Consider the following 57,671-nt stretch of genomic DNA (forward strand, 5'->3'; position numbering starts at 1 on the left):
TTTTAAGAGGTACGGTACCCTTGTTCTTTAACTCATACAACAGAGTTGCAGGTTTTTTATAGCTAAAATCGCCAAGAAATAATACGACATCCTTTTCTTTATTTTTTTCATTAGGTTCGTAAATGATAAACGGGGCAGAAAGAAAGTTCTGGACTTGTAAGTCAAAGTGAGAATGCATCCAATAAGTCCCGGCTTGACGTAATTTAAAATGATAATGAGATTCTCCACCAGCTGGAATAGGTGCTTGTGTTACATAAGGTACTCCGTCTTGTGAATTTGGTAAAATTAACCCATGCCAATGAACTACTGTAGGGCTATCAGTTGTATTTTTAACGACCGCATCAAAGTATTGTCCTTTTATCCCCTGATAGCCCCAAGTTCCATCGGGTTGTTCAATTTTGAATACCTCCGTGCTCTTTCCATCTACTGTAAGAGGAATTTTTTTTATAATAAGTACAGTTGATTGTTTTATGTCCTGAGTGTTTTTTTCTGGCGCTGAATTTCCAGTAATCAGAAAGGTTATCATAAATAAAAAAACAAGTACGACCTTGAAATTATTCATTTAGATCTCTTTTTGAACTGTTCTTGAAAATTATAGTTCAAAATAGGAACTAATATTATGAAAAACTGTTTTAATTTCCGCTTTGATTCATTTACCTTAAGAGCAATTCGCTATATGATGTCACGCGATTATCAATAGTAGATTAAAGGAGACGATATGAGTTTTTTTATTAGCGATGCTCTGGCTGGAGCGGGGACAGCAGCGCCTCAAGCAGATGGATCTTTTTCGCTCATTATGATCGCCGCTATTTTTGTGTTGTTCTACTTTATGCTGATTAGACCTCAAAATAAAAGAGCAAAAGAACATCGTGAGTTAATAAACCGTTTAAAGAAAGGCGATGAGATTGTTACCTCAGGTGGTATGTTAGCTAAAGTAGTGAGTCTGGATGATCAATACATTAAAATCAGTCTTGCAGAAGGTGTAGAGATTAATTTACAAAGAAGTGCGGTAAGTACTGTATTGCCCAAAGGCACTATAAAATCGCTTTAAGAAAGCATAGGGACACGGAAATGCAAAATAAATATCCTCTATGGAAAAACCTAATGCTGATTATTATTGCGGTTGTTGGGTTTATTTACGCTATACCTAATTTATACACAGAAAACCCTGTAGTACAGATTTCATCTGAGACGCCTGTGGATTATGATGAATTAAAAAATCAGGTAGAAGGTATCTTAAAAAAAGATAATCTGCCTTTTAAATCGCTCATCGCTCAAAATGAAGGGGTTGAAGTTGTTTTTTCATCCACTGACTCCCAGTTGTTAGCTCGTGATACCATCAAAAATGCTTTGGGATCTCAATACACTGTGGCTCTGAATTTAGCTCCGTCTACACCAAGTTGGTTGGATGCAATTCGTGCTGCCCCAATGAAACAAGGTCTGGACTTACGAGGGGGAGTGCATTTTCTGTTAGAAGTTGATGTAGACAGTGTTATTAGTCGTCGTTATGAAGGGATAATGAAAAATATTAGCCAAGAGTTGCGTGATCTAGGCATTCGTTATACAGGTATTCGTTATATAGCAGACAAAGGTGTGAATTTACGCTTCCGTGATGGTGAGTCCATGGATAATGCTTATTTGGGCTTAAAGGAAAAAATTCCTGATCTTATTTTTGTAAAAAGCAAAACAGATAATGAAATTCTAGTATCAATTTCACCTGTCGAATTAAACAAGACGCGCCAAAATACGATTGAGCAAACTATGAGTATTTTACGTAACCGGGTTAATGAGTTAGGTGTTGGTGAGGCAGTTGTGCAACAACAGGGAGCAACCCGTGTTGCTGTTGATTTACCTGGAATTCAAGATGCTGCACGTGCCAAGCAAATTCTTGGCGGTACTGCGACCTTGCAATTCTATCTGGTGGATCAGGACAATGATCCGCAAATTGCGAAACAAACAGGCGCTATTCCCGTCAATGATAAGTTACTCATCATGGATGGACGCCCCATTCTGTTAAAGAGGCAAGTGGTATTGAGTGGTGATTCAATTACCTCAGCAGTTTCCAGTTATGATCAGCAAACAGCTACTCCAGCAGTGCAAATACAACTTGGCGGAGGTGGTGAAAGTCTGTTTACCAAAGTTACTCGTGAAAATATTGGTAAACGTATGGCTATTGTTTACGTTGAAACAAAAAACACCATACAAAACGTAAATGGAGAAGAAAAGAGAGTCACACATAGGGAGGAGCGTGTCATTAGTGCTCCGGTAATCCAAAATGCTTTGGGTAATAACTTCCAGATCACTGGCCTTGCTGACAGTAAAGAAGCAAGTAATTTAGCTTTATTGCTTCGAGCAGGGGCTTTGCCTGCTGCGATCTATCCAATAGAAGAGCGTACAGTAGGCCCAACTTTAGGTAAGGAAAATATTCGTAGAGGTATTGTTTCCTTAGTAGTTGGTATGGGTCTAATTCTCATCTTGATGCCGATCTATTATCGGTTTTTCGGCCTCATTGCGGATATTGCATTGTTGCTTAACCTGGTTTTGCTATGTGCTTTATTGTCTCTGATTGATGCAACACTGACGCTCCCAGGCATTGCAGGAATTGTATTGACGGTAGGTATGGCAGTAGATGCCAACGTCCTGATTTACGAGCGCATTCGAGAGGAATTGCGGCATGGATTGTCACCGCAAGCAGCAATTAGCGCAGGATATGATCGTGCATTTTCTACGATTCTTGATGCGAACGTGACGACACTCATTGTAGCAATCATTTTGTTTGCTGTAGGTACAGGACCTGTACGCGGGTTCGCAGTAACGCTTTCTTTAGGGTTATTAACTTCTATGCTCACAGGCATCACTTACACTCGAGGGATTGTAAATTGGTATTATGGCGGCAGGGTTGTTAAGAAATTGTCTATTGGTATTTAAGGCGAGGCTCAGATGGAATTTTTTAATCCAAATTCAAATGTGGACTTTATGGGTGCTCGCCGTTGGACGGCGATGTTCTCCATATTAATCTTTGTGCTTTCTATAAGCGCTTTAGCGATTCATGGCTTGAAGTGGGGACTTGATTTTACTGGTGGAACTCAAATTGAAGTTTCTTATTCTTCTGCTGCAGATTTATCTTCAATAAGGGAAAGTCTGAATAAGGCAGGATTTAAAGAAGCTCAGGTTGTGAGTTACGGTACTTCTAAGGATGTTTTAATTAGTATCGCTCCCAGAGAAGATAAAGAACAACCTCGTTTGGTTGATCAAGTCATGAGTGCTTTGCCAGGTGCTGTTAAGCAAAGAGTTGATTTTGTCGGACCGCAAGTAGGGCAAGAATTAGCAACTAAAGGAGCCTTGGCTGTTGTTGTTTCTTTGTTAGCAACAATGATTTATATTGCCATGCGTTTCGAGTACCGGCTTGCAGTGAGCTCTGCTGTTGCACTAGTACATGATCCTGTATTGATATTAGGTGTCTTTGCCTTTTTCGGCATTGAATTTGATTTGAAAGCACTGGCAGGGTTGTTAGCAGTAATTGGTTATTCTCTAAATGATACCATCGTGGTTTTTGATAGGGTACGTGAGAATTTTATTAAGATTCGTCGTTCCTCTCCTATTGAAATTATGAATATTTCGATTAACCAAACGTTATCACGAACTATTATGACTTCTGTATTGACGCTTTTCGTAGTACTTGCACTCTTTATCCATGGAGGCGAAGCCATACGCGGATTTTCGCTGGCGTTGATCATTGGTATTGTGATTGGAACTTATTCTTCGATTTATGTTGCTGGTGCTTTAGCTGTAGTTATGGGATTGGATAAAAAAGACTTTATGCCTAACCAGCGCAAAGAAGTTGATAGTCGTCCTTAGTCTGTAGCTTGAGTGCAGCGAAACCCAGGATCGAGAAGACTTGAAACCCGGGTTTCGCTGCGCTGCACCCAGGCTACTTTTATTTTTGTAGTGGCAAATTTCCAAAAATGGAATCATTCAATTGAATTGGAGAAGTGTAGTTCTGAATAGGTCATCCAGGTTTTTCTTATACCATTGAGAATGATTCCAAGTCCGTTTCTTCATCCTCATTTTTCTTAGTCTCTTCTTTTTTCTCAGACTCTTGTTGCACTTCGATTGATTCCTGTGTTTTAGTGCGAGCAGCCATTTGCTTCTTTAATTCTTCAATTACTTCAGGAGGAATGTGCATCGGCTTTTCAGAATCTTTGATTTCTTCTCCATCGATGCGAATTTCGCCTCCATCAGTTATTTCAAGAATTTTCTTAGTATATCCCTGGGGTAATGTATTCTCAGGAACTAATTGAATAGGGATGCCTGCAAGTATTGTGGCCCCATCAACAATACGTGTTCCATCAATTGGAGCAAGTTGTGATGGTTTACTGTAGTAACGACTGATTAGAGAACAAACAGACCAGATCAAATTATATGCCGCATCAAAAGGAAGGCCTACTCCTATCCCAATGCCTTGTCCAAGATATCCTCCGGCTGTACTCATAATATGGGCTAAGCTTATTGTACAAAAAGAAGTAAACAGTTTCGTGGCAATGACTGGTGCCAAAAGGGCAACTCCGGTTGGTCCAGCGGGACTAAAAACTAATAAAGTACTTCCAACGAGCGCTGTTAATTGAACTCGGGGAGATACTGCGGAGGTTGAGTTGCTTATTCCCTCTGCTAATACGACACCCACAGTAGCTCCTGCATAAGCCAAAGCTGTGCCGAAGAAGGGTTGGGTGATTGAAATTACAGGGAAATTTGTGAATTGCTCTTTAGCTTCTTTTGTACGAGTCATTTCTTTTAAAAAGTCTGTGAATTCTTTCCATTCTTTTTCAGAAAATGGTCTTAGCCCATTTTTTTCTAAGGCGACATTTGAGTGCTCCAGAGCATTTGGTGTTTTAATGAGCCGCTCTGCGGTCAAAAAACACGTTTCTTTATCTTCATCATCGAGAAAATTTTTAGCAGTTATTCCTAGGTTGTCGTCGATAATTCGATATAAGACGGAGTTCCTTTTTGAACTTCCAATTTGAGATTGTACGTACAGGCAAGCAGCCAGCATAAATCGTGCTGCAATGATGTATACTTGGCGTTGTGCTGGGGTTTTGATGTCCTCTTCGTTGAGCAAATGAATTTTAAGAAGTACTTTTACTTTTTCTAAAAATGAAATTTGTTTGTTTCTACTGACAACATCAGTTCCTCCAAAAAAAATCGGCGTACCTATTATGGATTGTTTTTCGCTCAAATTGACTTTTTTTTCTGCTTCATACGTTTTACGTAAATTGTCAAATTTTACGATACATCCTGGTGCAAGAATAAAGTGCATGATATCCCCCTTCCATTGGCATTTTTTTGAGTGTAATACACGTCTGATTCCTTTTGCATATTTTATCTTACTTCGTAATTGTATAAATGCAATGTTATTTGATTATTTTTTACTAAATTGCTTCAATATATTGAACGTTTTTATTTTATTTGGTAATTAACATATTGAAATGATGCATTTTTTCAGGATTATGATACTTTTAACTTAATGACTAATAGTTATTAGACTTCTGAGGATTTTGAACAGTGCATCAATTCTCCTCTGTAGTAGAATTTCCGAAGAAGTCTATTGTACGTTGTGGGTGCAAGTAGGGTTAACTTGGATGATGCGAGACCATAATCCAGGCAACTAGCAGATGAAGGATATTTTCGGAGTCATGCTTACTTCTCCCAGACTGTATTTTTACAGGAACAGAGAAGGTGACTGAATTGATAAATGATATGAAAAAAGTGAGTGTCATGGAAAGGCTGAAACATTTATTTCTGCTTCTGCGTGTGTCTCACTGGGCCAAAGCAGTCTTTGTAATGCTGGGATTTTGTTACACACCTATTCCTGGATATTTTCTACCTGCTTTACTTGCTTCTTTGGCTTTTTGTCTTATTTCAAGCGCTGTTTATATTTATAATGATATTGAAGACAGAATTGAAGACAGTTTGCATCCTCACAAACGACATAGACCGCTAGCGAGTGGAAAAGTTTCTCTATCTGAAGCAATTTTTATGTTGTTTTTATTGCTGGTCATGGGGCTTGCTTTGGGTTGGCTGATTTCTAAGAAACTGGCTATAATTCTCTGTGTTTATTTAGTGATTAATGTTGCTTATAACCATCTTTTCAAACTTATCCCCATCGTAGATGTACTTTGTATTGCTGCAGGATTTATGCTGCGCGTATTAGCCGGTACTTTGGGTATTGGTTTACCCATTTCTACTTGGTTAATTACGGCAGTAACTTTACTTAGCCTTTTTATCGCTTTAAACAAACGACAAATGGAAATGCAATTAGGCTTAAAGCATGCGACACGTAAAGTATTGAAGAAATATAATCCATTGGTACTTCATTGGCTGATTGTAACCATAGGCCTTGCCAGTTTCATTACTTACGTTTTTTACATCGTTTATGTTCGGGATGAGTCTTTTTATTTTATGTTAACGGTACCTTTCGCAGCCATTGCATTGTGGCGTTTTGCCTGGCTGGCAAGACAAAACATTGAGAACGATGACCCGGTTATTGTTTTTTTAAGTGATCAATTATCGCGAATTAATCTTTGGTGTTTTGTCATTTTGACCTTTATGGCTTTAGCCCAATGAAATCAGGGATGCATTGGTATACATCCCTGATTTATTATTTTTATTTATTGTTCTTCAGATACAGGTCATTTGACCTTTCTTTTTATTCCAGTAATGAGTTTGGAAAGATTATCGTTATTTTAAGCAAAATCCAGTTAAAGGCGACGCAACAAGATGGTAGATTGATTAGACAGTCATTCTTTATGCTAGTAATTTGAGTTATATTAATTCATACTGTTTAATAATTTGGTGATAGTCCATTATCCTGCGAAACACAGTATGAGTAGTTTGTAAGGACGTTTTGCAAAAAAACAGCATTTATCATTTTAACTTCGCTTATTAAAAAAGACGCAGTAATATATATACTGAGTGATGTTTGTTTAAAACATGAATTGAGTAAATCGTTTAAATACAAATTAAGTAAAACTTAGAAAAGTATTAGCCCTGACTCAATTTATTGCTATGAAATATATGAATGTCTCCGCTTCTTCTTTCCCAGAAGAGATAAATTTGAATTAGGGTTTACCAGGGTGGTAGTGATTTTTTGATGAGATATAAGTTAACATAGTGTACTATCTCACGATAATAAGATAATAAAAATGAATAAAGGATGAGCTTTGTATGAGACACAAAATGTCAGTGTTGTCGCAAAAACTGCATAAAAAAACCCCCGTTTTTCTGTGTGATATTTTTGCTATCCCTGCCGCATGGTATGCAGCGCATTGGCTGCGCTATAACATGCAACCCTTTCCTAAAATATTGACTTCGTCGCACTCCCTTGAAGCTTTGGCTCTGCTAACAGTGATTCAAGTGTCTTGTTATTTTTATTTCAAAACATACCGTGGTTTGTGGCGTTTTTTTTCATTAAATGATGTAGTTCGAATTTTAAAAGCGACGCTGACTACTACAGTGTTGGGGATTTCCGTTTTATATGTTACTTCAATGCTGCATGAACTTCCTCGTTCTGTATTTCCATTATATTGCATGATATTAACTACTATCCTTTGTAGCTGCAGATTGTTGAGAAGGATTTATTGGGATAAGCGCGCCAGAGGCAATAAAGCAACTGAAATTAAACGTGTGCTTATTATTGGTGCAGGTATGGCCGGTGAAGGACTTGCTCGTGATTTAAAACGCTCCAATCGATATAAGCCTGTAGGTTTTATTGATGATAATTTAGCAAAACGCGGCTTAGAAGTTCATGGGATCCCAGTTCTTGGAACCTCCAGCCAAATTACTGAACGTGTCCATAAGTATAAGATTGATTTGATTTTTATCGCGATTCCGTCAGCAAGTTCTTCAGTTATGCGCCGAATCGTAACCTATTGTGAGGAGAGCCAGACTCCATTTAGTACACTTCCCAGTCTTAATGCTTTAGCTTCTGGAAGGGTAGAAGTAAATGCATTAAGACCTGTCAATATCGAAGATTTGTTAGGTAGAGATCAGGTCAATTTACAATGGGACCGACTATCGGCAGGTCTTGCAGGAAAAAGAGTATTGGTTACCGGTGGTGGAGGTTCAATTGGATCTGAGCTATGCCGCCAAATTTTAGCGCTTAAACCCAAGAGTTTAGCTATAGTTGAAAACAGTGAATTTAATTTGTATCAAATAGAGCTCGAGCTGAAGCAAAATTTTCCCGATATTCCTTTAGAGCTTAGGTTGATCAGTGTTACAGATGAAGTAGCAATTAACCATTTATTTACGGAGTTCTTACCTGAAATCGTATTTCATGCTGCTGCGTATAAGCATGTTCCACTTTTGCAAGATCAAATACGTGTTGCTGTGATGAACAACGTTCTTGGAACTCAAGTTGTTGCAAAGGCTAGTGTCGCAGTTAATGTTGAAAAATTTATTTTGATTTCTACTGATAAAGCAGTAAATCCGACCAATATAATGGGGACTACCAAGCGGGTTGCTGAGATTTATTGCCAGAATCTGAATGGAAGAGCTAAGACACAATTCATTACGGTTCGCTTTGGAAATGTTTTAGGCTCGGCAGGAAGTGTTGTTCCATTATTTCAAAAACAATTACAAAGCGGAGGCCCAATCAAAGTAACTCATCCTGATATGCAACGGTATTTTATGACGATACCTGAAGCATGCCAATTGATTTTGCAAGCCATGGTTAATGGAAAAGGTGGAGAAATCTTTGTTTTGGATATGGGGGAACCTGTTAAAATTAGCTATTTGGCTGAACAAATGATTCGCCTGGCTGGAAAAGAGCCTGGGAAAGACATTATGATTGAATATACTGGATTACGTCCAGGAGAGAAGTTATTTGAAGAGTTGTTCCATGAGTCAGAGCAATTGGCTCCAACAGAGCATGAAAAATTATTCAAGGCAAAAGTCCGTGAACTTAACTGGGAAGAATTAATCCAAACAATGCGTTTATTAAATACAGCATGTGAAGAAAATCAGTCTGATGAGTTATTTATTCTATTGAAGAGTTTGGTTCCTGAATTAAATACAACAAGTGTGATACCAGTAGTTTAATTTGTTGTTGTGTTTATTGAAAAAGAGGCTTTAAAATGATTTCTTACGATGATTTCGCCAAAGTTGACCTGCGTTCAGGCACAGTTGTTAAGGTCGAGGAATTCCCTCGCACAAAAAAACCTGCGTATAAAGTTTGGGTGGATTTTGGTAAGGATATAGGAATATTACAAACCTCTGCTCAAATTACCGTGCATTATACGCCAGAAACCTTGGTAGGACGTTCTGTAGTGGGCTGTGTCAACTTGGGTGAAAAAAACATCGCAGGTTTTATTTCTCAATTTTTATTGGTTGGATTCTCTGACGAGAATGGAGCCATATGTCTAATAACTACCGATCCTAGAGTTCCTAACGGGCAAAAGTTGCATTAATTTGACTGGAAAATAGATAAGCCTTCTTCATACAGTTGAAGGCTAAATATTTGAATGAGCGCCTGACTATAAGGCCTGTGGCTTCAAGTTGCTCTTGGTTATTTAAGGGCTTCATTTTGTTTTCTTTTAAATATTTTTTTACTTCTGGCAAGTCAAGTTTTCTGCAAAGAGGGTATTAAGTTATTTCAAGCAAAGCGGGGGACTTCGAAAACTCTATTCTTTTGGCAAAAGAAAAAGAAAAATTAGAATAAAGAGTTATTTCATTCCATCAAAGCCCAGTTTTATGCCACTATGCTAGAAATCCCGAGTGATGCTTACGGTGCCTCACCCAGGCTCCAGGATTAAACTGGGGGAAAAAGATCTTGAAACTTAACTCGAGATTTCAGGTGGAGTGCTTTTTTCCTTTTCTTCGATAAATCAAAAAGCTTATAGATAATTATAGGAACAATAAAGCTAACCATGCCTATATAAAAAGCAAGTTTATAGGTGGGATCTTTATTCAGCACTAGGAAAAACAAGGCAACACACATAAGTATGATGGCAAGGATTCCTGTGTAGGGCGAGTAGGGTGTCACATAACGCAGATTCTCTGTTGTATATCCAGCTTGATATAATCTATTTCTAAAACGAATTTGTGATGTGCATAAGGAGATCCATGCCAGGGTTCCAGTAAATCCAGATACTAGAAGTAGTGCGATATAAAGCTGGGTTTGTCCGAAAAAGTAACCAACCCCTAAAAGAATCCAGATGGTAATCAAGGTTGCAATGATTGCATTTTGAGGTACTGAATTTTGATTAAATTTGGAAAAAGTGTGTGGTGCCATGCCATCACGTGCTAGTGCATTGAGTGCACGAACCGTTCCATAAAATCCTGAGTTAGCACAAGATAAAGTAGCACTTAGGGTCACAAAACTGGTTACCGCACCTGCCCATTTAAGATTGTAATAGTTTAAGGCATCAGCAAATACAGAATTGGATAAACCGGCTTTTTGCCATGGAAAAATTAATACCAGACAAAATACGGGAATGATATAGATAAAAAGAATTCTTAACGTTACATTTCGAATAGCGTGGGGAATCATGCGCGCGGGGTTTTCTGATTCTCCGGCAGCAAGACCAATAATTTCGGACCCTTGATAATTCACCAGTAAAAGAACCATTGCGGTTAACAGGGACATTGCCCCGTTAGGAAGAAGCCCTCCATCACCTAAAATGTATCTGGAGCCAATAATTCCACTGGATTCTGCGCCATGGATTAGACCAAAGAAAATTAAAATAGCTAAAATTACAAAGCCTAATAAAGCCAAAATCTTAATCAAAGCCAGCCAAAATTCGATTTCGCCAAATGTATCTACTTTAGCCAAGTTAATGTAGGTAATAAGTAAACCAAAACAAACAGCCCATATATAACCATTTACTCCAGTAAACATTTCCATGATTATCCCGCCTGCAACGCATTCAGCGGGGATATATGCTACCCAACTGATCCAATAAGACCATCCTACGCCACAGGCTACTGATGGAGATATAAAGTCAGCAGTGTACGTTACAAAAGAGCCTGAAATGGGAATAGCCACAGCAAGCTCGCCCATGCACAGCATGGTTAGAAAGATGATCAATCCGCCTAGTATATAGGCTAGAAACACAGCAGGGCCAACCAGGTTGATTACCTCGCCTGTACCTAAAAAATAACCTGAGCCGATAATTCCTCCCAAGGCAATAAGTTGCACATGGCGGTCTTTCAATCTTCGACTATAACCACTGTCTTTTACAGGCTTATCTGTTTCCATCTTGCTCTTTTTCACGGGCTGTTTGTTTCTCACAGGTTGTCATATTTTTGGGTGACGCTATGTTATATTCATCTTTAATAATTTAAAACTAAATTTTTCCTATTTATACTAATTTTTTTTAAAAACTAGTATAAAAAATTGACCAGCAGGACATTATAAATCATTTTTTATCTAATTGAACTTTTTTTTACTAATTTAGTGAAAATTATTACAAGGAAAACCTCAGGTTATGACGTAATTTAGAGATTAAATCAATAAAAAAGATTATAATGATTGATTTTTCTATAAAAAAATTAGTTATCCTTTTTTGTTTCTGAGATTTATTAATAATCACAAGCAGTTGCATCATCATTTAACTTAAGTATACTTTCTCATGCGCCGCTGTAGCTCAGTCGGTAGAGCAGTTGATTCGTAATCAGAAGGTCCGCAGTTCGATTCTGCGCAGCGGCATAGTAAAATCAATTAGTTAGTCTAGACTAACTTGATTAAAGTGCCCCCTTATTTGGGGTAGAGCCTATATTTTAAATTTTGTGGCGTGTCGAATATGTGTCGAAGTTTGATAAAAATAAACCGATTCATTTTTCTTTTTTTTCAGAGTTCGGCCTGAAAGGAATGTCTTTAATAACCAAGTGACAAAATAATTTGAGCATTAATAGAAAGGCGACTTTAGCCGCCTTTTTCATATTTATATTAGTGACATGCAGGAATACAATACTCTTTTCCTTGATAATACATATAATCACCATATTGATTCGATACATTCCAACAACACAGGCCATTGGTCACATTAGCTTGCATTGATTTATTATCTGATGATTTGGCTTTTATTTTCTCTAGACATGATTCTATATTTGAATCAGACTTATCGCAAAATGCCATCAATTTATTGAATTGATCTGGTTTAATGCTATTACTAGACATATTTTTAAATCTATTTGCATCTGTGTCTGAAATTAAGTTAAAAGCATGACAATTCATGGTCATTGCTAACATTGATACTGCTATTGCTTTTTTCATTTATTCATTTACCTCTCAGTTAATTGTAGAATCTCCATATAGTTCACCAGTGATTAATCCTTTACCCACTCAAATACCTTATAACACTCTAGTCTCACCATGGTTATAGTTAAAAGTTTCCTGTCTATTGTTTAAACATCCATTTAATTGATTCTTTACTGTTATTTTTCAGAACAGTATTCAGAAAGAGGTATTGGTTTCTTTGCAACCTTCAAATATTCATTATAATTTTTATGGCAACCTTCTTTTGCCTCTGCCTTTTTTGCATTTGCATACTTAACAGCGCCAATGCCAGCACCGATCGCGGCTACAGCACACCCCTGTAGTTGTGATACTGCTAAAATTACTCCCATTAAAAGAGATAACATTTTTAAAATTTTCATATTAATACACCTTATTGTTTGAATTTAATGCACTTTCTTGGGATTGGGTATTTCGAATACATTACAACGGAAAATCCAAAACCCAATAGATGTGGAGTTAATTCCGGATTCTCATTGTATTGCTCAGATAAAAATAGAACTCCATCCTTAACGGATTTCTTTTCTAAGAATGGGTAATGATTTCTATAACACTTGGCGAACTTCTCTCCGGAAAATAATTCAAGGGATACCAGATAGCTTGCGAATGCTTAAGTTATAGCTGTATTACAGACGTCTTGATTTTGAGTGTAATTTTGATCTGCGCATGCTAAAATAAAGTCTTTGCCTGTATATATTCCTGCAGAATAAGTTGGTTTGACAATAATAATACAAAGAACCATCAAAATTATTTTTTTGTCTAAAAACATAGAACCATCCACTATAGTGTTAGTAACAAACATTATTGTGGCAGTGAACACCGGCTTTAGGGTTTCCAGCTCGATGCCTTTTAACAAAGGTTCCATCTCTTTTTATATAAGGTCTAACAGTGTGTGTTTTTCCATAAGAAGAACCGTATCTTGGAGTTTTATAAGAATATGAGTAGGCGGCGCGTTTTGCGTAACTTTCAGATTTAGGTAATAAAGAAAAACAACAGAATCCTAACAATAAAAATTTTGCTTTCATGATAGCCTTATTATAAAAACATGAGTTACAGAGCCGAATTCTTATTGTTGTTTTAAAGTAAAATAAAATTACTTGTCGGACGATAACAAATTAACATGATGATTATATATTAACCACAGAAGCGGGATGGTAAGAATTCCTTAGTATCCCGTCAAGCAAAAAATTAAGATTCTCTTAGCAAGCCGTATTAGACGAAGTTGTATAGACCGGCACATAGAAAGTTGTAATAGGGAAATCATCTTTATTAAAGCCGATACAACCCAATAGATTTTTACCTTCATCTAAAAAATACGTGGAACTACTGGGACAAGTGGAACACCCTTGTAGTTACTGGACTTCAGATGTTCCACTATCAAAATCGACAGTGGAACTAGTGGAACAATTAATACTCGTCAGACCAAACTTTCTCGGTAAAAACATAACACCTAGGAATACCAACCCCTTTAATTCTTCGTTTTTGAGAAGCTTTGCCCGTCATTACCGGGGACTATCCAGCCAGCGTTAATAAGAGCTTTATTTACCATTTTAGGTTCAAACCCATGGCAAATCTCCTTCCTATAAACTTCAGATAAAACCATAAAAATACGAAAACCTTCGCTATCCGTGCGAAAAAATCCTGCTCGGTTATAAAGGCGTTCACTATTCGGATGATTTTCGCTTTCAAACCGACTTGCCCCTTCTTTTTCAAAGAATGCACGAACTTGCGATAGTATGGCTCGAGCTTCTCGGTTACCATGCTCTCCAAAATTCTCTAGCCAAGCGTTAAAACACTTTTCCACTGCTTGGCATGCTGTGCCCCGTTTCCAACCGGTTAATCCAAAATGACTTGCTATTTCTCCAGCCATGGCAACTAAAGCAAAACGTCTGGCTACTCGTTGAATTTGACCTGAGTGTTCTGGCTTAGTGACCTTTGCTACAAATTGCTGGATTTTATTGGCGAGTACAGGGATTAATTCAGTGCGATGATTAACAATTTTATGGAGCCATGTAATTCCAACTGCTCCATGATATTTGCTTGCTGCTTCTTTTAATGCAAGCGACATAGATGCTGGGTTTATATGATCATGTAACTGTTCAAATAATCCCATCTGAGCACCAGCATCCGCTTCAATATCTGCTAAACGAATTTCTTGACCTGCATTACATCGCTGCCATGCTTTTGCCATTAACGAAGTTAAAGATTCTTCGCCTGCCGATAAAAATAGCAATGACCAACGCATGGATTGTCTTGCGGTACCACAACGAGAGGCTCGTGTTTTGCCTTGACCATTGGCAAGCAGGTAAGCACACTCACCGGCCTCTTTAGGATCCATTTGGCTCAGTTCATCTAGGATTAATAACCCATCATTATGGAGCGCAGCCAATCCTTCTAAGCCGTTCGCAGTGCTTCGCCACAGACGAATATAATTGTTCGGTTTACCCCAAACAGAAGCTGCAACCTTTAAAGCGGTTGTTTTACCAGAGGAAGAAGCACCTCTAAAATGAAACCCTCCGGAATCTTCTCCAATTAGCTTGGCAAGACTCGGTGCAAAGGCAGCAGATATTGCAAAGACCAATCTGGAGTTACCATCTGCCAAACGGGCAATAGAATATCTCCATTCCTCAACAGTACCAGCAACAGATAAAGCAGGTTCAAGACTATTCGCATTTTGAAAAACGATTTTGTCACTAGATTGCCCAATAGCTTCATTCGCGGTAACAAAAACATCTTCATACCATCCAAGTTTATCGACACAACGAGCACGCTCTTGAATGTAAGACGCTAACAAATCACGAGCAGTTTTACTGGGCGAAATAGTCAACCCCAATCGTGCAAGCTCTCGCCTTACATCGCTAGAATCCCCTTGTAATAAAGCCAAAGGCATAGCCCATTGATGTTTCACTCCATCATCATCCACCCATTCGAGCGATCCCATTCACCACTTAGAGCATCACGAGTTTTAGCTACTACATACAAAGAGGAGCAAATCCATCGGGGAGGTAGCTCATTATTGTCTTTATCCTTTCCAACAAAAATTACCCCATCCGAGGTTAATTGAAATAATCCACCTGCATATGGAAAGGATTTAATGCGTTTAGACTGTTTAAAATCAACATGATATATTGGATTCGAATTCATTTTCTTTTTCTCCAACAACGTTCACAGGAAGGTGTTCCACCATCTTCCAATCAATCAAACAAGACTTAAGTAAAGAAATTGCTAAACAGCCTCTTTAAGGACGTTATAAGTGCATTGCTGTTGAAGATAATTAAGAATATCTAATTTGCGATATCGAACGGTACGGCCAATTTTAATATAGGGTACACCCTGACCAGCCCAACGGTTTCGCTCTAATAATTGAACTGAGCAATCTAAAACTGCGGCAAGTGTATTTTGATTAAAAAGGGTAAAGTCTGGAGCTGATTCAAATTCATTGATAAGTTGTAAGCGCGATACATTTTTTCTAGACATAGTAATACCTCGTCATTAAAAGAATTTTCAATCGGCAATAAAATGCCGCCAAAGAGGCTTTTTCCATAAATCCAATTTGAAAATTCCAGTAACACTGGTACTTTCTATCCAAAAATCCATATAGCTTTATACCCATTTTCATAAAGCTATTTAAAACAACGAATAGATTATTACGTGGTTTAAAAATTAAAGTCAACAATTGAAAACAAATTCAAAGAAATTGTAACTATTTAAACCAAAAACAACCCTAATGTCCCACTTGTACCACATGTTACCTAAACTTTTGTTCAATCAGAAAGAGCTATATACAGAAATTTCATATCAGATAAAGTGTCGTATTTTTGCTATACTTGTGTTGTAAGAAATTATCGGAAATAGAGCCATGTCACGTGTATCACTTAGAAGTAGAATTGAGAAAAAGATAGGTCGATCTAAACGGCAGGTTTTTTTACGCTCTGATTTTGGAAAATTAAGTGATTATGATCAAGTTGGCAGGGCATTAAAAGAATTATCCAGAGAAGGAAAGTTGCTCAAAATAGGTTATGGTTTGTATGCAAAAGCCAGAATAAATAGAATTACTGGCAAACCCATGCTTGCTGCTGAGGGCGGTTTTACAGCTATCTCTAAAGAAGCATTAACAAGACTTGGTGTAAAATGGCAATATTCCGATGCAACGAAATCTTATTTGACGAACTCTACACAAATACCCGCAAATGCTGAGGTTGTTGTAAAAAGCAGGTTTAACCGTAAAATTGGCACAGATAAATTTACCCTAAAGGTTGTTTGCTCTTAATGGAAGAAATAGACCCTACGATTTTTGCAGATGTTGCCGATGCTCTTGGTATAGAAGAACCAGTTCTCGTAGAAAAAGACTACTATGCTATTCAATTACTAAAGTTGCTTTATTCAATCAATGACCCTGAATATTCAATCGTTTTTGCAGGAGGGACTTGCTTATCCAAGGCTCACATAGACACATTTCGTATGTCTGAAGATGTGGATATCAAATTAATACCATCCTCGGATGTTCAAAAGGAAACGAGAAGTCAGCAACGGAAATTACGTGGTTATTTTCATCAAAAACTTTATGCATTGTTAGATGCACAGACAATACTTGAGTTGAGTGAGGACAGAAAGCGTGATGAGGGCAAATATTTACAATGTTATATAAAATATCCTCGTTTTCACCCTACCATAAGTGCTATTCGTCCTGAGATCCAGTTGGAAATAACGGAATCACCCCTTCTGGATGCAACTATTACAGCACCCATTTCTTCAATGTATTCACAAACACTCAGATTACCTCCAGAAATTCCTCAATGTCATTACAGCCAGTGAAAAACTGGTGGCTTTACTCAGAAGAACCGCGGCTTATGAAAGAAGTCCTTCAAGAAAGGAAGATGAAACATTGGTTCGACATATTTACGATCTCCATCTCATAAATCAATCTAATGCAGATAAGGACAAAATAAGTAAATTAGTCAAGGAAGTCATTGAAATAGATATTAAAGAGTTTGGTAACCAGCACCCTCAATTTAGAGATGATCCTTATAAAGAGCTCTTATATGGTTTTGAACGAATTCAAGAACAGCAGAAGTTCAAAGTGAGATATCAAAATTTTATTGGTCCTTTAGTATACAATAAAAATCCAGCCAGCTGGGGAGAATCCATGAAATCACTCAATGAGATTGTTACGAGTTTGATAAAAGTATAGATATGCCCTAAATAATGTCCCACTAGTACCATCGCAAATTTTGAATGTGGTACGCTGATAGCTCAGTAAAATCAAGTTGTCCCCTTAGTTCCACTTGTACCACTCAAAATCATTAAGATATTTATATTGTCAAAAAAATTATTTCAATAAAAAGACACAACGCAGCACGAAGTAGTGCATTGTGATGAATGATTTGTCAGATTAAGCCGAAACTATTTCAATTAAAGATACCTCAACTAAAAAATTATTATGGAGTATGTTTTGCCTTTTGTTCTAAGGTATTGGACAACTCCTGTATAGAACTTTTAATTTGCTCTAAGTTAGGTCCGCCTTTTTCCCAGGGTGAAATAAGATAAACCGAAAGTCCTTTATCTTCCGCTGACCAATCTTTAGCATATTCCTTAAATCCAGCTTTTTTTAATTCTTCACCTAATTTTCCAGCTTTATTATTCACAACAATAGCCAGGCCTCCTTGTTTAGGATTATCTAAATCATGAATACCTAACTCACCTATATCATCAAACTGACCTATATAAGCCTCAGATCTTATTGGGCTGAAAACATAAATATTCCTTTTTGCTATTGCGTCAGGCAATGTTTTTGCAATAGCAATAAGAGCTGAAAACTGTTTGTTTATATCTTGTTGCATAAAGCGAAAACTTTCGATCTGCACATCCTCTTTTACTTCTTTTTTTGATTCCTCTCGCAATCTTTCTTTCTCTGCTCTTTCAGCCAATATTTGCGTTGGAAGTTTTCTTCTTATGCCTTTATCCTTACTGAATGACATGATGATGCTCCTCATTTATGCTAATTTATCTAATTATAGCAAATTATAAATGCATTGTGTAGGAATAGAAGCCAATGATGTTAGGTGACAAAAGGCATGCAGGGACTAGTTGATATGAGGATTTACCAAATATCCCTAAAGGAGTTTATTGGACATATGAGGTATGCGCGACTATTTTTGGTTGTTTTTTATTCAAAACGTTATAATTATATTATTGTCAATAACAAACAGGAGCTGAACTATGTACATTAAACGAGAAGAAAGAAAAACTAAAGAAGCAAGCTCATCACCAGCCAATAAATTTTTTGAAGTTGATTTTATTAAAAATACGGTGAATTCAAAGTCAGGATACATGTCATCAGCTCAACTATTCGAGAAATTACAAAGCAGATCCGGGTAAATTATTAGCAGATGTTAGCAAATCATTTGATAGTAAAGACGATCTAGTTTTAAGAGCGAATTTTTTATTTGAAGCGGTACTCCTTGGAGATTTCTATACACTTAGTGTGTATAGAGATAGTTGTGATGTTAAAGCAGATTTTAGCCGCTCTAGGTTGATAATCTATTTGAAAAAGTATCAAATAATATCAGATGAAGAAACTTTAAATGAATTAAAAAAAATCATCAATGAGGTTAGGAACATACGGATCAAAAAAACTGTAAGTACTGATCCCAATAATCCGGCTCGCTATATATTGTCTATCCAATGCTCAGGTAAAAAAAATATGAATTTAAACTTGAAAATATAAGTCTATTGGGGAAAATGATCGAGCAATAGTGACACCACAAATAGATGATCCTTATAGCGAAGACGAAGATACTATAAATCTGAAACTTAGAGAAACCTGGTTAAAACAATATAATCACAGCGGATTTGAAACGATTTTTAACGGCCATTTTTCTATCTCTTCTGATTATTCCCCACCATTTTATAAAGAACATAGTGATAAAGATAAAAAGCTTCTTTCTGTATACGGTAATCTCGAAATAGCCCGTTATTTGCTTTCTCAAGAAAATATGAGTGACTGGGATTATGATAAAGCAAAAGAATTTTTTGCTAAAGCAGTTTTTGCATTTAATAAATTTTATTTTTCAGGTGGTAATATGAGTATGCATTTAGCATATATTCTAACTCCAATGTTGGCAACGATGAATTTATTGACCAACAAAGAAAAAAATATGAATATTGTTGAATGCATTAAAATTTTAGAGGCAGCGAGTATCTTCCGTGATGTTTTCCTCGACAAAATGAAAGAAGTTTATGGAAATGAATTCAGCCAAGTTAGCTCTGAATTTATAGCCGAATCAGCCAAATTGGATCAATTATGCCAAGAGATTATGAATCAGATCAGAAATTCTCAATCAACACAATGGGCGGATTTGTTTTTCAATGCAAAAAATATATCGCTGGAAATTAAATGCAAACTTTTGGATGGATTGAAGCTCACAAATGAAGAAAAAAAGAAGGTACTTCAAAATTTAGCGATGCAAGCTGATACATTATGGTACCAAGCAGATATCAAAGAACAACATTTAATGATCGCAAAAATTTATCAGCCTTTAATCGAACTATTGGACACTAAAGAACTGGAGTTTTTGCTTCAATCGCCTGGAGCTTCAGTCGAAATCAAAACAATGATTTGCCGAAATTTAATTCAGAGAACTAACATGAGTAATGTCAAGGCAGTAGATCATTTAATACAACTGATAAATGATTTTCGTGTTACTCTTAAAGATATGAATTTAGATAAAAATGTTTAAAAGATAAAGATGAGCCCTACGAGAGTTTAGCTAAGTTATTAGAGATACAGATGAATTTTGCGACAGAATTCGATGAGCCTGTTTTAACTGATGAGTATCTAGATAGTTTAATTGAGAAATGGCGTCAATTTCCGAACGAGAAGAAACAAGAACAGTCTATTGAGAAAAAAGAGCAAAGACCTGGTCTGTTTTCACAATCAGAATCTCAGAGAATGCAGCTACGACAAATCCAAAAAGAGAAAGCAATTAAATATTATTTGGAAACCGTACCAAATGATTTACAGAGATTATCTACACAGGTAGAACAGATCAAAACCTACTTTCAAAATTAAAAGAAACAATGGCTCACATAATAGATAAAGAAGAATTTCATGCAACCTATTTTCCAGAGAATATGGATAAAGACCAATTAGAATCACTATTAATTGCAAATGTTAATTCATGTGGTGTCATGATGAACAAATTACACGATATGTTAAAACAAATTAATGATACTGTTGAGAAGCTGAAAGAAAAAAATCATCCACAAACGGAGGAGCAATATGATCCTTTAAAGGCGGATGTGCAGCAAAAAATTGCCGCAGCAAAAGCAAGTACGTCTTATAATCTTGATGTTCAAATGATAAGAGTTGAAAAACTGCTTGCTGAGGCAAATGATAAATTTAGCCAATTATCAACCCAGTTGAATGTGAAAAATAGATCACTCAAAGACATCTACAATGATTCTTTAAAACCAGCAGAACAAGCTTACGTTGAAATGGAAAAATTTGCTGCGGAATACTTAAAATTAGCGGTGCAATTAGATAATATTATGGAAGATAGTATAAAAAGAGAAAATAATCAGGAATGGTTTTATAATGCGCCTAGAAATTTATAATGCCCTTGGATCAATTTTATGGTGGGTAATCGTGATGCTAATAAAACTCGATTTTCTACTGAATTACCCTTAGACCTATCAGACCGTCAGCCAAAAAGAGTTACAGGAAACATTAGAAACCTTTGTGCAACCAGCAATAGTAAAAAGTACTATGTTTGCTGAACAGCCTAAGGACAATAACTCAGTACAAGATTATGCTTCACAGCCTCAATCTAAAAGTGTAAGTTAGCAGCATTGACGCAAGGAAGCGAAATCAAAAGATCCCGTGTAAGGCCATTTTGTTACATCAAGCCATAAAACAATATTACAAACATCGCTTTTACTGCATCTTATTAAAACACAAAAAATTACACGCTTTAATACTAAGCTCATAAATAAATTGTATAGCACATATACAAATGTTTAATTTTGCTTTTATTACCTCGCAAGTTAACATATATAACGAGCTTAAATTGATCATTGAGCCTAAGCAAAGACCGTAGTATTGAAGATATTCTGCTTGAAAGAGGACATCAAGTTATTGAAGGTAAGACAGAATTTATTGAGTATAGCCATACCGCGGGTCTAACCTTTCTTAAGAAAGAAAATCTCAAACCAACCGAGCTAAACAGTTTGTAAGAAATCAACTGGAATTTATTTGTATTGGAAATGAACAGTGGCTTTCAAAGGGATCAATTGAAACATTGTTCTTCTTTTAATGTTGAAAATAAAAATACTAAAGTAGGAACTTCTTTATAAGATGTTTGTTACTCTATTATTCCTTTATTTGGATTGTTGTATTATGAGCAAATATAGAACAAAATTTAAAACAATAAACACCCACATCGTTACTCCTCTAGATGCAATAATTAATGAATCAGGACAAACGGAACAATTGGAGCTGGAACAACCAGAACCTGCACAATTAGAACAATCCGACCATATAGAACAATTAGCACAATTAAGCAACAACCAGCACAGTATTTTTTATAGATTGAATCATGATGAAAAACTAAATAATGCGGTACTTATCGCTATGCTGTCAGGCATGCTCATCTTTACAGTATCGTTTTGTTCTCAAGATAATAATCACGCTATAACCGGGTTAGCTATTGCATTAGCCGCTTTCTTTTTAAGGGTTATAATTGAGCTCATAGGAGAAGCCATGGAAAATAATAATGGCCGCTATGCTTATCAATCGCACTATAGGAATGGAAGATAACTAAAGCAGCAAAGCCTGGTTAATTGCAACTTTGTCAAAAGGCACGCTTTATTGATAGATCTCCAATGTATCAAAAAACGCTCGTTTTTAAGAGTAAAGTATTTTATTAAAAAACACATAATTTGAAATGTAAGACAATGTCTTATATACTTATATGTAAGATAAATTCTTACATTGTAGAGGTAGCTATGGCCCGCACTATGACTGTTGATTTGGGTAATGAACTTCGTCATTACGTGGAATCACTCGTAGATTCAGGAGATTATAGAAGTAATAGCGAGGTATTAAGAGAATCATTGCGTTTACTTCGTGAAAAGCAAGCTGAATCAAAACTTGAGCAACTGCGTCATCTTATAGATGAAGGAGAGGCTAGTGGTGATCCTCTAACATGGGATGCACATGATTTTCTTAAGCGAATGAAGAAAAAATCCCATGCCAGATAAAACATATCGTCTTTATCCAAAAGCAATAGAGGATCTTGAGTCCATCTATTCATATAGCACACATGAGTTTGGCATCAAAAGAACAGAGGATTATATTTTGGCAATTGACTCAAGCTTTCAGCGCCTCGCAGATGATCCCTTAATTGCTCGAAAGTGTGATTATATTCGACCAGATTTACGCGCATTTAATATTGGTTCTCATATTATTTTTTTCAAAACTACAGATTATGGCATCGCTGTTATTCGGGTATTGCATCAATCTATGGATTTTAATAGACACCTATAAAACGAACAATAATTACCCAAATAAATCTCATTTATCTCAAACATTCTGCTTTTTTCATATTACTGTAACGGTGAATAAAGGGTTGTTTCTATTTAAAATGCCTACTTTGAGATAGATAAGGTACCGGCCTGTTGTAAAAGATGATCTAATTTAATCCACAAAATACAATATAATTGATAATAAAGTTATTAAATCGTTTTATATAGATATTAACGACAGGAGATGTATCGTTGAATTTGTCCGTAATTAACCTCGATTTTGAGAGACAAAGAGTTGAATGATCATAAACTGTGTCTGTTGATATAGATTTTACCCCAAGTTAATCCTAATACAGCAGCAGTAAACGACCCAATCAAAACACCCAGTTTAGCCGCATTCAGCAATTTCTCATCATCAAAAGCCAACATTGCAATGAAAATAGACATAGTAAACCCGATACCCGCGAGAAGACCTACCAACGCGATGCCCTTCCAAGTCACATCAGGCGGCAATTTACACCATCTCATCCGCACGGAAGCCCAGCCCATACCCACAATCCCAAGAGGCTTTCCGATCACCAAGGCTATAGCAACACCAATGATAATTCTTAGCTCATTATTACTAGAGAAAGCACCACTACTCATGCTTACACCAGCATTTGCCAACGCAAATAACGGCATTACTCCGTAAGCAACCCACGGATGCAAAGCTCTTTGCACTCGAACAACCGGGGGTAATAATTCCCTCTGCGCTAGCTGAAGCTTTCGAAGCGACCGCGTCATCTTATGTTTGTCTTCCGTTTTTATATCTTGACCAGTAAGTTCGTTAGCAATGCGTGACAATATCTCTAAAGGACGCTCAGACATACGTACCGACACTGTAGGTGTCATCAGGCCAAGCACAACTCCTGCCAAAGTGGGATGAGCGCCAGTCATCAACATTCCAATCCAGATAATAGCTCCCGGAATAATATAACCAAATGCTGAACCTATGCCGATGCGTTGAAAGCCCAGCACCAATAGGATACCCAAACCGGCAATCAGAAAGCCTACATAATTAAGACCTCCCGAATAGAACAGTGCAATAATAAGCACAGCAACAATGTCGTCAATGATAGCCAGGGTCAGTAAGAAGATTCGAATATTTCCAGGGATAGAGCGACCTAGCAATGCAAGCACACCGACTGCAAATGCAATATCAGTTGCTGTCGGTACCGCCCACCCATTTTGCAGAATCGGTTGAGAATTGAATCCAAGAAAAATTAATGCAGGTACAACAACACCACCCAATGCAGCAATCATTGGAAGCATCGCCTGCCTGATATTACTTAATGCTCCTTCATGGATTTCACGACGAATTTCCATCCCAACAACGAGAAAGAAAAAAGTCATCAGAGCATCGTTGATCCAAAAATGTAGAGGCCAGGAAAACTCAAATGTTCCTAACCCGATGGAAAAGGGTGCGTGCCACACATTTTTATAGCTCGCCGCCCAAGGAGAATTAGCCCATATCAATGCGATAGCTGCTGCGATAAGAAGGACAATACCACTTAACAGCTTCGATATGTAGAAAGCGCTCAATTGAAGCAAAAGCTCGCTCTGCTAAAATTTGAGCGCGAGGCAAATCATGCCGTACCGGAGGGCTGTGCTTAGTCATAAACTCTCACAATCCTTGATAAATTGAAGTCTTGGCAAAACATTTAATTCATTAAAAACATATTGATAAAGTGCGAAATAAAATCTTTCACATGCATGTTATCAAACATTATATAATCGTCATAATGTTCACTTAAATACAAGATGTTAATGCAAGGACGTACTCTCGATAATGAGTTTATAAAGTCTTAATCAAAATTAACGAACTTTGATTCTATTTAGAGTTTGCAAACTACAATAAAGATAAAATGAGAAGTTCCCGAACAATACTTAATACGTCTACAAACCCATCGTTTTTGTGAACTCATATTATTTCGTTTCGAGAGACGATTTCATTAGGTTAAATGAATTCAAAGAACTGTTTAATTAATTTTGATTTAAATAATTACCATAAGGGCGCAAAATGGTATTTTTCGTATACTCTCTAAGACTAAACGCTTTTGCACCATCTAAATTTTGAAAAGGAATGTATTCATGGAGTTAAAAAACAAAACAGGAAATAGGCAAACCATATTAGGAGCGAATGGACAAATTGCGGAAGAGTTAGCAAAAGAACTGCGTAAAAATTATACGCCAGATATAAGATTAGTAAGCCGAAATCCCAAAAAGTCAATGTAACAGACCAACTTTTTCCAGCAAATTTATTGGATACTCAAGCTACAGACAAAGCAGTAGCAGGAAGTGAAATTGCCTATTTAACTGTTGGATTGCCCATGAATTCGCAAGTGTGGGAAGAACAATTTCCTACCATAATGAAGAATATCCTTAAAGCCTGTACTAAGCATAATTGCAAGTTAGTATTTTTCGACAATACATATATGTACGCAAAAACTAGCGAACCACAAACAGAAGAAAGTCCTTTTGTTCCAGCTGGGCGGAAATCAATTGTAAGAGCACAAATAGTTGAAATGTTATTGAAAGAAATAGATAACAAAAACATTGATGCAGTTATTTGCAGAGCCCCTGAATTCTATGGGCCTGGGAAAAAACAAAGTTTAACGAATACTTTAATTTTTGACAAAATTAAACAACATAAAAAACTAAAAGTCCCTTTAAGAGACAATACATTAAGAACCTTAATTTGGACACCAGACGCAAGTCGAGCAATGGCGTTAATTGGAAATACACCTGATACGTATAACCAAACTTGGCATTTGCCTTGTGATGACAGTAGACTAACCTACAAAGAATTAATAAATATTGCTTCAGAAATCTACGGACAAAAATTTGACTACACAGTTCTAAAAATGTGGATGTTTAGACTCGGCAGTTTTTTTAACAAACAACTGAAAGAATTACAGGAGATACTGCCTCGATATAAATGTGACAACATTTTTATTTCCAATAAGTTCAAAAAAAGATTCCCTGAGTTTGACATCACAACTTATCAAGAGGGTATTACGATGATTAAAAGTGAGCAAAAATGATTAAAATTCTGGTAATAGTTACGAGTGTTGCAAAGTATGAAAGTGGCAACCTAGAAACTGGATTATGGTTAAGTGAGCTGACACATATTTATGATAGTGCCAAAAAACGAAGTTATGAAATAACTATTGCAAGCCCCAAAGGGGGAATACACTCATTGATCCTGAAAGTTTAAAGCTAATGATATTAGATAAAATCTCCAGAAAATATTGGAAAGATGCTTCTTTTAGAGAGTTATTAAAAGATACGAAAGCACTTGAAGATGTTTCTGAACAACAGTTTGACTGCGTTTATTTAGCAGGCGGACATGGCGCAATGTGTGATTTTCCAAACGATATCCGAATACAGTACATAATTAAAAAACAATATGAAAGCGATAAAATGGTAGCTGCAATTTGTCACGGAGTTTGCGGGTTATTAAATGTAAAATTATCAAATGGTGAATACTTAATCCAAGGAAAGATCATCACAGGATTTAATTGGTTTGAAGAATGTCTAGCAAGAAGGAAAAAGGAAACTCCTTTTAATCTTGAAAATGAACTTAAAAAGAGGAGCGAATGGGTGGAGCTTTTGTTCTGGATATATGGGTTTATCCGTTTTAATCCGAATGAAAAGATTGCTCGATAAGAATCATATTCAGTAGGAATGGAAATACCTGCGATCAGTTATTATCTTCCCACCAAGTGCCATTGGAGAGACTTAATTGTTTAATATACTCTTCTACTGATTTACATAATTTAGGTTTTATGCTCATTAATATTTTTGTATTGAAGTGCTTATATTTTTTATCGACATCATAAAAACCTTAATTTCATATAAAAATACACTGATCTATTCCTAGATATTTGCCCCAGATATTTTATAGTTCAAATAAAATTGGATTAATAACCTTGGTTAATTATTTAATTTTGCTAATGGTTTATTATGCTATTCTCTGAGAGTTATAGAGTTATTGTTCTTTATCAGAATTTAAAATCTGAAAAAAGTAGCTTTTGAAGTGTCTACATTGCGCCTGAAACTACTGTTATTAAAAATAATGTTGATTAATAAAACTATATTTTATTAATCACTAATATGCTATATTTTGATTAATAAAGCGTGAGGTTATTAATCATGAAATGGAATTGGCAGCTTGAGAATTGGCCTAATTTTACTTGGGATTCAGATAAATTAGTTGTCTATGAACAGTCTTTTACTGAGAGAGCGGGTATTATTATTGGGTCTTCGCAACACATATCTCAAGAAGGTAAGCAAAATTTATTTATCGATTTAATGTGTACTGATGCTTTGGATAGTTCTGAAATTGAAGGGGAGCATTTAAACAGGGATAGTGTTCAATCTTCTATAAAAAAAGAGTTGGGCTTGTCTACAGAAGCTCCTAGAGCTAGTTTGGCAGAGCGTGGGATCGCCAAAATGATGGTTAATTTATATCAAACAATTTCTAGTCCACTAACACATCAGGTTTTATTTGAATGGCATCAATTTTTAATGGGTAATAGCCATCATTTCGAACATATTGGTCAATATCGTAATCATGAAGAAGCAATGCAAATTGTTTCTGGGCCTGATTATGATCGAAAAATCCATTTTGAAGCGCCTCCTTCAAAATGTGTTCCTGCCGAAATGGATCAATTTATTAATTGGTTTGAACGGAGTTCTCTCACTGGTTCAGCTCCTTTACCCACATTAACCCGAGCAGGAATAGCTCATTTGTGGTTTGAGAGTATCCATCCTTTTGAAGATGGGAATGGAAGAATAGGGCGAGCTATAGCAGAAAAAGCTTTATCGCAAGGATTTTCAAAACCAGTAATGACGGTATTGGCAAAAATATTATTAAAAAAGAGAAAGGAATATTATCAGCAATTAGGTTTAGCAAGTAAAACTTTAGACCTAACGTCTTGGCTTTTATGGTTTGCTAATATCGCCCTAGAAGCGCAACAAAGCACTTATTTGTATATTGATTTTATTATTAAGAAATCTGTTATTTTAAGGGAAGCGGAAGGGAAAATTAATCCAAGGCAAGAAAAGGCTTTATTAAGATTATTTCATGCTGGGCCTGATGGATTTGTAGGTGGTTTAAGTGCTAAAAATTATATGAGTATTACTGGTGCGACGATCGCTACAACAACCAGAGATCTGAATGACTTGGTTAAAAAAAATATTATCAAACGAACTGGCGAACTTAAAGCGACTCGTTATTTTTTAAATCTCGATAAGGCTTAAATGGAGTTTGTTGAATTGGGTACGCAGTGAGTTCCAAAATGGAACTTACTGAAACTTATAATTTGCCAGACACTGTAAAGTCTTTGGACTGCATTTATATCTGTTCTTTATTTACAGTTTGTATCGTAATGACTTCAGCAGACTTAATCACTCCCATACCCTTCAAAACATAATCGGTAACAAACTGCATTGGTTTTCTTAACCGCTCAACATCAACAATAATGTATCCCGCAGTCACATCATTACTCATCTTATGGTTCATTAAACGCTTTAGCGCATAAGCAGGGATATCCAGACTTTCTGCAATGGTGATAAATGTTCGTCTCAAATCATGTACTGTGAAATGACCATTATTATCTTCATACTGCCCAGCAGCAAAATTGAATAGGCAAGGAGTATTCTCATGGCCAAATTGGTATAGGCTTCACCTGGCCTAGTTTTTCGTGATATTTGGCAATGCGATCTCGGTTAATAGATAACATCGGTTTGCTTTTCCAGCTGGTGAAGGCTTTATCTAATATATGTTTGTAAACTAATGTTGCATTTCTATATACATATGACTTTTAGTCTTCCTACTCTTTCCGAGAAGAGTTATTTTTTAAGCACAAAGTTTAACCAAGCATCGAGACAAAATAAAAAGTAAAAATAGTGCGAGTCAAGACTGTTTTTTTATTTTTTATTTGTATAACATATCCATGTCTAAATTCTTTTTCTATCTCTTATCTGTGGATATCTTTTTTACCAAATAATATATGACTAATCAGCAATATATTAAGAACCCTTACCATATCTGATTTATATCATTTTTAAATCTCCGCAATTTCATTTAAGTTATTCACATTTTCTGTGGATAAGTCTGTTTATAGTCTGTCAAACTCCTTGTAGAATTTAGGAGTTAATCAGATGATTCATCATTTACCAAGGTGTTTTTCATATTATAGGGTCTCTACTTTACTGAATAAGGGCTGACTTTGGCCATCCATTGGCGATGGAGTCATTATCTAAATAAAAAACGTAAAAAAAATTTTTCTTAATATTCTCGAAGACTTAATGTTGATTTCAGCTCATGGTGCCTTGATATGGGATTTACAGCTTATTTTTCCCCATTTATGATATTTGTACGTAAATCAAAAAAAGAGTTATTATGTCTCCACGTGGCGGAAAAAGAGCAGGGGCAGGACGCCCTAGGGGTGAGCCGACTAAAGCAGTTCGTCTTCCGGTAGCCACACTTGTCGAATTAGAGCAATTAAAGAATCGCACGGTGCAATTGCCAGTTTTCGCAAGTAAAGTTCAAGCAGGATTCCCATCGCCTGCGGACGATTACATTGAAGGATATCTCGATTTAAATACCAAATTCATTAAACATCCATCCGCCACGTTTGTAGTACAAGCCACGGGCGATTCTATGGTGGATGCGGGTATTTTTTCAGGAGATTGGTTGCTTGTGGATAGGAGTATCGAGCCTTCTGATGGACGTATTGTGATTGCGGCAATCAATGGCGAACTGACGGTAAAGCGTCTTGCAAGAAAAGGGGGAAGAGTACAATTACTTCCTGCCAATCCCCAATTTAAACCCATCGATATGACACAAGATTGTGAGATGGTGATTTGGGGTGTGGTGACTTTAGTCCTGCATGAGCTTACCTAGTATGTTCGCTCTTGTTGATTGCAATAATTTTTACGCCAGCTGTGAGCGCTTGTTTCGTCCTGACTTAAAGGATGTTCCTATTGTGGTGTTATCCAATAATGATGGATGTTGTATTGCACGCTCCAGCGAAGCTAAAGCATTAGGTATTGCGATGGGAGCGCCTTACTTTAAGATTAAAGGTTTGTGCGAGCGGTATGGGGTACATGTTTTTTCTTCAAACTACACGTTATACGGCAACATCAGCCAGCGGGTGATGTGCACCATTGAAGAAATTTGGCCGCACGTAGAAACTTACTCCATTGATGAAGCGTTTCTTGATTTAAGGAGTTTATCTTCTTCTCCTGATTTATTTTGTCAGGAATTGCAGAAGAAGATTCTAAGACATACGGGAATACCTACTTCGATTGGCATTGGGCCTACGAAAACGCTGGCTAAAGTAGCAAATTATTTGTGTAAAAAAATTTATAGCACGCCAATATTGAATATCACGTCGAATCGTGAGCGGTTATTAAAGCAGATTTCTGTCGGAGCGGTATGGGGCGTAGGGCGGCAATGGGAAAAGAAACTCATCACGCGAGGAATTGACACCGCGTATGATTTGGCAACCACAAATATTCATCTTCTGAAAAAGCGTTTTAATGTGGTCTTGATGCGTACTGCCATGGAGCTGCAAGGAATTGTCTGTGGCGACTTAGAAGAAATAGAGCCCAAACAAAGCATTATGTCATCAAAAAGTTTTGGGCGGATGCAAACACAATTCGCATCAATTGCCGAGTCAGTCAGCAGTCATTGTGCTCGTGCAGTGGAAAAAATGCGTCGCCAACATTTAATGGTACAGCGAATAAGTGTTTTTGTTCACACCAATCGCTTTCGTGATGATTTAGCACAGCATACTCAGTCCGTAGAGTTTCAGTTGATTCATCCTACAGATGATGTGCGCTTAATAACTCAAATCGCTAAGCGGTGTTTGCAGCGTATCTTCAAATCCGGATATTTTTATAAAAAAACAGGTGTATGTCTGCATGATTTAATTCCTAAAGACCCAACACAATTGGACCTTTTTCATCAGCCAAGTGATGCGCAGCTCCAGCATACTGAGCACTTAATGCGTGTGTTGGACCAAATCAATCAAAAATATGGCAGAAGCACCCTTCGTTTGGCTGCAGAAGGCTATTCCAAACCTTGGGCAATGCGCGCGGAGCTTAAATCACCTGCGTACACTACGCGATGGTCTGATGTTCCTCAAGTACGTGTGTATTGAGGCTTTTTATGAGCTTAATTAGAAAAATTATTCACATTGATATGGATTGCTTTTATGCTGCAATCGAAATGCGTGATTTTCCTGAGCTTGCGAATAAGCCCATCGCGGTAGGAGGGGAGGCACATCGACGTGGTGTCATTGCCACCTGTAATTATGCGGCACGTGCATTTGGTGTGCGTTCAGCCATGCCTACGGCAAAAGCGCTTAAATTATGCCCTCACCTTATCTTACGGCCGGTGCGTATGGAGGTTTATCGAAAAGAAAGCCAATTGATTCGCGCTTTGTTTGAGGAATATACCCCTTTGATTGAACCTTTATCTTTGGATGAAGTTTATCTTGATGTGACCACCTCCACAAAGTGTAAGGGGAGTGCTACCTGGATAGCCCAAGAGTTACGTGAGCGCATTTATCAGACACGACAATTGACTGCGAGTGCAGGAATTGCCCCAAACAAGAGCTTGGCAAAAATTGCTAGTGATTGGCGTAAGCCTAACGGCCAAAAGGTAATTCGACCCGAGGAAGTTGCTGCATTTATGATTGATTTGCCGGTGCGCAAGTTATTTGGAGTTGGTCCTAGAATGGAAGAAAAACTTAATGCATTAAATATTAAAACATGTGGTGAGTTACAACAGCATTCAATGGAGTATTTATCCCATGAATTTGGTGCTCTAGGTCAGAGACTTTATGATTTAGCACGAGGAATAGATGAGCGTCCTGTCAATCCTGAACGTATTCGCAAATCCATTAGTGTCGAAGAAACTTATTTACACGATTTACCGAATGTGGAATCCTGTTTTGCTGCTTTACCCGAATTAATGGCGCGGCTTGAAGCACGAATGAAACAGGCAGGAACATTGTCTTCAATACACACTCTTTTTGTTAAATTAAAATTTAATGATTTTCAGCAAACCACGGTGGAATGTGTGCATGACAGTCTCGATTTAAATATATTATGCCAACTCCTACACGAAGGTTTTTTGAGAAAACGTATGCCAGTAAGATTGTTAGGCATAGGAATCAAATTGAAGCAAGAAAAGATCTATGAGGGCATTCAACTGCCTTTATTTGATTTAAACTTAGTTCAGAAGTGATAAATAACTCTAATATAAGGCATCCATATTTATGACGGCAGAAATCAAAATTCCAAATCTAAATGAAATTCGCGAAGCCAGAACGCTTCTCGGTGATAAAATTTTGCTGACTCCTGTTTGGGAATGGAGGGGACAAGAAAAAGATAATCTTTTTGGAAAGAATACTGAATTATTTCTCAAGCTTGAAACACTCCAATATGGTGGTTGTTTTAAACTTCGTGGCGCCTTATTAAATATGATGGCGCTAAAGAGCAGTGAATTAAAAAACGGAGTTACTGCTATAAGCGCTGGTAATCATGCAATTGCAGTCGCATACGCTGCAAAACAATTGGGTATCAGTGCGAAAGTTGTTATTCCAAAAACGGCTAACACATTTCGAGTTCAACGGTGTCAATCTTATGGCGCCGAAATCATTTATTGTGACACCATTAATGAAGGCTTTAACCTGGTTCATGAAATTGCAAAACAGGAATCTCGAGCCTTTATTCATCCTTTTGAGGGATACCAGACTGCATTGGGAACAGCTACATTGGGCTTGGAATTTGCGGAACAGACTAACAGATTAGATGCTGTTGTTGTCGCTATAGGAGGCGGTGGCTTATGTGCAGGGGTTTCAAATGCTTTCAAGCAAGCCCAACCCTCCTGTAAAATCTACGGGGTTGAGCCAGAAGGCGCAGATACAATGAGTCGAAGTTTCAAAGCGAATAAGCCAATGGCCATTAATAAAATTCAAACCATCGCAGATAGTCTTGGTGCCCCTAAAGCGGAACCCTATAGTTTCCATTTATGTAAACTGAATGTCGATAAATTAGTAACGGTTCATGATAATGAACTTATTACTGCAATGAAATTAATTGCAGAAGAACTCAAAATGATGGTTGAGCCAGCTTGTGCAGCTGCCATTGCAGCATCTCTTAACCCATTGAAAAACGAGCTTCATGGAAAAAGGGTAGGGATTATTTTTTGTGGAAGTAATATTGATATCAGTACCTTTTGCGGTCATTGTAATTAGAAAACTACTAATTCAAAGTTGATATATTTTCCGTTATTTCTAGGAAAATTCTCGTTTTTTTTGTTGGGGTCTTGGAAAATTCTGAAACAGCATTTGATAAGAGCCCCTTAAGGAGGCTCAGTAAGATGAAAAAACATAAATTTGTCCATTAACATCCACCGAACAATAGTTACTAATAAACAGATCACGAGCAAAAGCTTCATAATCAAAATAGTAGTATAAATTATCCGGCAATTGATGGGCATAACATTCATCAAATAATTGCTTAGCGAAATCAACCTCGGAATCAAAGCAACCGTGAAAATTTTCCAGCATAGTTTGTGCCTCATCTATTGAGCAGTAACAAAGAAGGGCTAAGCCCAACTCTGCGTGTTCTTTAATAAATGATGCGTATTCAACAATAGTGCCTATTGCTTCGTACTCATGGATATTGATACCGCCGAAACCTTCATAATCGTGTATGGCATACTCTTCAGCACTTTTTATTTTTAAGTCTGATTAATTCTAAAATTATTTCAAGTAAACATCATGATCGATGAAAAAAATTTTAGTCTGAGATTTAATCTAATTGTCGAAGCCAACTATTTGCAAAAAGCCCTTTATGGTATAACTGTCAGATTGATTAAACACATAAGGATAAAAAATACAATGGATGTTCGCTCAACAATTACAAAAGCCTCTCTAGCCAGCTTAATGCTGATTTTTAGCCAATCATTGTATGCTAAGACACTCAAAGAAAATACAAATGTAACTCAGTGCGATAAAAATGCTGTATCTTTTTTTAATTTTCTTTTTGCAGATGGCAGCAATGGTATTGAAGCAATATCTTTTGCAGGTGATGCAAGCGTAGTTGTTAATGGCTCTCTTATAAGCGGAGGGAATGGGACATCTGGAGGAAATGGTGGGATTGGCATTCTTGTTGATAGCCTGACAGCAAATGCGAGGGTCACCACTAATAACACTACCGTCTCGGGTGGAAATGGGGATACAACGGGTCAAGGTGGTGCAGGCCTTAGCATTCATGCAGAGCAATTGATGGCCGCTAACCTTCAGAATAGCACGATCACGGGTGGCGATGGAGGTTCAAGCGGCATGGGTGGTCATGGAATTATTACTGGTTCTGACCAAGATAATACCCTAATCATAATTGATTCAAATTCAAAGGTTACCGGGGGTACTGGAGGTACAAATAGCCAAGGAGGCGATGCGATTAACTCCAACTCAGGACAATCCACAACAATTGTTCTTAATGGTAATAGCACAGTTCAAGGTGGTAACGGGGGGTTGAATGGTAATGGCGGCAATGGAGTGAGCCTTAGCTCAGTATCAGCATCCGTACTTATTATTGGTTCTGGATCACAAGTTGCTGGCGGAGATGGATTTGGAAGTGGTGTTGGTGGTATTGGGATTACAGGAAATAACCTTTCTATTACAAATGCAGGGACCATTTCTGGAGGTTTCTCCAATTCAATCCAGCAAAATGCGATCATCTTTACTGGCGGGATTAACTCTTTGGAACTAGAGGCAGGATCAATTATTAATGGTAATGTAATTGCCTTTAGCTCAATGGATACACTAGCTCTTGGTGGTAGTTCGAATAGCAATTTTGATGTTTCAACTATTGGTTCGCAATATCAAAATTTTGGTATTTATAAAAAAGTCGGTACCAATACGTGGGTTCTTACTGGCACAACCTCATCCATTACGAATTGGGACATACAATCAGGGATTTTATCGATTAGCGATGATAGCAATTTGGGAAATGCAGCAAGTATTCTGATTTTAGATGGTGGCACCTTACTCAATATGAATGCGATTAACAGTAATCGCATGATCACAATCACAGGTAATAACGGAAGCCTCGTCACCGATGCCGATTTAACCCTGAATGGCTCTCTTAGTGGATCAGGTAACTTAAGCAAACAGGGTAACGCGGTTTTAACTTTAATGGGTAACAGTAGTGACTTCACTGGAACAACAACAGTTGCTCAAGGCACATTAATCATGAATGGTACTCTTGGAGGCAACGTTAATGTACTCGGTAACTCTCTTTTTAGAGGTAATGGAACAATACTTGGCACAGTGACCGTAAATAATGGCGCAACTATTGCACCCAACACTCCAACCCAGGCATTAAATATGGGCGGATATATTTCTAATTCAGGCGCATTTTATAACGCAGAAATAAACCCAAATGGGAATTCCAGTTTAATTAATGTGACAGGAACTGCAGTTCTCAATGGAGGTATCGTCCAAATCACTCCAGAGCCAGGCACATATAAAGTTAACACTCAGTATACTCTAGTCAATGCTGAGGGTGGAGTAACAGGTACTTATGATGAGCTAATTCAAAGTCTTAATCTTCTCTTTATTACTCCTGCCTTAGCTTATGATGCGAATCATGTTTATCTGGATCTGCTACGTTCTACAACTCCTTTTTCGATTTTTGCTGTCACTCCAAACCAAGTTGCTGTAGCCAATGCTGCGGATACGCTTAATCCGAATGATGAGGTATTTACAGCATTAGCAAGTTTAGTTAATACAACTCAAGCACAACAAGCATTTAATAGTTTATCCGGTGAAATTTATGCTTCATCATTAAGTGCATTGCTTGAAGAAAGCCGTTATTTGCGTCATACGACCTTAAATCGTTTACAACAAATTTCCACCGAAGCAAGCACACAATTTGATTTTAATTATGGTCTTAATCATCCGTCCCCCGCTCAAAACAAATGGGAATGGTGGGTAGAAGGCTTTAGTGCTAAAGGATATTTATCCGGAAATTTTAATACCAGCAGGGTCACTGACTCCAATGGAGGCGCATTCATTGGCGTAGATACTCTCATAGGAAACAATATGCGTGTGGGTATGTTAGGTGGTTATCAGCACAGTAGCTTAGATATCGATGCGCTGTCTTCACAAGCCAATGTCAACAGTTACTCCTTGGGAGTATATAGTGGCGCGCAAGTCGATCAATTCGCCATACGCACTGGAGCTGCTTATACTTGGAATAACTCAAAAGTTAATCGTCAAGTTGCTTTCCCCGGTTTCCTCAACCAATTAAGAACCAGTTATAATCCGAACACCACTCAAGTTTTTGCTGAATTAGGTTATTCTTTTTATCTACAAAAACTGTTGTTCGAACCTTTAATTGACTTAGCCTACGTATCTATTGACAGCTCTGATTGGACCGAGCATGGTGGGGATGCGGCACTTACTGGAAGTGGTGATGAAGATATTTTTTATACTACTTTAGGATTAAGACAAACTGCTTTGTTAGCTAAAAGTCACTCATCAGAACTCAGCGAAAAAGTTGTCCTCGGTTGGCGCCATGCCTCCCAAAATATAAACCCGGTAGCCACTTTAGCCTTTGCTTCTGGAAGCTTACCCTTTTTTATTGATGGAGCACCCATAGCAAAAAATGCATTATTGATTGATGCAGGCTTGAATTTAGTTAATATAGATAAAAACATTACCTTTAGAGTAACGTACTTAGGACAATTAGCAAGCAGTGTTATTGACAATGGTGTTGCTGGAATATTGACTTGGCAATTCTTCTAAACGATTTCTAGCTATGGATAAGGTTTTTTTTGTTATCCATAGTTTTGCCCACTTACTTCATCGGGGGAGGGATCCATCCTTTTTAAAATTATTCAATCTGATCTAATGTGTACATCAGGCCTAAAAAGGTTTTTATTTTTACCAAATATTAATTCGAGAGTATTCTGACTAGAATAAAATTTTATGCTTAAAATTTGACTAAATTAATGAATAATATATCATAGTTACTTTCAGTAATTATCCAAAAAAGCTAATTATTTTATGATTTTTAAAGAATAGGTAGAGTAAAGTGGTTTCTCGTGAAATAACATTTAATAAGTCTGATTACTGTGATTCCCAGATCTAAGAAGGGCGGGGTTAAGGCGGATTCAACTCGCTAATGCAACTAGCTTTTTTGGGCAACCCAAACAGTTGCTCCTCCACATTCTGGATCTCTTATTTTATGTATTAATACTTTAAAATTATTATCTATAAGGATCTGTTTATATTCTTCAGTAGAAAGTGATGCGTGATAAAGTTCATGTCCTCCATTATCACTCCAAACCTCTCCGTATTCTGGTCCTGATGTAAAAATGAATAAACCATTTTGCTCTACATAAGAGCCTAGTAATTTCAATGTGCTGCGTTGATCTTCATGAGATAAGTGAAAGAAACTATGCCAAGCAATTACCGTATCAAATTTTTCGTTCAAATCTAAAGTACGCATATCAGCTATCAGCCATTGTTCTTTTGGAAATCGTTGTTTGCACAGTTCAATCATTTTTTTACTGGCATCTATTCCAGTCACTATATAACCTGCATTAATTAAAAACTTTGCTATAGGCTCTCCTGTGCCACAACCAACATCTAAGATTTTGCTTTTAAGTGGAAGATGGTTTTGAATAAAATTTAAATAAGATTTCTCCATTGTCAGATCTTTAGTGCGAGCATTGTCAAACCAATCAATAATTTCATCATAGACTTGGTAAACATTATCTTTATTTCTCTTTGTCATTTAAACTCCAGCTGCAAATCGTTCGTTAGGTGTGGCATACCCTAAAGTTTTTCGGGGCCTGTTATTAAGTTTATCCATTATCCTAGCAAGTTGGTTATTGCACACAGAGGTAAAACCTGAACCTTTCTTTAAATACTGTCTAATAAGCCCATTAGTGTTCTCATTCAGACCTCTTTCCCAGGATGAATAAGGATGAGCAAAGAAAAAATCAGTATTTAACTGAATAGCAATATCCTCATGTCCTGCAAACTCGCTTCCATTATCCGAGGTAATTGATAAAACTGAATTTGATAATGGTTTTAATGCTTCAATTATGGCTGTGGATACAATAATAGCTTTCTTAGATTCTACTTTTCTTAAAATCGTTAATTTCGAAACTCTTTCGACTATGGAAACTACAGCCTGCTTATGATTTTTACCTATGATTGTATCAATTTCCCAATCCCCAATACGATCTTTATTATTAATAACAGCTGGGCGCTCGTCAATAAATCTACGATTTTTAATTGGACCTGTCCTTTTAGGGCTTCCATATCTTTTACGATATTTCTTATGTTGATGGCGTAGATTTTTATATAAAGCACCGCCCTGTCTTTTATTTTTCAATATAAATTGATAAATCCATTCGTGGCTTAAATTGAAAATTGAGCAACGTTTAGCATAACCACATATCTGCTCTGGACTCCATTCGTCTTGTATTTTTTCGATAACAAAAGCTTTAATTGAATCAGTAAATTTAATACATTTAGGTTTTTCCTTTTTACGTTGCTCAGCAAAAGATTGCGCATAATCCGCTTTATACTCCCAATAACCTAACCGGGTTCGAACAAACGTAATATTACGATTTAACTCACGAGAAATAGTAGACTTATGTACACCCACTTCATCAGCTATCTTTTGTTGTGAGTATCCCACCTTCCACAATGCTTGTATCTTGCAACGCTTTAAATAATCTAAGTGTTTATACCCCATAATCTCAACTCCTGTACAAAATCAGGAATGGATTTTATACCATCTCAACTGATTGTTTTATATACAAAAGTTGCATTAGCGAGTTGAATCCGCCTAAATGTAGTCAACGATATGTTAAATTTTAATTTTTGTGCTCTCTTTATGGTGTATTTAACTCCCAAAAACCTCTGCAATGGCGTTTTCTATATAATGAAGCAGATATCCTCTTCCGGTCATGAATAGGATCAGTTTTCGATAATCTATAGGATTGTTAACTGGGTCTAGTTGCCCCTTTTTACTTTGTAGAATTTTAAGCATCCTTTCATACTCTAGTTTTTGATAAATAGGATCCTGTTTAATGCGAATAAAATTCTCCATATCATCTGAAGTTAGTTCATAGAATAGTGCACTTGAAGGCAACTTAACTGTTTCACCGCCAAGTAATTTTAATTTACTACCATTATTAGTTGTATTTGATGAAGCACCCTTTTAAAACATAAGAGTGATAGTCTCAACTACAACTCTATAATAGGAAGAAAGCTTCCATTCATCTTGTATATGCATTCTCTTTTCTGTTGCTAATAGTATTCCCCTACTAGCATATATTGTTCACCGTTTAATCCCTGCTTGAATTCTGTAATCGATTTATATATTGGCGAAGAAAGAGTACCTCCCAAATCAAAAAATAATTTATTTTTTGATTTAGCTTTTTGAATAGCCTCCCATAATAAAAGATTATGTGCCGATAATTTTCTTCCTAAGTCACTATTCCATCCAAGCATGTAACTACAGCACAAACCATGGCTTACTACAATAATGCCTGCTATATATTGTTGTTGGTATTCACAAAGGAAAATATGCATGCTTTTTTTGGGAACCATTTGCTTATAGAGACTTTCCAGAAAATCTTTATTAACACCTGTAAAGTTTTTTTCTTTCTTAAAAAGCTCATAGCGTTCCAAAAACCAATAAAAATCAGATTTTGAAATAACTGCTTTTATTTTTAAAGAAGATTTCTGAGCTTTCTTTAATTTATTTCTCCAATTACTTTTCATATTAGACAGTAAATATTCATTATCTAACCTTAAATCGATTAATGCGGATTCCCAGTGCATTTTATTGGCCAATCTATATCCTAAGTTGAGCAGTCTAGAATGTAAATGTCCAGAGAAAGGGAGAAAAGGAGACATCAATAAAGTCTTGCCTTTCCAATAGCGCCAATGTTTACGTATTATATGAAATACATTTGAAACATGAATAAGATTATAATTTTTTAATAAAAATATAGGCCCATGTTGTATCCTAGTTAGTTCAAATATGAATTTTCGGCTTGAGGTTTGAAAAAATGCAATGGGCATGCCCTGATAGGAAATAACAAATCGCTTAACTTTCCATCCAACTAATCTAAGAGCTTCTCCATAATCCCATGATTGCATAAAACTCGATCTAATACTTTCCACCATTAAGTTATTCCATTCTTCTTCAGAAGTTACTTGTTCTAGAGTATAAGATGAGGATTTTTTTATGAATAAACGAGTCATAATTTGAAGCAATTTAGAACTCCTAATATCTTAAAATTTAATGACATCCTTAGGGCTAGCTTTTTTAATCCAACATGATTGTTGAATCTAATTTTCTTAGAATGGTTTAAACTCTCATCCTAAGGCTTGTTATAGATACAGAAGAATGTGTAGGTGCGGGTAATAGGAGAATCAGTGACAACTGCTAACTGAAAGAACTGACTGTATGTAAGTAAATCGGCAATGAACCGTCGAGAATGATTAGGCTGATGGCGTGATACCACTCTTGAAAACCATTATGTCAAGCCTTTCTTCGTGTTTCTCATATCTTCCATTCAATAATTCTCTGCTTAACAAAAATCATCTTATCTCCCCAGAGACAAATCTGGTCTTGTTGCAAAAACTAATATTAAACCCAGTGATCCTGTTATGTGTTAGCTAATCTAAGAGGGATAGACAAAAATATCTATACGTAAAAATACCCATGAATAAGAAATGAAAATTTCTTAAAAATCTTTTCTTCTTAAGAATATCTGAATTTATTTGTACTTCAGACTTAGCTTAGATACTAAGTGTGGAGCGTATAATGACCGAAGAAAAAAGCTGAAAAATGAGGTAATGCTATAGGAGCAAATCCAAATGCTCCTGAATTGCATCTCGTTAAAAAACAGTAACTTGAGAGTATTAGTGGAGGTTTATGTAGAATCCTATCGAGAGGTATTTCTTCTTCTAGCAATTACTAATTATCGCCATTATTTGTTTATTTTAAATAATGAGAAATTCATTCTATATCTGCTTTAACAGAATAAGTTAAATAGTACTTTCATAAAAAGCATTAAAAATCTCCTGCTTATTTTTAAGTCCTGTTTTTTTTCGTACATCTTCAAAATGACGCTCTACAGTACGAGTGGAAATTTGAAGAATCTCAGCGGTTTGTTTTGCTGATTTTCCCTGCGCAAACCAATAAACGACTTCTTTTTGTCGAGGAGTTAATCTGAGTGAGATCTCTTTATTAAATTTTTTCAAAGAAATAAACTTCTTTTTAAGAAGAAAAATGGTTTCATTTTCTGAGGTTGCTCTTTTTAACAAAGAGGAAATCATTAAGTCATTCACTACAGATTCTGTGGTTTTTTTTTGTTGGTTTAACCCAAGAAGTTTTGACTTAGCGATTTGTCGAGACATATTTTGAGTAAAATGGTAAATATATGTCTCTAAAAAGCTCAGGTTATTAACAAAAAAATTGATTAATGCAGCATTTTTATTTGAACCAGAAAAAAAATAAAAGGCAGTATGATCCTTATGTCGATGGCAAATGGTAATACCAAAACCACTATCAAAATGTGTTAATCCATGGCGAAAGATAGGAAGATGAGAATCTTTTGGCCATAAGCTATATCCAGTAGTAAATAGGGTTGGATTAGTGTCATAAAGACTGCTGTCATGTAATTTTAAATCGTAATAATCAGCGATCCATTGAGGTTTATTACTTAAATTAATTTGCGTATTATCATCATAATTAATTAGCGCCGTAAATGTATGAATTCCTACAGAGTTAAGTGGTGAGCATAAGGGCTTTAGAAGTTTACTTACTTCAATTAATTCTTTGATTGCACTAGTTTGTTTCATCATAAAGTCCATTTAAGATAAATTATTTGTTTTTAAATAACCCTATTCCGAGTATATCATGGAGGAGAAATTTTATTTTGATGATCAGGCAAAGTTGCAAACTCCACTGGCTTTGAAGAAAAAAACCGCCCAGACTTAGAAGAAGTTGAAAATACTTTTTTTTCTAACCAGGGCAATGTCCTATATGCGGCTGGAGCTAAGAGAGGATGTGAGCCTGTTAAACTATCAGACAATTTTTGTAGTTTCTTCCATATATTTTCAAATTCTTTTGAACGGGGCAAATTATATAAATGAATAAGTAAATCTTTTAAGTGATCAAAATAATTTCCCGTTCGCCAGTCCTCAATGGCAAGGTTGCGTGCAATACAACGTGGGAATGATTGACTTACACTATCCATAATCAATAGTGGAATAAGGGGTATGTTACTTTGAATAATTTCGGAAATTTCATCCTGAACCATCCGATATTTCATATGGTGGTATTTAGTATATAAAGAAGGGGTACCTATAAGTACTACAGCATCTGTCTGTTTAATTTTATTAATATGTTCTTGTATTCCATGTCCCCATCTGCTTTTTTCGAAATCGATGAGCACGATAACTCCCAACTCTTGAAGATGATTTACGAGAGCACGTAGATAACTATTAATCCAATATTCATTTGACTTCTCGGGTAAAGGCCAAGCATAGCTAATAAAAATACACTTGGGAGCATATTTTTTAGCTAAAAGCCAATTACGCACTTCTCGAAGAGTTTGATTAAATACACTGTTTAAGAGAGGATTTTTTATCTTATTTTGTTCTCTCCATGCTAAATCTGATTCTAATGAATCAGATTTTTCTTCTAATTTTTCTTCAGGATAATTTGCTTTAAAATTTGCTATAAGTTGGTTCAGTAAATGGATGGTAGTTTCTCGCCATAATGGTAAGTCGAACAATTTATCCTCTTTAATAGATAATTCGAGTAATTGTTCACTGTATCGTAAAAAATCCTTCTTATTAATTTGATGAATTTCTTTAATTAATAGAGGATGTTTTAAAGTGAGTGATTCAAGACTTACGAAATTTGTAGCCATTTGATAGAAAAGAGTTAGAAAATAAATTTGTTTTTGAGTTAACGAAGTTTTTGAATATATATGATGAAAAAGCTCTTCAAGAGCTTGAATTATTTCAATGGAAGCATTCTTAATAGTCATATCAATATCAAGCAAATTTAATAAAAAATCTAATTATACTTTAAAATCCTACCTTCTTAAGTAGAAAAGATTTTTTAAAAAAATTTCTCTTATTTATGGGTGTTTTTCCGTATAGATACTGGTGCCTTTTGCCTTGTATTATACAAGGGTTTTTCTTAATTTTTTATTTATTAGACTTATTGAGATTGTGGTTGTCCATAGAGGGAGCTTTGGTGAAAAAAAAGAGGATTAGGTGGTTGTTTTCGTCGATTTATTGCCAGTCTACCAGGATACTTATAAATTACTGTTGCAATTATTTAAGTATACGAAAAAGTTCCCAAAGGAATACAAGTATAACTTGACAGATAAAATGCGCCATGACGCCTTGCAGTAAGGGCGGCCAACAAATCAGAGCACAAAAAAACCGGAATTGGATGCCTTTATGGATGATTTTGAGTTACTCAAACTAGAGATACGCCTTTGTGTGGACATGAAGTTGTGCATTGTTGGCATCACTTATGGAGCGCATTGGTCGTCAGATTACGGGCTGGCGCTACGGCGTTAGTGAGCGAGTATGTTTGGATTAAAAGCGATGGAGGGAGTGTCTAAATGCGGTTAAATCGTGTGACGTAAGAGTTTTTGCGTTAATCAACACACGAGTGCAACTCGTCTTGTTACTTATGGGGAAAGTTCGCAATTTGTTTGCTATTGCTTTAGGAAGCTACACCGAATTAGCTACTACTCTATACGAGGAGCAGTTTGAGAAAGCAAAAAAATCTGGAACGAAAGCACACTTGAGCTCTTTCGCTGATACTCAGGTTAGTAACTTGTCACCGGCATATAAAATATTTAATTCTTCTGTGAATATTCAAAGGCCCATTTTAGTCACACATGACTCCATGGGCAATTAGTATTAGTCACAGCTTATTTAAAGTTTTTTCTCGAACTCGTTTCTTTTGCATGAATGGGTGCATTACCCCTAAAATAGTCAAGAAAAATATCCTCCTCCGCTTTTCTATTTATTGCGGTTACATCATGCGCGCGTTGGATATAAGCATCTTTTAAAAGCTTAACTGCCGTTTGATAAGTCTCCGTATGCCAAAAATTAACCTCGTCAGCGTTACGTCTAGCCTTAAAAAAAACTAAAAATTTACTGATAGACGAGCAATTGTGGATAAAATCATAACGTCCCCTACTTGGTTTTTTTATTTCATTAAAGAAATCAAGTATTTTTTCACGAGTAAAATGCTTCGAATTTAAGTGCAAATTCAATTTGCGTAAAAAACTATTATTGTCAGATGCCTTAAAAAAAATCTCATTTGATTCTAATATTTCTATTGGTGGTTTTATTTTTGTTGGTTTTGAAAAAAAACTAGCACACCATGGTAGAAATGTATGAGTAGGCTGTTTTATAACTCGTCTATTTTCTTCTGGAAAAATTTTCCGATCAGTTGAATTCTCTAGCTCCTTTTGATAATGCTCCTTAATCCGTCCTACATAACAGCTATTAGGGTGAGATAGGCTCCATTGTATAAGAAAATCTTTTAATTGAGGAAACTCGCCATCGGTTGCTGTAACGTAATGTGAATTAGAAATTACATGAATCTGATAATTTTCTTGATCTTGTTCGGTTTGCTCAGATATTATTTGGGGAATTGTATCGATACTTACGATATTTGTATCTATGAAATAGACTTCATCTTTCTCATTGGTTAGATATTGTTGCACATATCGATTTGCATCAGTACGGTGACCCTGCATAATTACAATATGTTTCATACTAAATGCTCTCTTTTTGCATAAAATAAATAATATGATTAAGTATATGCTACTGAATAATAATTGCACATTATATGGGCAGTGTTAATGTGACCTCATTAAGAGCATGCTAAAGAAAATGATGATGAAGAATAACAAAAAGAAAGACCTCAATGGTAGTAAATAGTTCCTTACATTAGAATCGCTTAAATCGTCAAACAATCGCAGGACATCGCGGATAATTCATCAGTATTAACAAACAAAAATCCCATTTTATTTTATCCTCAAAAGTCACCGCTAAAACAGCACCTGCAGTATCAAATAATTTCTTCTAGCATCAATCAATGACACAAAGGTTGTATTTGTCACCAATTGTAAATAAATTCTTTTTTTAAAATGAGGTTTTTTTGATAGCAAATGAATCCAAATGAATGTGAAAAAATTATTGGCATTTGGATTATGGTAGCTAGAAAGGAGCAGGGATTCATGGCAAACGCATTAAATTCCCCCTAAAATCTATTTAGCTTGTTAAAATTTTTAATAGATAAGCATGATCCCATCCAGCAGTTTTTCGTCGGCAGGCGACTCCATTTTTGTGAGAGGATTCTTTTTTGAGAAGATTGAGAGCGATTCGTCTAATAATGGCTAAATTATGGGCTGAGTGTCCGACATGGGCTTGATTCAAATCCTCGCGAAAGCCAACATCTAAAGACCAATGCAAATCAATTTCAATGTGCCAATGTTTTCTAACGGCTTCTTTAAATAAGTCGATTTGTTCGTAATCCAGACTCGTGATGAAGTATCGAGTAGAGCGTTCTACTTGATTATTCGTTGTGTGTACCACATCGACTTTACCAATTCCTTTTAATCCAGGCCAACGTAATTCAAATAGTAATGGGGCTCGAGATGAAATTAAGGTATAGCGCCTGGTTTCTATTCTGCCGTGAGCATGTATTTTCTCAACTCGGCGTAAATGAAGCATTTTTTTATATTTTTTCTCTTCCTCTTCAGCACGTAAAAAAATAGTGCGTACGTCATGATATAGCGTGGGTTGATTTTCTTTCAAAGATAGAACGTAATTAGCACCCTGAGTAATAATTTGTTTTGCAATTTGAGTCTGACATCCCATGGCATCGAGAGTAATCGTTGCGCCTTCTATATGCATCATTGTCAATAATTTGGGGATAGCACTAATTTCGTTTGATTTTTCTTCAGTTTTGACTTGAGCTAACAGAACACGATTCTTCGTTGCCCATGCACTAACCAGATGTAACGCAGGATGATGTTGCCTTTTATTCCCAGAGCCTCTTAGCGTTTTTCCATCCAATGCAATAATTTCATTTTTTAAATCAATATCTAATGAAGCTATCCATTCATTAAAACACGTTTCAAAGCAATCAGGCTCAAGCAAGGCAAATACTCGGGAAAAAGTATCATGAGAAGGAATGCCTTCGGGAAGCCCCAAAAACGTTTCTAGCCATTCTTGTTTTGCTAAGCCAAAGCGCTCTATTTCTACCCAATTATCCGCACCGCATATCGTTGCTAATATACTGATAATTAATATATCCTCAAGATTATGGCGTAAATTGCGGTGACTAATTAAACGAGGGTCTTCTAATTGCTTAAAATGGCTTAGAAAAGTTCCTTCTATATTCATCTTATTTTCCCTAAAAAATAAGACCTTATAAAGTTATTTAATCCTAATTTCAATAGATGGGTAGTGACGCTAATAACAGAATTATGGACTAGAGAATTTCAATGCGTTTGCCATGAGCAGGGATTGAGGATTATGTGAGGTAGGATATGTATATAGTTGAACGATGCACAAATTTAAGATTTTGTAAGTAGCCCTTTCACGCAACGGATCTGGCTCTGAACTTTCTTTAAGAGGGTATCATTGATAAAAATATTAGCATCTTTATAATATATGCCATTAATTGATTTGAAGTCATATATGTTCTTATCCATTTTTAAACAACTACCTGCTGATGAATTAGTTAACCTATTAACATCTGTTGGCAGTAAAGAATTATTTACTCGCTGGCGAAGTATAAATCGAGAGACTAAAATCCAAGCGGAATTAATCCTGCTTTCTTCACAGAGAGCTGATTTTGTCCCTTATCAGCAGAAGCTCCTTCAACAGTTTGCCGCAAACCCTAGTTTTTCAAACCAAAGGACAGAGCAGGAAAAAATTGTCTATTTAAATACCCTCAAACTTTGTTTAAGACGCAATCCCTATTTATCCCTCATTGATAGAGTACATTGCTTATTGCTCATCCAAAACCTTGAAGGATTCCGGTATCATGTAAATAATTCAATATTTGATCAGACTCTTGTACGCATTGAGAAAAAAATTTTAACCTCAGACGAAATAACTATCTTAGTGCCTCAAATGACTCTAGAGCAAAAAATGAGAATAGGAAGAGCCCTTATTCAGGAGTCTGAAGATCTTCGGTGGCATAATTACCCGGAGCTAGATATTCTTATTGCTTGGATACCCCATAGCAATGAATCACAACGAACCACATTGATAGATGTTTTTCTAAAGAAATTAGAAGATGATTGTGTATATATCCGCGAAGGTGCTCTTTCAGTTCTTTCTGCTTTGGTGCCATATTGTAGTGAACAACAACGAATCATGTTAACGGATATCTTTATTCAGAAATTAGAAGATGATTTTGTACATCCCTGCGAAGCTCCTCTTTCAACTCTTTCTGCCTTGGTACCATATTGTAGTGAACAACAACGAATCATGATAATAGATATCTTTATTCAGAAACAAGAAGATGATTCTGTATATGTTTGTAGGTCAGCCCTTTCAGGACTTTCTGCAGTTATACCATACTGTAATGAACAACAACGGATCATGTTAATGAATACCTTTATTGAGAAATTAGAAGATTCTTTAGAAGATTCTAAATATTACGACAAAGCATCAGAATATTGGGATGATGCATTAGAGAAAGCTGCATCTGTCAGCGCAGCAGCCCTGGGAGGGCTTTCTACCTTGGTACCATATTGTAATGAGCAACAACGAACTATATTAATAGGGATCTTTATTAAAGAGTTAAAAGCCGGGTGTCGATCTGTTCGCGAAGCCGCTCTTTCTGGCCTTGTAACCTTAGTACCTTACTGTAGTGGTCAACAACGAATTACGTTGATAAATATTTTAATTGAGAAATTAAAGTGCGAGGATTGGAATACCCGTCGAATTGCGCTTGATGGTTTTACTGCCTTGGTAATACAAAGTAATGAGGAAGAACGAATGCAGTTAATGAGTATCTTTATTGAATGTTTAGGAAAGGAAAATTTCTCGAACTGCAATCTTACAACCTTAGTTTCGATGTGCAGTGAAAAACAACGAACACAATTGATGAATGCCCTCATTACCCAGTTAGATGATAGATGGTGGCACTGCCAACCGGTCCTTTCCGAGCTCACCGCCTTAGTTCCAGGCTGTACTGAGCAACAACGAATCATGTTAATAAATATTTTTCTTCAGCATTCCAAAAAGGGTGATGAGAGGATCCGCAAAGCAGCTCTTCCTGGACTCATTGCTTTGGCTCCCGAATGCAGCGAAGAGCAGAGCATTATGTTATTAAATGAATTAAAAAATGATTTAGATAATAACCAAGAAGCTATGAGCGCCTTATGCCTTATAATATTTAAGATCCTTCATTCAAAAAAAAGTGAATTAATCAATCACTTGGTTATGCTCATGGCAGAAATTAAGACTCCGTCAAACCTTATAAATGCTCTGGGTATTGAGTTAATACGCACATACTTAACCCAGACTTTATCCTCTGAGCATAGTGCGCATATAAATACATTTTCTTTATAATAGTAACTTGCATTTCATTGTATTGTATGGATATCATTATAGCGATTGTTTGACAATTTAAGCGATTCTAATGTAAGGAACTATTTACTACCATTGAGGTCTTTCTTTTTGTTGTTCTTCATCATCATTTTCTTTAGCATGCCTACTCGTTATTGGTTTTGGAAATTGGATTTTTTTCTATTTTTTCTTTTTCCATGGTTTTTTCCGATTCTGATTTATGCTCTAATTTTCCTTCGCCCATCATACCTTTATCACCAGAAAAAACTGAATGGTTAAAATCAAAATCATAGTTATTAATTTGATTTTATGGATATTAATAAGCTCTTGCAGGGTTTAAATTTTGAGATTTCTAGTAATTACCTCTTTCTTATTACTAATCATAAACTGATTTTGCCCAGTCATCTTCATCACAAGTAGTGCTCTCTTTAATTCTATAGATATACGAAGCATCGATGATTTTAGTATAAGGATGTTCTTTAAATAGGTTATCCGATGAACTTAAGACAAGATCTGTTAGCATACCTATTTTTGCTGTTATACGATTTGATTGAAAAAAATTCTCCATAAATTCCGGATAGAGCTTATCTAGCTCCGAAAGGCTTTTATTAAAAGGGTTGCTACTACCACTGAATTTAGTATAAAACTCTAAATAAGCGGTAGTGTAAGCACGTAATGCTATTCTCTCCTCTTCATTATCTACTTCTTGAGTATATTTTTTTCTTAAAAGTGAAATTAGCTGGCAGTAAAGTACATTAAACGCTGTTGTTGCTTCGTGGTTATCAAAAGGTATACTGACATAAAAAGGGTTCATCAATTCTTTATTATGAATCGTTATTTTTTTTATGCTACAAAAGGGTACAGCTAAGGCTGTATGCTCTTTTTCTCTTTCCATTCGACTAGGAAAATTAAGCTGATTTTTACGAAAGGTCGCATGAACATCCACAATATAATCAGAAAACAAAGTAGGATCGATTGTAATATAGCATCCATTTCCCCAATGTAATGCAATTTGTGGATCTTCTGACATACTCACCATATGAAAATCATTAGATAGATTTGTTAATTTGTGCAATTTTATTTGCTCAATATCGACTACTTCAGGAAAACTTTGACAAAAAACTCCTGTAAAGAGGGTGGGCAAAAGAAAAATTATACCTGCAAGATTATTATCACCTCGATATAGTGATTCGATAACAGGGGGGATTTTTGCAACATTTGATAACTGCACACCTGAGAAAGATTTTATACTTTTACTTGGGAAAAATGCTGGGTATTTATTATACATAATCTGTTTTATATCGCGTTACTTTGCGCAATAATATATCACATTGATCGCAAAAATTAAAATACCTGTTTGTTTATGATTGCAATTTCTGGATAACCATATTCAATAATTTTGCCCAGTTAAATCCCATAACAGTAAATCAAATTGCTATTCCTCAATCCGCAGAAGAAGTAAGTCAACTAATTTCCAATCATAATGGCCCTATATCCATTGGAGGCGGTCAATATAGTCAAGGAGGACAAATTGCAACAGAAAACTGTCTTTTTCTTGATATGCGGAAAATGAATAGAATTGTTAAATTAGATAAACAAAAACGCCAAATTACTGTAGAGGCTGGAATAACATGGAGACAAATTCAAGAGGCCATTGATCCTCAGGATCTTTCTCTTAAAATAATGCAATCTTTTTCTAATTTTACTGTAGGGGGTTCACTTAGCGTTAACGCCCACGGTCGTTATGTTAATGAAGGGTCTATAATTCGCTCAGTTGAGTCTATAAAGATTGTTCTTGCTGATGGTACTCTTGTAGAGGCCAGTCCTACACAAAACTCAGATCTGTTTTTTTGGTGCAATTGGAGGTTATGGAGGACTAGGAGTAATAGTTGAAGCTACTTTAAATTTAGATGTTAATACTCCTATAATTCGCACAGCTAAAAGGATGAACATAGATGAATATAAGAACTATTTTTTTCAAAACATTCGATATTCAAAAAATGCTATTTTTCATAATGCAGATTTATATCCCCCAGATTTTCAAAAAATTACAGCTGTAACTTGGATCAAAACCGATAAACCTGTCACCATAAAAGAACGACTGGCCTCTCAAGATAGGCCTACTTTATATCAAGAATATCTTTTAAATTGGATATCAAATAGCAATAGTGGCAAATACTTCAGGCAATATATTTATGACTGGTATAAAAATTTAGGGGAAATTCAATCATTACTGATTTTTTAGTAATCCCTAAAATTTTAAGATAATTAGCATAAGCCCAATGATACTTTCTTTTCCAGAGTACTTTGTTCCAGTTAATTGCAGAGATGCCTTCATCATCAACAACTATCATAATACCTGTATATGGGGATATTTCCGTTGTTAAAAACGGAGAAACATTTCCTTTATTTTGTGTATTATCGAACAAAACTTATTTGAAACAGCTATGATCTAAAAACTTCTTTTCTGAAATATCGAATCGATAAACATTTCCATTTGCATTTATTAGAATAATAAGTTGTGTTTCCTCAATGAAAAATTGGCATTGATTTTTGAGGGTTCCGTTTTCGAGAAAAATAACAATGAATTCATAGGTCGTGCTGGACTTGTTTATCTTAATCACAATGCTAATCAACCGGATATCGAAATCGGATATGTTTTACATAAAAAATACTGGGGGCAGGAGCATGGAGTCGAATTAATGGATGCATTAATTGATTGGGGATTTGCTCATCTAGCTGTTGATAAATTAGTCGTTGTTACTCGTCCCGAAATATAAAGTCAAAGCGTTTATTAGAAAAATGTGGCTTGCATTATGTAAGAACCATTGTATTTGGTAATACAGATTTTCTATTGTATGAAGCGCATAAATAATGCACGGATTAGCTCTAAGAGAAAAAAATATTTGAGAAATAGGAAGTCGAAAATTGATAGCGCGAGCTTACTTCGGTGTTTTAATACATTCATCAAAATGGGGGAAGCTCGATTGTACAAAGTTCTAGATTTATTTAAGCCTGTTGCAAATATTGATTTATATGAAAAATTGAACAAATAAATAAAAAGGTTTAAAAATTGTTATACAATAAAATAAGAGCGCTCCTTTGTTTATTGCATGGATCCACTATAGCCTTTGATTTAAAAAGTAGATACCATCTCATTACCCTTTCAGGATGATCATGGCCAATGCGAGATAAGATCTTAATACTTTATGCACTTTCGGCTCTATTAGGCATATTAACAGGGACTGTAGGTTCATTATTGCAGCTGGCAATCCATTGGTTAAATAATGTTTTAATCAGCTGGTTTCATTTCGCAGGGTCAAAAGGTTATAACATCAGTATCATCTCTGCACTCACAACAATGGTCATGGTTTTCATCGCGTGGGCATTAGTAAAATGGGCTGCAACGGAAGCATCAGGAAGTGGTGTTCAGGAAATTGAAGGAACTTTGCTCCATGAGCGCCCAATTTTTTGGCGAAGACTATTACCTGTAAAATTTATCGGTGGTGTTTTGTCAATTGGTTCTAAGATGGTGCTTGGGCGAGAAGGACCCACCATTCAAATTGGCGGTAACCTTGGTGAGATGTTCGGTGAATGCTTCTCTTTAACAAGGAAAAGGCGTGATTCACTTATCGCGGCTGGAGCCGCAGCAGGTCTTGCAACAGCTTTTAATGCACCTCTTGCTGGTGTCCTTTTTGTACTTGAAGAAATGCGTAGTGGATTTAATTTTTCCTTTACAAATTTTAAAACAGTTGCCATTTGTTGCGTGGCTGCAACCATTATGTTGCATATCATTATTGGGCCTCAACCCGATATTAAAATGGTTGTCTTTACCCTGCCAAGTCTTCAATCGCTTTGGATTTTCTTTGTCTTTGGTATCATAGTAGGTATTGTAGGCCTTTGGTTTAATGTGTTTTTGATGAAACTGCTGTACAGCCTGGACAAACTAAAACCCTGGATGAAAGATATATATGTATTAATTATTGGTCTTACAGTAGGATATTTGGCTTATGAACAGCCTGGCGTTGTTGGAGGCGGGTATCATATTATTGAACAAGCTTTAATCGCTTACCCTGATTTTTCAGTTTTGATGATGTTACTTATAATCCGATTTATTATGACTTTATTGTGTTATGGCACAGGTGTACCTGGTGGTATTTTTGCACCTATGTTAGCTTTAGGAACTATTTTAGGATTAGCTGCTTCACATATTCTTCAGGCAATTTCAAGTGAGATAACCATTCATCCGGGTATGCTTGCAGTGGCTGGCATGGGTGCTCTGTTTGCTGCTTCTGTAAGAGCACCGATTACAGGAATTATTCTTGTTGTTGAAATGACACAAAATTATTTATTGATATTGCCATTAATGATTACCTGTTTGACCTCGACTACAGTTGTTCAGTTAGCAAAAAATGCTCCTATCTATACTCAACTTTTACGTAGAACGTTAAAAAAAGAAACATGTTCATAACGGTATGCTCCTCGGTTTTTATTTCCTCAGTATGCAGCATTTTCTTGTTCAACAGAAATTTTATCGTAACAATTTAAGCTGACAAACTCTTCAGAGTCGTTGGTTCCTAAACTAGATTTAGATTGGCCATTGGGTAGATTTTCTTCTTATTACTGATGTTTTAGTGTTTTCTTTAACCTTATTTTGAAGAATAGATTGTAACCACAATTTATTTATTGTTTTTTCAAAAGCATGATTGGGTTTTATTACTCTTTCTGCCTACCTATTTCAAAAGTCAATTTTCATGATGATGTTTGTGCTTGCTTATTTATAGATTTGATTGTCTTTAGACTTTTATCATGAAATGTCTCTGTATTGTGTTACTAGTCATGTGGCACATACTGTGTCAAATTTTGCATCATCGGCAATAAGTTGTTAGCATGTAAATTTTACTTGAAGGAAATATCGACTTAATATACGGCTTATGAAAAACTCAAAACTCAATATTTGTAATGCGACTATTCATCCTGGCGAACAGGTTAATCTAGCTCTACCTTTACCCGATTTCTATTCATGCACTTCATTTTATATGCCTATAAAAGTAATCCACGGCAAAGAATCCGGACCCTGTTTGTTAATTTTTTCAGCAGTTAAAGGAGATGAGCTAAATGGACTAGAAATTATAAATTGCTTGCTCGAGTCGGATAGGTTGTCCCGAATGCGAGGAACTCTAATTGCCGTGCCCGTTTTAAATATTCTGGGGTTAATCGGTCCATCAAGGGCGCATAATGATACAAATCTCGAGCGTTGTTTTCCCGGTGTAGAAAATGGTTCGTATGGTGAACGTATTGCTCATATCTTTACACAAGAAATATTAAGTAAAAGTGATTTTTGTATTGAATTACAAACTGGCTCGATCAACCACGAAATTTTGCCTCAAATTTATTGTGACTTAAATAATATTGAAAGTAAGTTCTTAGCCCAAAGTTTTAGAGCTCCCGTTATTACCAATGCCAGTATGCAAAATAATTCGTTGAGAAAAACTACTGAACAATTAGGTATTCCCATGCTTGTCTATCAGGCAGGGGAAGCAATGCGATTTGACAAATCGGCAATTAGTTTAGGGTTATCTGGGATTCATAATGTGATGGAGGCTTTGAGCATGCTGGATGCTTCCGATCAAAATGATAATAATGTATTCAAGCCTGCCTTTTCTCAAGATCAAGATTGGATCCGCACTCATCGTAGTGGTGTATTCTTGAGTACCGTAGAACTTGGACAAAGAATTCAAAAAGGACAACGTATCGGAATCATTAGTGATCCCTTCAGTGCTGACACAGCTGAAGTGATAAAGGCTGAATATGAAGGAATAGTAGTAGGTATAAACCGTCATCCATTAATTTATGAAGGACAAACTATTTTTAAGGTAGCTACTTTCATTGATAATAATCGAGCCGAAATTGCTTTAGAAGCCTGGGGCAAAGAGGTTCAAGATTGAGTGTAGAAAATAAAATCAATTTAAAAGGTTTATTAGTCTGGCTTATCTGTGCGCTCTTTTTTATGTATGAATTTTTATTGCGTACAGTTGTGGGTACTTTTCAAGTACAGCTAATGAATGACTTAAACCTAACACCGATGACTTTTTCTTTATTAAGCACAACGGGATATTTAGCCATATATGGTGTAATGCAAATTCCTGTTGGAATTATGGCTGCCCGCTTTGGATTAAAAAAAGCATTATTTATTGCTTTAATTTTTTGTGCAGGCGCTACAATGGGTTTTGCTTTATCTCATCATTTCAGTGTAGCGATGTTGTGTCGCATCTTTATGGGCCTAGGCTCTTCTTTTGGATTTATTTGTTTGTTAATTGCTGTCTATGATTGGATGCCTAGAAAAAATATCGCTTTATTTATAGGTATTTCTCAATTTATTGGCACCATAGGCCCAATGTTAGCCGCAGGCCCATTAAACTCATTGTCTCAAAACTCTATGTCAGGATGGCGTGGTATATTTTTCAGCATGACAATCATCGGGATAATTATTGCTGCACTAACAGTGTTGTTCGTAGAAAATAATCGTAATAACCGAGAAAAATTTATTGTACTTACCAAGCCCGTTAAAGTATCAATAAATTTATTAAAAATAATAAGCCAAAAACAGATCTGGAACATTGCGCTTTTTTCAGGTTGTATTTACTTTGCTATTGAATATTTTTCGGAAAATATAGGTGTGGAGCTTCTAATAAAAAAAGGATTTTCTCCCGCATTTTCTTCCTACATGATAACATTGGCATGGCTCGGTTATGCGTTGGGTTGTCCTTTTCTCGGTTTTATATCTGATAAATTACAACGCCGAAAACCGGTAATGCTTACTAGTGCTTTTACTGCTTTAGTGTCGCTATTAGGCATTATATATTTTCCACTTGGAGAACTATTAACAGGAGTTTGCTTTTTATTCCTTGGTTTCAGTGCCAGTGGACAAAGCATAGGATTTGCAGCTATTGCAGAGCAGTGTAAAGAAAACTATCTAGCAATAGGATTAGCTTTTAATAATGCGATGATAGCAATGATTACATCAGTTAGTGCTCCAATAATAGGAGGTATGTTGCCTTATCCAGCACAGATAAAAGATTATCAAGAAGCTCTCTTTATCGTGATTATGTTTTCTATAGCTTCAGTTCTTATTTCAGTTTTTGCGATCAAGGAAACGTTTGGCAAGTCAGTGAGAGAAAATACGATACTCTCTTTAGATCCAATCAAACCATCCTGTCATTTAGGAGTTGTTGAATAATCAAACCAAGGTAAATGCTGCTCTAATTAGAAAATTTTATTTCACTAATTTAAGAATGGGGAGGGGCCTATAATTTCTCTCTTCTTTCAAAATTATTTCTTACGTTTTGATTTATATAGCTACAGAGACCTCTACCTGCTTCAGCTAAATTTTTCATTTCTTCAACATCATGAACCCCGGGTTTCCTATACGTGTAATGGTAGGCATAGTTGCTATTCTTAAATTTTACAACAATATAGTCTACTCCTATTTCGTATAGCTCAACTCCAGAGTTATCACTTAAATTTCTATAAGCTTCCATTTTATTTCCCTATTACTATAGATTAAAAGTATATAAATAAGTCAATATGTTTTCAAAAAAGTCGATAAGGTGAATTTATTAAATACTTCAATATGAGATTAAGCATTTTGTTGTTGAGAATGGTGCCTTTTAAGTGGGGTAGCTCTAAGAACTATCATCTTTCTCTATATTTCAATGTAACAAGTTGTTTGCTTTCAGTTAATATAGAATATTTAACAACAGCTTCACTTTCTCGCTGCATAAAGTTAAATTGATTGTAGGATTGTCAGCAGATATAGGATGAAGAGATTGAAGCAGAAAGCAAGTTTAGATTATCTAAAGCTATTTGTTGCCGTGATTATAATTTTAGGATTCAATACTGCCTATCCTGGTTATCAGCCATGGTCTACACGAGTTACAGGCCAAGGTCTATTAGGAAAAAGTCAGATTGGCGGTTTTATTGATGGCATGCAGCCGCTCACGGGTAATACGGAGAGGTTATGGTTTATAGACGGCACGATTCTTGGCGGAAGCAGCGAGTTAAATAGCAGCAATTCAGCATACAGTATAGGAACTGGAGTGCGTGAACTCAAAAATTGGAGCCAAGGGGAAGCAATTTTAGGTGGTTTTTTCTTTGCTGATTATCAACAGACTGCACATCGAACCCAGGCTTGGATTGCTAATCCCGGTATTGAGTTATTAGGCTCTTATAATGAAGTTCGGGTACAGGGATATATTCCTATCAGTCGACGTCATCAAACATATCATTACCTTATGGCCAGTGATATTCCTCAATCTACTTTAAATGACTCTGGTAGAACTAACAATTTAACCTATGTTCAAGGTCATGGGTTTTTCGATACGCCTGCAGCGCTTACAGATGAATACGGTGTTGGATTAGAGGCGGAGCTGGGACACTATCTACCCTTACCTCAAGGAGGATGGATCCATGGCGGGGTTTATTATTTTAATTATCAAAATGCTAAAAATATTACGGGTGTAGAAGCTAATGTGGAATTATTTACAGGAAAAAACGCGGCTCTAGTGATTCAAGAAAATTACGATAACCAAAACAAAAATAAAATTTCCCTAGGAGTTCGCTTCAGTTTTGGAGGTCCAGATTATACCCAAGCTCAAAATTTATCCAATCGTATGGAAGAACCTATTATTCGTCATTTAGCACGTCCATCTTATGGATTGGCAACCCCCACAAGAAAGAGTTTTATCGCCACAGGTTCTGCGCAAGAAATTCGCAATAATATTTGGTTTTTTAGTCCCGAGGGTACTTATCAAGGCCACGGATCGTCATTTACTTTTGCTAATTGTACCGCTGAAAATCCTTGTATTAATTTGGACCAGACAGTTGCCAGTGGTATTGCTGCTGTGGCTCCGAATGCCTCGTTTTGGTTTGCGTCTGGAACATATGTTTTACCGAGTACGGGTACTGATGGTTTTATCCAATTGGCAGATGGGCAAAGTCTTTGGGGACGAAACGCTGATTTTATGGCTCCAGCTATGGGCAGCCAGCTTCCTACTATTAGAGGGGGAATATGGTGGAACGGTAATAGCTCAATAAATGATTTGCAATTAATTAATAAC

At 36.2% G+C, this 57,671-nt stretch carries 51 protein-coding genes, 1 tRNA gene and 5 pseudogenes (2 of these 57 cut by a window edge); 34 read left to right on the forward strand and 23 right to left on the reverse strand.

Annotated elements, in window-relative coordinates; all coding sequences use genetic code 11:
- Positions 1–562 carry the start of a multicopper oxidase family protein gene (locus tag DY223_RS05415; protein WP_058460453.1) on the reverse strand. Its footprint begins 926 nt before the window's first position, so 562 of the gene's 1,488 nt are visible here — the first part of the coding sequence; the start codon lies at positions 560–562; its stop codon lies beyond the left edge, outside the window.
- A gap of 156 nt (positions 563–718) precedes the next feature.
- On the opposite strand from DY223_RS05415, the gene yajC reads away from it, so the two are divergent.
- The 3 genes from yajC to secF are packed head-to-tail and all read left to right on the forward strand — an operon-like array spanning position 719 to position 3,858.
- Entirely contained in the window at positions 719–1,051 is a 333-nt protein-coding gene (yajC, locus tag DY223_RS05420; protein WP_058460454.1) for a preprotein translocase subunit YajC, read from the forward strand.
- Between the two features lie 20 nt (positions 1,052–1,071).
- Positions 1,072–2,928 carry a protein translocase subunit SecD gene (secD, locus tag DY223_RS05425; RefSeq protein ID WP_058460455.1) on the forward strand — a complete coding sequence of 619 codons (1,857 nt, stop codon included), beginning with the start codon at positions 1,072–1,074 and terminating at the stop codon, positions 2,926–2,928.
- Between the two features lie 12 nt (positions 2,929–2,940).
- The gene (gene secF / locus DY223_RS05430) at positions 2,941–3,858 is read left to right on the forward strand and encodes a protein translocase subunit SecF (protein WP_058460456.1); all 918 of its coding nucleotides are present in this window, start codon (positions 2,941–2,943) and stop codon (positions 3,856–3,858) included.
- Between the two features lie 166 nt (positions 3,859–4,024).
- On the opposite strand, the gene DY223_RS05435 is transcribed toward secF, so the two are convergent.
- Positions 4,025–5,314, reverse strand: coding sequence for a hypothetical protein (locus tag DY223_RS05435; RefSeq protein ID WP_058460457.1), 1,290 nt, complete (start codon positions 5,312–5,314; stop codon positions 4,025–4,027).
- Positions 5,315–5,733: 419 nt separating this feature from the next.
- Here DY223_RS05435 and DY223_RS05440 point away from each other — a divergent pair, with 419 nt between their 5' ends.
- The 3 genes from DY223_RS05440 to DY223_RS05450 all read left to right on the forward strand — a co-directional run bounded on the left by DY223_RS05440 (position 5,734) and on the right by DY223_RS05450 (position 9,461).
- On the forward strand, positions 5,734–6,621 hold the full coding sequence (locus DY223_RS05440; protein WP_058460458.1) for a decaprenyl-phosphate phosphoribosyltransferase: 888 nt from the start codon (positions 5,734–5,736) through the stop codon (positions 6,619–6,621).
- Positions 6,622–7,221: 600 nt separating this feature from the next.
- Entirely contained in the window at positions 7,222–9,093 is a 1,872-nt protein-coding gene (locus tag DY223_RS05445; RefSeq protein WP_058460459.1) for a polysaccharide biosynthesis protein, read from the forward strand.
- 35 nt (positions 9,094–9,128) lie between these two features.
- Positions 9,129–9,461: a tRNA-binding protein gene (locus DY223_RS05450; RefSeq protein WP_058460460.1), complete on the forward strand. Its 333-nt coding sequence runs from the start codon at positions 9,129–9,131 to the stop codon at positions 9,459–9,461.
- A gap of 341 nt (positions 9,462–9,802) precedes the next feature.
- Here DY223_RS05450 and DY223_RS05455 read toward each other — a convergent pair whose 3' ends face one another.
- Positions 9,803–11,251, reverse strand: coding sequence for an amino acid permease (locus DY223_RS05455; RefSeq protein ID WP_115684283.1), 1,449 nt, complete (start codon positions 11,249–11,251; stop codon positions 9,803–9,805).
- Positions 11,252–11,628: 377 nt separating this feature from the next.
- Here DY223_RS05455 and DY223_RS05460 point away from each other — a divergent pair.
- Positions 11,629–11,701: transfer RNA gene (locus tag DY223_RS05460), tRNA-Thr, on the forward strand.
- 240 nt (positions 11,702–11,941) lie between these two features.
- Here DY223_RS05460 and DY223_RS05465 read toward each other — a convergent pair.
- The 5 genes and pseudogenes from DY223_RS05465 to DY223_RS05485 all read right to left on the reverse strand — a co-directional run bounded on the left by DY223_RS05465 (position 11,942) and on the right by DY223_RS05485 (position 15,766).
- A complete protein-coding gene (locus tag DY223_RS05465) occupies positions 11,942–12,268 on the reverse strand; it encodes a hypothetical protein (protein ID WP_058460462.1) in 327 nt (108 codons plus the stop codon).
- A gap of 161 nt (positions 12,269–12,429) precedes the next feature.
- Positions 12,430–12,651: a hypothetical protein gene (locus DY223_RS05470; protein ID WP_058460463.1), complete on the reverse strand. Its 222-nt coding sequence runs from the start codon at positions 12,649–12,651 to the stop codon at positions 12,430–12,432.
- 248 nt (positions 12,652–12,899) lie between these two features.
- Positions 12,900–13,154, reverse strand: a complete 255-nt coding sequence (locus DY223_RS05475) for a hypothetical protein (RefSeq protein ID WP_058460464.1) — start codon at positions 13,152–13,154, stop codon at positions 12,900–12,902.
- Between the two features lie 542 nt (positions 13,155–13,696).
- Positions 13,697–15,433 (reverse strand): annotated as a pseudogene (locus DY223_RS05480) (DUF927 domain-containing protein).
- Positions 15,434–15,514: 81 nt separating this feature from the next.
- Positions 15,515–15,766 (reverse strand): MerR family transcriptional regulator, encoded by a 252-nt coding sequence (locus tag DY223_RS05485; RefSeq protein ID WP_058460465.1) that lies wholly within the window; start codon positions 15,764–15,766, stop codon positions 15,515–15,517.
- A 382-nt stretch (positions 15,767–16,148) separates the two neighbouring features.
- Here DY223_RS05485 and DY223_RS05490 point away from each other — a divergent pair, with 382 nt between their 5' ends.
- Genes DY223_RS05490 through DY223_RS05500 form a run of 3 tightly spaced genes read left to right on the forward strand, consistent with a single transcriptional unit; the run spans position 16,149 to position 17,480 of the window.
- Positions 16,149–16,559 (forward strand): DUF6088 family protein, encoded by a 411-nt coding sequence (locus DY223_RS05490; RefSeq protein ID WP_058460466.1) that lies wholly within the window; start codon positions 16,149–16,151, stop codon positions 16,557–16,559.
- Positions 16,559–17,104 (forward strand): nucleotidyl transferase AbiEii/AbiGii toxin family protein, encoded by a 546-nt coding sequence (locus tag DY223_RS05495; RefSeq protein ID WP_058460467.1) that lies wholly within the window; start codon positions 16,559–16,561, stop codon positions 17,102–17,104. Before DY223_RS05490 ends, DY223_RS05495 begins: the two co-directional genes overlap by 1 nt.
- Before the next feature lie 7 nt (positions 17,105–17,111).
- Positions 17,112–17,480: a nucleotidyl transferase AbiEii/AbiGii toxin family protein gene (locus DY223_RS05500; RefSeq protein WP_058460468.1), complete on the forward strand. Its 369-nt coding sequence runs from the start codon at positions 17,112–17,114 to the stop codon at positions 17,478–17,480.
- Positions 17,481–17,727: 247 nt separating this feature from the next.
- On the opposite strand, the gene DY223_RS05505 is transcribed toward DY223_RS05500, so the two are convergent.
- Positions 17,728–18,267 carry a hypothetical protein gene (locus DY223_RS05505; protein ID WP_058460469.1) on the reverse strand — a complete coding sequence of 180 codons (540 nt, stop codon included), beginning with the start codon at positions 18,265–18,267 and terminating at the stop codon, positions 17,728–17,730.
- Between the two features lie 241 nt (positions 18,268–18,508).
- Here DY223_RS05505 and DY223_RS19080 point away from each other — a divergent pair, with 241 nt between their 5' ends.
- The 7 genes from DY223_RS19080 to DY223_RS05535 all read left to right on the forward strand — a co-directional run bounded on the left by DY223_RS19080 (position 18,509) and on the right by DY223_RS05535 (position 22,835).
- Positions 18,509–18,667, forward strand: coding sequence for a hypothetical protein (locus tag DY223_RS19080; RefSeq protein WP_154669227.1), 159 nt, complete (start codon positions 18,509–18,511; stop codon positions 18,665–18,667).
- A 377-nt stretch (positions 18,668–19,044) separates the two neighbouring features.
- The gene (locus DY223_RS05510) at positions 19,045–20,028 is read left to right on the forward strand and encodes a hypothetical protein (protein WP_058460470.1); all 984 of its coding nucleotides are present in this window, start codon (positions 19,045–19,047) and stop codon (positions 20,026–20,028) included.
- 50 nt (positions 20,029–20,078) lie between these two features.
- Positions 20,079–20,360: a hypothetical protein gene (locus tag DY223_RS05515; RefSeq protein ID WP_058460471.1), complete on the forward strand. Its 282-nt coding sequence runs from the start codon at positions 20,079–20,081 to the stop codon at positions 20,358–20,360.
- Positions 20,361–20,422: 62 nt separating this feature from the next.
- Entirely contained in the window at positions 20,423–20,905 is a 483-nt protein-coding gene (locus tag DY223_RS05520; protein WP_131744456.1) for a hypothetical protein, read from the forward strand.
- A 781-nt stretch (positions 20,906–21,686) separates the two neighbouring features.
- Entirely contained in the window at positions 21,687–22,106 is a 420-nt protein-coding gene (locus DY223_RS05525; protein WP_058460473.1) for a hypothetical protein, read from the forward strand.
- Positions 22,107–22,306: 200 nt separating this feature from the next.
- Positions 22,307–22,549, forward strand: a complete 243-nt coding sequence (locus DY223_RS05530; RefSeq protein WP_259293075.1) for a type II toxin-antitoxin system ParD family antitoxin — start codon at positions 22,307–22,309, stop codon at positions 22,547–22,549.
- Complete coding sequence (locus tag DY223_RS05535) at positions 22,539–22,835, forward strand: type II toxin-antitoxin system RelE/ParE family toxin (RefSeq protein WP_058460475.1); 297 nt, start codon at positions 22,539–22,541, stop codon at positions 22,833–22,835. Before DY223_RS05530 ends, DY223_RS05535 begins: the two co-directional genes overlap by 11 nt.
- A gap of 281 nt (positions 22,836–23,116) precedes the next feature.
- Here the strand turns inward: DY223_RS05535 and nhaA are convergent, their stop codons facing one another.
- Entirely contained in the window at positions 23,117–24,328 is a 1,212-nt protein-coding gene (gene nhaA / locus DY223_RS05540; protein WP_235810556.1) for a Na+/H+ antiporter NhaA, read from the reverse strand.
- Positions 24,315–24,470 carry a hypothetical protein gene (locus DY223_RS19410; RefSeq protein WP_235810557.1) on the reverse strand — a complete coding sequence of 52 codons (156 nt, stop codon included), beginning with the start codon at positions 24,468–24,470 and terminating at the stop codon, positions 24,315–24,317. Before DY223_RS19410 ends, nhaA begins: the two co-directional genes overlap by 14 nt.
- 473 nt (positions 24,471–24,943) lie before the next feature.
- Between DY223_RS19410 and DY223_RS19330 the strand changes: the two genes are divergently transcribed.
- The 3 genes and pseudogenes from DY223_RS19330 to DY223_RS19415 all read left to right on the forward strand — a co-directional run.
- A complete protein-coding gene (locus tag DY223_RS19330) occupies positions 24,944–25,087 on the forward strand; it encodes a hypothetical protein (RefSeq protein ID WP_202972301.1) in 144 nt (47 codons plus the stop codon).
- Entirely contained in the window at positions 25,054–25,896 is an 843-nt protein-coding gene (locus tag DY223_RS05545) for an NAD-dependent epimerase/dehydratase family protein (protein WP_328585585.1), read from the forward strand. Before DY223_RS19330 ends, DY223_RS05545 begins: the two co-directional genes overlap by 34 nt.
- A 178-nt stretch (positions 25,897–26,074) precedes the next feature.
- Positions 26,075–26,326 (forward strand): annotated as a pseudogene (locus DY223_RS19415) (DJ-1/PfpI family protein); the annotation flags it as partial.
- Between the two features lie 98 nt (positions 26,327–26,424).
- Here DY223_RS19415 and DY223_RS19420 read toward each other — a convergent pair.
- Positions 26,425–26,559 (reverse strand): annotated as a pseudogene (locus tag DY223_RS19420) (flagellar biosynthesis protein FlgJ); the annotation flags it as partial.
- A 448-nt stretch (positions 26,560–27,007) separates the two neighbouring features.
- On the opposite strand from DY223_RS19420, the gene DY223_RS05555 reads away from it, so the two are divergent.
- Positions 27,008–28,117, forward strand: coding sequence for a Fic family protein (locus tag DY223_RS05555; protein WP_058460477.1), 1,110 nt, complete (start codon positions 27,008–27,010; stop codon positions 28,115–28,117).
- Positions 28,118–28,211: 94 nt separating this feature from the next.
- On the opposite strand, the pseudogene DY223_RS19425 reads toward DY223_RS05555, so the two are convergent.
- Positions 28,212–28,647: pseudogene (locus DY223_RS19425) on the reverse strand (hypothetical protein); the annotation flags it as partial.
- 614 nt (positions 28,648–29,261) lie between these two features.
- Between DY223_RS19425 and DY223_RS05565 the strand changes: the two are divergent.
- From DY223_RS05565 to DY223_RS05580, 4 genes are read left to right on the forward strand one after another with little or no spacing between them, the layout of a single operon-like run.
- Positions 29,262–29,765 carry a LexA family protein gene (locus DY223_RS05565; protein ID WP_058460479.1) on the forward strand — a complete coding sequence of 168 codons (504 nt, stop codon included), beginning with the start codon at positions 29,262–29,264 and terminating at the stop codon, positions 29,763–29,765.
- Positions 29,752–31,026: a Y-family DNA polymerase gene (locus DY223_RS05570; protein ID WP_115684284.1), complete on the forward strand. Its 1,275-nt coding sequence runs from the start codon at positions 29,752–29,754 to the stop codon at positions 31,024–31,026. The genes DY223_RS05565 and DY223_RS05570 overlap by 14 nt, the downstream gene beginning before the upstream one ends.
- An 8-nt stretch (positions 31,027–31,034) precedes the next feature.
- Entirely contained in the window at positions 31,035–32,117 is a 1,083-nt protein-coding gene (gene dinB / locus DY223_RS05575; protein ID WP_064115149.1) for a DNA polymerase IV, read from the forward strand.
- A gap of 31 nt (positions 32,118–32,148) precedes the next feature.
- Positions 32,149–33,129 (forward strand): threonine/serine dehydratase family protein, encoded by a 981-nt coding sequence (locus tag DY223_RS05580; protein ID WP_058459906.1) that lies wholly within the window; start codon positions 32,149–32,151, stop codon positions 33,127–33,129.
- 117 nt (positions 33,130–33,246) lie between these two features.
- On the opposite strand, the pseudogene DY223_RS05585 reads toward DY223_RS05580, so the two are convergent.
- Positions 33,247–33,609 (reverse strand): annotated as a pseudogene (locus DY223_RS05585) (antirestriction protein ArdA); the annotation flags it as partial.
- Between the two features lie 168 nt (positions 33,610–33,777).
- Here DY223_RS05585 and DY223_RS05590 point away from each other — a divergent pair.
- Positions 33,778–36,690: an autotransporter outer membrane beta-barrel domain-containing protein gene (locus tag DY223_RS05590; protein ID WP_058459905.1), complete on the forward strand. Its 2,913-nt coding sequence runs from the start codon at positions 33,778–33,780 to the stop codon at positions 36,688–36,690.
- 385 nt (positions 36,691–37,075) lie between these two features.
- Here the strand turns inward: DY223_RS05590 and DY223_RS05595 are convergent, their stop codons facing one another.
- The 7 genes from DY223_RS05595 to DY223_RS05640 form a co-directional block, all read right to left on the reverse strand.
- A complete protein-coding gene (locus tag DY223_RS05595; RefSeq protein WP_058459904.1) occupies positions 37,076–37,684 on the reverse strand; it encodes a class I SAM-dependent DNA methyltransferase in 609 nt (202 codons plus the stop codon).
- Positions 37,685–38,656, reverse strand: a complete 972-nt coding sequence (locus DY223_RS05600; RefSeq protein WP_058459903.1) for an IS30 family transposase — start codon at positions 38,654–38,656, stop codon at positions 37,685–37,687.
- Between the two features lie 557 nt (positions 38,657–39,213).
- Entirely contained in the window at positions 39,214–40,188 is a 975-nt protein-coding gene (locus tag DY223_RS05610; RefSeq protein ID WP_131744502.1) for a lipid II:glycine glycyltransferase FemX, read from the reverse strand.
- A 777-nt stretch (positions 40,189–40,965) separates the two neighbouring features.
- Complete coding sequence (locus tag DY223_RS05615; RefSeq protein WP_160116275.1) at positions 40,966–41,784, reverse strand: helix-turn-helix transcriptional regulator; 819 nt, start codon at positions 41,782–41,784, stop codon at positions 40,966–40,968.
- 53 nt (positions 41,785–41,837) lie between these two features.
- Complete coding sequence (locus tag DY223_RS05620) at positions 41,838–42,977, reverse strand: toll/interleukin-1 receptor domain-containing protein (RefSeq protein ID WP_115684285.1); 1,140 nt, start codon at positions 42,975–42,977, stop codon at positions 41,838–41,840.
- Positions 42,978–43,880: 903 nt separating this feature from the next.
- Complete coding sequence (locus DY223_RS05635) at positions 43,881–44,735, reverse strand: hypothetical protein (RefSeq protein ID WP_058459897.1); 855 nt, start codon at positions 44,733–44,735, stop codon at positions 43,881–43,883.
- A gap of 499 nt (positions 44,736–45,234) precedes the next feature.
- Positions 45,235–46,371, reverse strand: coding sequence for an ISAs1 family transposase (locus tag DY223_RS05640; RefSeq protein ID WP_058461108.1), 1,137 nt, complete (start codon positions 46,369–46,371; stop codon positions 45,235–45,237).
- Between the two features lie 297 nt (positions 46,372–46,668).
- Here DY223_RS05640 and DY223_RS05645 point away from each other — a divergent pair, with 297 nt between their 5' ends.
- Positions 46,669–48,555 (forward strand): hypothetical protein, encoded by a 1,887-nt coding sequence (locus DY223_RS05645; RefSeq protein WP_058461107.1) that lies wholly within the window; start codon positions 46,669–46,671, stop codon positions 48,553–48,555.
- Between the two features lie 373 nt (positions 48,556–48,928).
- Here the strand turns inward: DY223_RS05645 and lart1 are convergent, their stop codons facing one another.
- On the reverse strand, positions 48,929–49,840 hold the full coding sequence (lart1, locus tag DY223_RS05650) for an NAD(+)--arginine ADP-ribosyltransferase Lart1 (protein WP_058461106.1): 912 nt from the start codon (positions 49,838–49,840) through the stop codon (positions 48,929–48,931).
- A gap of 149 nt (positions 49,841–49,989) precedes the next feature.
- Here lart1 and DY223_RS05655 point away from each other — a divergent pair, with 149 nt between their 5' ends.
- The 6 genes from DY223_RS05655 (at position 49,990) to DY223_RS05680 (ending at position 55,792) form a co-directional block, all read left to right on the forward strand.
- Entirely contained in the window at positions 49,990–50,445 is a 456-nt protein-coding gene (locus DY223_RS05655) for an FAD-binding oxidoreductase (RefSeq protein ID WP_259293214.1), read from the forward strand.
- Between the two features lie 52 nt (positions 50,446–50,497).
- Complete coding sequence (locus DY223_RS05660) at positions 50,498–50,797, forward strand: hypothetical protein (protein WP_058461104.1); 300 nt, start codon at positions 50,498–50,500, stop codon at positions 50,795–50,797.
- Positions 50,798–51,098: 301 nt separating this feature from the next.
- Positions 51,099–51,332, forward strand: coding sequence for a GNAT family N-acetyltransferase (locus tag DY223_RS05665; RefSeq protein ID WP_259293194.1), 234 nt, complete (start codon positions 51,099–51,101; stop codon positions 51,330–51,332).
- A gap of 404 nt (positions 51,333–51,736) precedes the next feature.
- Positions 51,737–53,023: a H(+)/Cl(-) exchange transporter ClcA gene (gene clcA / locus DY223_RS05670; protein WP_058461103.1), complete on the forward strand. Its 1,287-nt coding sequence runs from the start codon at positions 51,737–51,739 to the stop codon at positions 53,021–53,023.
- A 463-nt stretch (positions 53,024–53,486) separates the two neighbouring features.
- Positions 53,487–54,500, forward strand: coding sequence for a succinylglutamate desuccinylase/aspartoacylase family protein (locus tag DY223_RS05675; protein ID WP_058461102.1), 1,014 nt, complete (start codon positions 53,487–53,489; stop codon positions 54,498–54,500).
- Positions 54,497–55,792, forward strand: coding sequence for an MFS transporter (locus DY223_RS05680; protein ID WP_058461101.1), 1,296 nt, complete (start codon positions 54,497–54,499; stop codon positions 55,790–55,792). Before DY223_RS05675 ends, DY223_RS05680 begins: the two co-directional genes overlap by 4 nt.
- 67 nt (positions 55,793–55,859) lie before the next feature.
- Here DY223_RS05680 and DY223_RS05685 read toward each other — a convergent pair whose 3' ends face one another.
- The gene (locus DY223_RS05685; protein WP_058461100.1) at positions 55,860–56,093 is read right to left on the reverse strand and encodes a hypothetical protein; all 234 of its coding nucleotides are present in this window, start codon (positions 56,091–56,093) and stop codon (positions 55,860–55,862) included.
- A gap of 288 nt (positions 56,094–56,381) precedes the next feature.
- Between DY223_RS05685 and DY223_RS05690 the strand changes: the two genes are divergently transcribed.
- On the forward strand, positions 56,382–57,671 hold the 5' portion of the coding sequence (locus DY223_RS05690) for an autotransporter outer membrane beta-barrel domain-containing protein (protein ID WP_058461099.1). 915 nt of this gene lie beyond the right edge of the window; only the first 1,290 of its 2,205 coding nucleotides appear in the window; it begins with the start codon at positions 56,382–56,384; the stop codon falls past the right edge of the window.

The organism is Legionella bozemanae, from assembly GCF_900450575.1.
Taxonomy (GTDB): Bacteria; Pseudomonadota; Gammaproteobacteria; order Legionellales; family Legionellaceae; genus Legionella; species Legionella bozemanae.

Bases quoted from the DNA above. Each gene is read 5' to 3' on its own strand.
- DY223_RS05515 (WP_058460471.1), top strand. From the start codon at position 20,079: ATGAATTTTGCGACAGAATTCGATGAGCCTGTTTTAACTGATGAGTAT.
- DY223_RS19080 (WP_154669227.1), top strand. From the start codon at position 18,509: ATGTACATTAAACGAGAAGAAAGAAAAACTAAAGAAGCAAGCTCATCA.
- secF (WP_058460456.1), top strand. From the start codon at position 2,941: ATGGAATTTTTTAATCCAAATTCAAATGTGGACTTTATGGGTGCTCGC.
- secD (WP_058460455.1), top strand. From the start codon at position 1,072: ATGCAAAATAAATATCCTCTATGGAAAAACCTAATGCTGATTATTATT.
- DY223_RS05435 (WP_058460457.1), bottom strand. From the start codon at position 5,314: ATGCACTTTATTCTTGCACCAGGATGTATCGTAAAATTTGACAATTTA.
- DY223_RS05450 (WP_058460460.1), top strand. From the start codon at position 9,129: ATGATTTCTTACGATGATTTCGCCAAAGTTGACCTGCGTTCAGGCACA.
- DY223_RS05635 (WP_058459897.1), bottom strand. From the start codon at position 44,735: ATGAAACATATTGTAATTATGCAGGGTCACCGTACTGATGCAAATCGA.
- DY223_RS05525 (WP_058460473.1), top strand. From the start codon at position 21,687: ATGAGCAAATATAGAACAAAATTTAAAACAATAAACACCCACATCGTT.
- DY223_RS05570 (WP_115684284.1), top strand. From the start codon at position 29,752: ATGAGCTTACCTAGTATGTTCGCTCTTGTTGATTGCAATAATTTTTAC.
- DY223_RS05530 (WP_259293075.1), top strand. From the start codon at position 22,307: ATGACTGTTGATTTGGGTAATGAACTTCGTCATTACGTGGAATCACTC.
- DY223_RS05520 (WP_131744456.1), top strand. From the start codon at position 20,423: ATGGATAAAGACCAATTAGAATCACTATTAATTGCAAATGTTAATTCA.
- DY223_RS05675 (WP_058461102.1), top strand. From the start codon at position 53,487: ATGAAAAACTCAAAACTCAATATTTGTAATGCGACTATTCATCCTGGC.
- DY223_RS05475 (WP_058460464.1), bottom strand. From the start codon at position 13,154: ATGGAACCTTTGTTAAAAGGCATCGAGCTGGAAACCCTAAAGCCGGTG.
- DY223_RS05485 (WP_058460465.1), bottom strand. From the start codon at position 15,766: ATGTCTAGAAAAAATGTATCGCGCTTACAACTTATCAATGAATTTGAA.
- DY223_RS19330 (WP_202972301.1), top strand. From the start codon at position 24,944: ATGGAGTTAAAAAACAAAACAGGAAATAGGCAAACCATATTAGGAGCG.
- DY223_RS05470 (WP_058460463.1), bottom strand. From the start codon at position 12,651: ATGAAAATTTTAAAAATGTTATCTCTTTTAATGGGAGTAATTTTAGCA.
- lart1 (WP_058461106.1), bottom strand. From the start codon at position 49,840: ATGTATAATAAATACCCAGCATTTTTCCCAAGTAAAAGTATAAAATCT.
- DY223_RS05555 (WP_058460477.1), top strand. From the start codon at position 27,008: ATGAAATGGAATTGGCAGCTTGAGAATTGGCCTAATTTTACTTGGGAT.
- DY223_RS05580 (WP_058459906.1), top strand. From the start codon at position 32,149: ATGACGGCAGAAATCAAAATTCCAAATCTAAATGAAATTCGCGAAGCC.
- DY223_RS05645 (WP_058461107.1), top strand. From the start codon at position 46,669: ATGTTCTTATCCATTTTTAAACAACTACCTGCTGATGAATTAGTTAAC.
- DY223_RS05535 (WP_058460475.1), top strand. From the start codon at position 22,539: ATGCCAGATAAAACATATCGTCTTTATCCAAAAGCAATAGAGGATCTT.
- DY223_RS05565 (WP_058460479.1), top strand. From the start codon at position 29,262: ATGTCTCCACGTGGCGGAAAAAGAGCAGGGGCAGGACGCCCTAGGGGT.
- DY223_RS05685 (WP_058461100.1), bottom strand. From the start codon at position 56,093: ATGGAAGCTTATAGAAATTTAAGTGATAACTCTGGAGTTGAGCTATAC.
- DY223_RS19410 (WP_235810557.1), bottom strand. From the start codon at position 24,470: ATGACTAAGCACAGCCCTCCGGTACGGCATGATTTGCCTCGCGCTCAA.
- DY223_RS05620 (WP_115684285.1), bottom strand. From the start codon at position 42,977: ATGACTATTAAGAATGCTTCCATTGAAATAATTCAAGCTCTTGAAGAG.
- yajC (WP_058460454.1), top strand. From the start codon at position 719: ATGAGTTTTTTTATTAGCGATGCTCTGGCTGGAGCGGGGACAGCAGCG.
- DY223_RS05465 (WP_058460462.1), bottom strand. From the start codon at position 12,268: ATGAAAAAAGCAATAGCAGTATCAATGTTAGCAATGACCATGAATTGT.
- DY223_RS05590 (WP_058459905.1), top strand. From the start codon at position 33,778: ATGGATGTTCGCTCAACAATTACAAAAGCCTCTCTAGCCAGCTTAATG.
- dinB (WP_064115149.1), top strand. From the start codon at position 31,035: ATGAGCTTAATTAGAAAAATTATTCACATTGATATGGATTGCTTTTAT.
- DY223_RS05495 (WP_058460467.1), top strand. From the start codon at position 16,559: ATGGAAGAAATAGACCCTACGATTTTTGCAGATGTTGCCGATGCTCTT.
- DY223_RS05505 (WP_058460469.1), bottom strand. From the start codon at position 18,267: ATGTCATTCAGTAAGGATAAAGGCATAAGAAGAAAACTTCCAACGCAA.
- DY223_RS05615 (WP_160116275.1), bottom strand. From the start codon at position 41,784: ATGATGAAACAAACTAGTGCAATCAAAGAATTAATTGAAGTAAGTAAA.
- DY223_RS05445 (WP_058460459.1), top strand. From the start codon at position 7,222: ATGAGACACAAAATGTCAGTGTTGTCGCAAAAACTGCATAAAAAAACC.
- clcA (WP_058461103.1), top strand. From the start codon at position 51,737: ATGCGAGATAAGATCTTAATACTTTATGCACTTTCGGCTCTATTAGGC.
- DY223_RS05600 (WP_058459903.1), bottom strand. From the start codon at position 38,656: ATGGGGTATAAACACTTAGATTATTTAAAGCGTTGCAAGATACAAGCA.
- DY223_RS05490 (WP_058460466.1), top strand. From the start codon at position 16,149: ATGTCACGTGTATCACTTAGAAGTAGAATTGAGAAAAAGATAGGTCGA.
- DY223_RS05455 (WP_115684283.1), bottom strand. From the start codon at position 11,251: ATGGAAACAGATAAGCCTGTAAAAGACAGTGGTTATAGTCGAAGATTG.
- DY223_RS05660 (WP_058461104.1), top strand. From the start codon at position 50,498: ATGAACATAGATGAATATAAGAACTATTTTTTTCAAAACATTCGATAT.
- DY223_RS05640 (WP_058461108.1), bottom strand. From the start codon at position 46,371: ATGAATATAGAAGGAACTTTTCTAAGCCATTTTAAGCAATTAGAAGAC.
- DY223_RS05595 (WP_058459904.1), bottom strand. From the start codon at position 37,684: ATGACAAAGAGAAATAAAGATAATGTTTACCAAGTCTATGATGAAATT.